Annotated in this window: 51 protein-coding genes (2 of these 51 running past the window's edge); 29 read left to right on the top strand and 22 right to left on the bottom strand. The window is 67.5% G+C overall.

The features are described 5' to 3' along the window. On the top strand, positions 1-515 hold the 3' portion of the coding sequence (locus ACOEQ2_RS13010) for a glycosyl transferase (RefSeq protein WP_419728397.1). Its footprint begins 544 nt before the window's first position; the window shows 515 of its 1,059 coding nt (coding positions 545-1,059); its start codon lies beyond the left edge, outside the window; the stop codon is at positions 513-515. 11 nt (positions 516-526) lie between these two features. Here the strand turns inward: ACOEQ2_RS13010 and ACOEQ2_RS13005 are convergent, their stop codons facing one another. From ACOEQ2_RS13005 to ACOEQ2_RS12995, 3 genes are all read right to left on the bottom strand, one after another. Then, positions 527-976, bottom strand: a complete 450-nt coding sequence (locus ACOEQ2_RS13005) for a hypothetical protein (protein WP_419728396.1) — start codon at positions 974-976, stop codon at positions 527-529. A 111-nt stretch (positions 977-1,087) separates the two neighbouring features. Next, entirely contained in the window at positions 1,088-1,480 is a 393-nt protein-coding gene (locus ACOEQ2_RS13000; protein ID WP_419728395.1) for a MarR family transcriptional regulator, read from the bottom strand. Between the two features lie 193 nt (positions 1,481-1,673). Further along, positions 1,674-3,155 (bottom strand): leucyl aminopeptidase family protein, encoded by a 1,482-nt coding sequence (locus tag ACOEQ2_RS12995; protein WP_419728394.1) that lies wholly within the window; start codon positions 3,153-3,155, stop codon positions 1,674-1,676. Positions 3,156-3,266: 111 nt separating this feature from the next. Here ACOEQ2_RS12995 and ACOEQ2_RS12990 point away from each other — a divergent pair, with 111 nt between their 5' ends. The 4 genes from ACOEQ2_RS12990 to ACOEQ2_RS12975 all read left to right on the top strand — a co-directional run bounded on the left by ACOEQ2_RS12990 (position 3,267) and on the right by ACOEQ2_RS12975 (position 7,601). Continuing rightward, positions 3,267-6,266, top strand: coding sequence for a helicase-related protein (locus ACOEQ2_RS12990; protein WP_419728393.1), 3,000 nt, complete (start codon positions 3,267-3,269; stop codon positions 6,264-6,266). A 9-nt stretch (positions 6,267-6,275) separates the two neighbouring features. Beyond that, the gene (locus ACOEQ2_RS12985; RefSeq protein ID WP_419728392.1) at positions 6,276-6,602 is read left to right on the top strand and encodes a S4 domain-containing protein; all 327 of its coding nucleotides are present in this window, start codon (positions 6,276-6,278) and stop codon (positions 6,600-6,602) included. A gap of 166 nt (positions 6,603-6,768) precedes the next feature. Beyond that, complete coding sequence (gene fdxA, locus ACOEQ2_RS12980; protein ID WP_419728391.1) at positions 6,769-7,098, top strand: ferredoxin FdxA; 330 nt, start codon at positions 6,769-6,771, stop codon at positions 7,096-7,098. A gap of 86 nt (positions 7,099-7,184) precedes the next feature. Beyond that, positions 7,185-7,601, top strand: coding sequence for a hypothetical protein (locus ACOEQ2_RS12975; RefSeq protein ID WP_419728390.1), 417 nt, complete (start codon positions 7,185-7,187; stop codon positions 7,599-7,601). Positions 7,602-8,087: 486 nt separating this feature from the next. Here ACOEQ2_RS12975 and ACOEQ2_RS12970 read toward each other — a convergent pair whose 3' ends face one another. Further along, a complete protein-coding gene (locus tag ACOEQ2_RS12970; RefSeq protein WP_419728389.1) occupies positions 8,088-9,077 on the bottom strand; it encodes a GlxA family transcriptional regulator in 990 nt (329 codons plus the stop codon). A 94-nt stretch (positions 9,078-9,171) separates the two neighbouring features. Here ACOEQ2_RS12970 and ACOEQ2_RS12965 point away from each other — a divergent pair, with 94 nt between their 5' ends. The 11 genes from ACOEQ2_RS12965 (at position 9,172) to ACOEQ2_RS12915 (ending at position 22,386) form a co-directional block, all read left to right on the top strand. Next, on the top strand, positions 9,172-9,813 hold the full coding sequence (locus tag ACOEQ2_RS12965) for an HD domain-containing protein (protein ID WP_419728388.1): 642 nt from the start codon (positions 9,172-9,174) through the stop codon (positions 9,811-9,813). Positions 9,814-10,153: 340 nt separating this feature from the next. Beyond that, positions 10,154-12,322, top strand: a complete 2,169-nt coding sequence (locus ACOEQ2_RS12960) for a TonB-dependent receptor (protein ID WP_419728387.1) — start codon at positions 10,154-10,156, stop codon at positions 12,320-12,322. A gap of 96 nt (positions 12,323-12,418) precedes the next feature. Continuing rightward, positions 12,419-13,924 carry an ABC transporter substrate-binding protein gene (locus ACOEQ2_RS12955; RefSeq protein WP_419728386.1) on the top strand — a complete coding sequence of 502 codons (1,506 nt, stop codon included), beginning with the start codon at positions 12,419-12,421 and terminating at the stop codon, positions 13,922-13,924. Further along, positions 13,921-14,874, top strand: a complete 954-nt coding sequence (locus ACOEQ2_RS12950) for an ABC transporter permease (RefSeq protein ID WP_419728385.1) — start codon at positions 13,921-13,923, stop codon at positions 14,872-14,874. Before ACOEQ2_RS12955 ends, ACOEQ2_RS12950 begins: the two co-directional genes overlap by 4 nt. Next, positions 14,871-15,722: an ABC transporter permease gene (locus ACOEQ2_RS12945; RefSeq protein WP_419728384.1), complete on the top strand. Its 852-nt coding sequence runs from the start codon at positions 14,871-14,873 to the stop codon at positions 15,720-15,722. The genes ACOEQ2_RS12950 and ACOEQ2_RS12945 overlap by 4 nt, the downstream gene beginning before the upstream one ends. After that, positions 15,719-16,708 carry an ABC transporter ATP-binding protein gene (locus ACOEQ2_RS12940; RefSeq protein WP_419728383.1) on the top strand — a complete coding sequence of 330 codons (990 nt, stop codon included), beginning with the start codon at positions 15,719-15,721 and terminating at the stop codon, positions 16,706-16,708. The genes ACOEQ2_RS12945 and ACOEQ2_RS12940 overlap by 4 nt, the downstream gene beginning before the upstream one ends. Then, positions 16,705-17,481 carry an ATP-binding cassette domain-containing protein gene (locus tag ACOEQ2_RS12935; protein ID WP_419728382.1) on the top strand — a complete coding sequence of 259 codons (777 nt, stop codon included), beginning with the start codon at positions 16,705-16,707 and terminating at the stop codon, positions 17,479-17,481. Before ACOEQ2_RS12940 ends, ACOEQ2_RS12935 begins: the two co-directional genes overlap by 4 nt. A gap of 11 nt (positions 17,482-17,492) precedes the next feature. Beyond that, positions 17,493-18,521 carry a P1 family peptidase gene (locus tag ACOEQ2_RS12930; RefSeq protein WP_419728381.1) on the top strand — a complete coding sequence of 343 codons (1,029 nt, stop codon included), beginning with the start codon at positions 17,493-17,495 and terminating at the stop codon, positions 18,519-18,521. Next, positions 18,511-19,347, top strand: coding sequence for an alpha/beta fold hydrolase (locus ACOEQ2_RS12925; protein ID WP_419728380.1), 837 nt, complete (start codon positions 18,511-18,513; stop codon positions 19,345-19,347). The genes ACOEQ2_RS12930 and ACOEQ2_RS12925 overlap by 11 nt, the downstream gene beginning before the upstream one ends. After that, a complete protein-coding gene (locus ACOEQ2_RS12920; protein ID WP_419728379.1) occupies positions 19,344-20,753 on the top strand; it encodes a tetratricopeptide repeat protein in 1,410 nt (469 codons plus the stop codon). Before ACOEQ2_RS12925 ends, ACOEQ2_RS12920 begins: the two co-directional genes overlap by 4 nt. 184 nt (positions 20,754-20,937) lie before the next feature. Next, the gene (locus tag ACOEQ2_RS12915; RefSeq protein WP_419728378.1) at positions 20,938-22,386 is read left to right on the top strand and encodes a tetratricopeptide repeat protein; all 1,449 of its coding nucleotides are present in this window, start codon (positions 20,938-20,940) and stop codon (positions 22,384-22,386) included. Here ACOEQ2_RS12915 and ACOEQ2_RS12910 read toward each other — a convergent pair. Continuing rightward, positions 22,357-23,088: a UTRA domain-containing protein gene (locus ACOEQ2_RS12910; protein ID WP_419728377.1), complete on the bottom strand. Its 732-nt coding sequence runs from the start codon at positions 23,086-23,088 to the stop codon at positions 22,357-22,359. The two genes, ACOEQ2_RS12915 and ACOEQ2_RS12910, sit on opposite strands and share 30 nt — an antisense overlap. After that, positions 23,088-24,449 (bottom strand): formimidoylglutamate deiminase, encoded by a 1,362-nt coding sequence (locus tag ACOEQ2_RS12905; RefSeq protein WP_419728376.1) that lies wholly within the window; start codon positions 24,447-24,449, stop codon positions 23,088-23,090. Before ACOEQ2_RS12905 ends, ACOEQ2_RS12910 begins: the two co-directional genes overlap by 1 nt. Positions 24,450-24,525: 76 nt before the next feature. On the opposite strand from ACOEQ2_RS12905, the gene hutI reads away from it, so the two are divergent. The 4 genes from hutI to ACOEQ2_RS12885 are packed head-to-tail and all read left to right on the top strand — an operon-like array spanning position 24,526 to position 30,244. Next, entirely contained in the window at positions 24,526-25,722 is a 1,197-nt protein-coding gene (gene hutI, locus ACOEQ2_RS12900; protein ID WP_419728375.1) for an imidazolonepropionase, read from the top strand. Beyond that, entirely contained in the window at positions 25,719-27,251 is a 1,533-nt protein-coding gene (gene hutH / locus ACOEQ2_RS12895) for a histidine ammonia-lyase (RefSeq protein ID WP_419728374.1), read from the top strand. Before hutI ends, hutH begins: the two co-directional genes overlap by 4 nt. Positions 27,252-27,263: 12 nt before the next feature. Next, a complete protein-coding gene (gene hutU, locus ACOEQ2_RS12890; protein WP_419728373.1) occupies positions 27,264-28,931 on the top strand; it encodes a urocanate hydratase in 1,668 nt (555 codons plus the stop codon). Beyond that, positions 28,928-30,244 carry a hydantoinase/carbamoylase family amidase gene (locus ACOEQ2_RS12885; RefSeq protein ID WP_419728372.1) on the top strand — a complete coding sequence of 439 codons (1,317 nt, stop codon included), beginning with the start codon at positions 28,928-28,930 and terminating at the stop codon, positions 30,242-30,244. Before hutU ends, ACOEQ2_RS12885 begins: the two co-directional genes overlap by 4 nt. A gap of 17 nt (positions 30,245-30,261) precedes the next feature. Here the strand turns inward: ACOEQ2_RS12885 and ACOEQ2_RS12880 are convergent, their stop codons facing one another. The 3 genes from ACOEQ2_RS12880 to ACOEQ2_RS12870 are packed head-to-tail and all read right to left on the bottom strand — an operon-like array spanning position 30,262 to position 32,529. After that, positions 30,262-31,188, bottom strand: coding sequence for an alpha/beta fold hydrolase (locus ACOEQ2_RS12880; RefSeq protein ID WP_419728371.1), 927 nt, complete (start codon positions 31,186-31,188; stop codon positions 30,262-30,264). 39 nt (positions 31,189-31,227) lie between these two features. After that, on the bottom strand, positions 31,228-31,542 hold the full coding sequence (locus ACOEQ2_RS12875; RefSeq protein WP_419728370.1) for a hypothetical protein: 315 nt from the start codon (positions 31,540-31,542) through the stop codon (positions 31,228-31,230). A 9-nt stretch (positions 31,543-31,551) separates the two neighbouring features. After that, entirely contained in the window at positions 31,552-32,529 is a 978-nt protein-coding gene (locus ACOEQ2_RS12870) for a fatty acid desaturase (protein ID WP_419728369.1), read from the bottom strand. A gap of 188 nt (positions 32,530-32,717) precedes the next feature. Between ACOEQ2_RS12870 and ACOEQ2_RS12865 the strand changes: the two genes are divergently transcribed. The 4 genes from ACOEQ2_RS12865 (at position 32,718) to ACOEQ2_RS12850 (ending at position 37,720) form a co-directional block, all read left to right on the top strand. Then, the gene (locus tag ACOEQ2_RS12865; protein ID WP_419728368.1) at positions 32,718-33,584 is read left to right on the top strand and encodes a helix-turn-helix domain-containing protein; all 867 of its coding nucleotides are present in this window, start codon (positions 32,718-32,720) and stop codon (positions 33,582-33,584) included. 370 nt (positions 33,585-33,954) lie between these two features. After that, on the top strand, positions 33,955-34,434 hold the full coding sequence (locus tag ACOEQ2_RS12860) for a 2Fe-2S iron-sulfur cluster-binding protein (RefSeq protein ID WP_419731221.1): 480 nt from the start codon (positions 33,955-33,957) through the stop codon (positions 34,432-34,434). Beyond that, complete coding sequence (locus ACOEQ2_RS12855; protein WP_419728367.1) at positions 34,431-35,414, top strand: FAD binding domain-containing protein; 984 nt, start codon at positions 34,431-34,433, stop codon at positions 35,412-35,414. Before ACOEQ2_RS12860 ends, ACOEQ2_RS12855 begins: the two co-directional genes overlap by 4 nt. Continuing rightward, on the top strand, positions 35,411-37,720 hold the full coding sequence (locus ACOEQ2_RS12850; protein ID WP_419728366.1) for a xanthine dehydrogenase family protein molybdopterin-binding subunit: 2,310 nt from the start codon (positions 35,411-35,413) through the stop codon (positions 37,718-37,720). The genes ACOEQ2_RS12855 and ACOEQ2_RS12850 overlap by 4 nt, the downstream gene beginning before the upstream one ends. Positions 37,721-37,745: 25 nt before the next feature. Here the strand turns inward: ACOEQ2_RS12850 and ACOEQ2_RS12845 are convergent, their stop codons facing one another. The 11 genes from ACOEQ2_RS12845 to ACOEQ2_RS12795 form a co-directional block, all read right to left on the bottom strand. After that, positions 37,746-39,119: an ABC1 kinase family protein gene (locus tag ACOEQ2_RS12845; RefSeq protein WP_419728365.1), complete on the bottom strand. Its 1,374-nt coding sequence runs from the start codon at positions 39,117-39,119 to the stop codon at positions 37,746-37,748. A 3-nt stretch (positions 39,120-39,122) separates the two neighbouring features. Next, entirely contained in the window at positions 39,123-40,958 is a 1,836-nt protein-coding gene (locus tag ACOEQ2_RS12840; RefSeq protein WP_419731220.1) for a M3 family oligoendopeptidase, read from the bottom strand. A 165-nt stretch (positions 40,959-41,123) separates the two neighbouring features. Beyond that, positions 41,124-41,996 carry a polyamine aminopropyltransferase gene (gene speE, locus ACOEQ2_RS12835; RefSeq protein ID WP_419728364.1) on the bottom strand — a complete coding sequence of 291 codons (873 nt, stop codon included), beginning with the start codon at positions 41,994-41,996 and terminating at the stop codon, positions 41,124-41,126. 127 nt (positions 41,997-42,123) lie between these two features. Then, a complete protein-coding gene (gene speD / locus ACOEQ2_RS12830) occupies positions 42,124-42,588 on the bottom strand; it encodes an adenosylmethionine decarboxylase (RefSeq protein WP_419728363.1) in 465 nt (154 codons plus the stop codon). Between the two features lie 138 nt (positions 42,589-42,726). Beyond that, positions 42,727-45,717, bottom strand: coding sequence for a hypothetical protein (locus tag ACOEQ2_RS12825; protein WP_419728362.1), 2,991 nt, complete (start codon positions 45,715-45,717; stop codon positions 42,727-42,729). Beyond that, complete coding sequence (locus ACOEQ2_RS12820) at positions 45,717-46,340, bottom strand: protein phosphatase CheZ (protein ID WP_419728361.1); 624 nt, start codon at positions 46,338-46,340, stop codon at positions 45,717-45,719. Before ACOEQ2_RS12820 ends, ACOEQ2_RS12825 begins: the two co-directional genes overlap by 1 nt. Next, a complete protein-coding gene (locus ACOEQ2_RS12815) occupies positions 46,333-46,713 on the bottom strand; it encodes a chemotaxis response regulator CheY (protein WP_419731219.1) in 381 nt (126 codons plus the stop codon). Before ACOEQ2_RS12815 ends, ACOEQ2_RS12820 begins: the two co-directional genes overlap by 8 nt. Before the next feature lie 21 nt (positions 46,714-46,734). Continuing rightward, entirely contained in the window at positions 46,735-47,430 is a 696-nt protein-coding gene (locus ACOEQ2_RS12810; RefSeq protein WP_419728360.1) for a MotE family protein, read from the bottom strand. Between the two features lie 4 nt (positions 47,431-47,434). After that, positions 47,435-47,947, bottom strand: coding sequence for a DUF6468 domain-containing protein (locus tag ACOEQ2_RS12805; RefSeq protein ID WP_419728359.1), 513 nt, complete (start codon positions 47,945-47,947; stop codon positions 47,435-47,437). Continuing rightward, entirely contained in the window at positions 47,944-49,041 is a 1,098-nt protein-coding gene (gene fliM, locus ACOEQ2_RS12800; protein ID WP_419728358.1) for a flagellar motor switch protein FliM, read from the bottom strand. The genes ACOEQ2_RS12805 and fliM overlap by 4 nt, the downstream gene beginning before the upstream one ends. Beyond that, positions 49,038-49,517 (bottom strand): flagellar basal body-associated FliL family protein, encoded by a 480-nt coding sequence (locus tag ACOEQ2_RS12795; RefSeq protein WP_419728357.1) that lies wholly within the window; start codon positions 49,515-49,517, stop codon positions 49,038-49,040. Before ACOEQ2_RS12795 ends, fliM begins: the two co-directional genes overlap by 4 nt. A 166-nt stretch (positions 49,518-49,683) precedes the next feature. On the opposite strand from ACOEQ2_RS12795, the gene flgF reads away from it, so the two are divergent. Genes flgF through flgH form a run of 4 tightly spaced genes read left to right on the top strand, consistent with a single transcriptional unit; the run spans position 49,684 to position 53,041 of the window. Then, positions 49,684-50,424, top strand: a complete 741-nt coding sequence (gene flgF / locus ACOEQ2_RS12790) for a flagellar basal-body rod protein FlgF (protein ID WP_419728356.1) — start codon at positions 49,684-49,686, stop codon at positions 50,422-50,424. 42 nt (positions 50,425-50,466) lie between these two features. Beyond that, positions 50,467-51,252: a flagellar basal-body rod protein FlgG gene (gene flgG, locus ACOEQ2_RS12785; protein ID WP_419728355.1), complete on the top strand. Its 786-nt coding sequence runs from the start codon at positions 50,467-50,469 to the stop codon at positions 51,250-51,252. Beyond that, the gene (gene flgA, locus ACOEQ2_RS12780) at positions 51,249-52,295 is read left to right on the top strand and encodes a flagellar basal body P-ring formation chaperone FlgA (RefSeq protein ID WP_419728354.1); all 1,047 of its coding nucleotides are present in this window, start codon (positions 51,249-51,251) and stop codon (positions 52,293-52,295) included. The genes flgG and flgA overlap by 4 nt, the downstream gene beginning before the upstream one ends. Next, a complete protein-coding gene (flgH, locus tag ACOEQ2_RS12775) occupies positions 52,295-53,041 on the top strand; it encodes a flagellar basal body L-ring protein FlgH (protein WP_419728353.1) in 747 nt (248 codons plus the stop codon). The genes flgA and flgH overlap by 1 nt, the downstream gene beginning before the upstream one ends. Here the strand turns inward: flgH and ACOEQ2_RS12770 are convergent. Both ACOEQ2_RS12770 and ACOEQ2_RS12765 read right to left on the bottom strand, forming a co-directional pair. Further along, positions 53,038-55,632 (bottom strand): ABC transporter permease, encoded by a 2,595-nt coding sequence (locus tag ACOEQ2_RS12770; RefSeq protein ID WP_419728352.1) that lies wholly within the window; start codon positions 55,630-55,632, stop codon positions 53,038-53,040. The genes flgH and ACOEQ2_RS12770 overlap by 4 nt on opposite strands. Next, complete coding sequence (locus ACOEQ2_RS12765) at positions 55,629-56,417, bottom strand: ABC transporter ATP-binding protein (protein ID WP_419728351.1); 789 nt, start codon at positions 56,415-56,417, stop codon at positions 55,629-55,631. The genes ACOEQ2_RS12770 and ACOEQ2_RS12765 overlap by 4 nt, the downstream gene beginning before the upstream one ends. Before the next feature lie 10 nt (positions 56,418-56,427). Here ACOEQ2_RS12765 and ACOEQ2_RS12760 point away from each other — a divergent pair, with 10 nt between their 5' ends. Further along, positions 56,428-57,097 carry the 5' portion of an arylesterase gene (locus ACOEQ2_RS12760; protein ID WP_419728350.1) on the top strand. It continues 125 nt past the right edge of the window, so the window shows 670 of its 795 coding nt (coding positions 1-670); the start codon lies at positions 56,428-56,430; its stop codon lies off the right edge, out of view.

The raw sequence follows: 57,097 nt of genomic DNA, 5'->3' as shown, positions 1-57,097 counted from the left end.
GGCGATTGCAGAACCCGCTCCTGTCCGCGGCCGCCATCATGACCGCCGCGGGATTGGCCGGGTTCCTGCCCTTCAACTATCCCCGCGCCCGGATCTTCCTGGGCGATGTCGGCAGCCAGGCGTGTGGCCTTCTGCTGGGAGCGTTCGCACTGCTGCTTGCTGCGTCGGGAGGACGGGACGGCACCTCCCTCGGCCTTGGCCTGCTCGTGCCGCTCGCTCTGGCCGGCATCCTGTGGGACGTCGTGTTCACTCTTGCCCGCAGGGCGATCAATGGCGAGCGGATTACCGAGGCGCATCGCGGACATCTCTATCAGGTCGCCTCGCGCTCCGGTCTCTCCGCACCGGTCGTGACGCTGATACATTGGGGCTTTGCGACATGGGGCAGCGTCATCGCCGTCGTCATGGCGCCATCATCGCCGACGATGGCCATCTGCGTCGTCCTGACGCCGCAACTGGTCTGGACGTGGATCGTCCGGCACCGCGCAAGGCGGGCCGGACTGGCAGGCTGGTCCTGAAGCGGATCGATCTAGCGGAGCGTCAGCTCGATCCCCTGGGCTGCGCCGGCAAGCCGAGCGCCCTTCGTCACGTCGTCGATACGAATCACGACGCCGTTGCCGTTCGTGAGGGCACGGCCTCCGAGCCCGCTGCCCACGGTCGCCTCACCGTTCGCAGCGGCATAGGTTCCGTCGAAGTCATGCAGGTTCCTGAGGTCATAGACGCGTCCATGACCGACCACCTTGGAAAAGCCGACCGCCGCCACGTCAACACCCTTTACCGAGAAATGGTAGGTGTGGCCGTGATACTTGAGCACGCCATCACCCCAGGTGAAGCCGATGCCGACGTCGGCCGCCTTGGCTACGATCGTGACGTAGCCGTCCGGACGATGGTTCGTGCCCGGATCCTGAGCTGCGAGCGCGGGCATGGCAGACACAGCCAGGGCAAGGCCAAGACTGGTCGAAAAGGCGGATAGGCGCATTGGGGCGCTCCTTAAATTCATGATCGAGGGCCGCATCACGCGAACCTCGGTTCATCCGGTAGAGCCGACACGCCCGGCCGCGTTCCGCCAGCCGTGTCAGGCGGTGGATGATCAGCCAGCAGCGCGACGGCCGCTCCGTTCCTCGACAGGGCCGGAACGGCGCGAGGTGGTCGAGGCCTCGGACATGATCGAGCGCAGCTCGCGAAGATAAGCCGCACCCTTGAGGGTACGCTGCACCAGGATCGAGCGGCGGTCCATCGGATCCACCTTGCGACGGGCGAGATCGAGTTCACCGAGCCGATCGAGCGCGCGGGTGATCGCGGGCTTCGAAACGTTGAGGTCTGCAGCGAGGCCACGCACGGTATGGGCGCCGTCCTGCAGGTAGCAGGTGAGGAAAACGCCGAGCTGTCGCGCCGACAGGTCAGGCCCATCGCGGCGGACCATCGAAACGACGGTGTCCCGAAGTGTTGCAACCAGGTGGTCGGTCGTTGAGGCCTGGGCCATCCTGCAGTTCCCTTCATGGTCGAGACGGAGCGGCAGAACGCTGCTCCGCTTGGTCGTCAGGCGCACCGAACGACCGTTGGTGCTTGCACACCAGAACCCTGGTTCGCCGGATGCGAATCTCCAGGAGATACAAGTCCGTCTTATAATCCCCGGAAATGACTTGGTTCATTCCCGATTACGTTACTGGAGTGTTTCAGTCCGGTCGAAGATTAAGAATCGGCAACAGTGCGTGGAACATTGCTCGGAGTCCGAGCGCCTCTCCCCCCTCCGGACGGCCGGCACGGGTTTGATCATTCCAGGCGTAGGTGTCGAGATGTGCCCACCGCGCTGATTTGGCCACGAAACGATGAAGAAACAGTGAAGCGGTGATCGATCCGGCCATCGGCTTGGATGAAACATTGTTCAGGTCTGCAATCGGACTGGAAAGCCAGTCGTCGTAGCCTCCCCAGAGCGGCAGCCGCCAGATCGGGTCGTGCGACTGCAGGCCTGCCCGGCCGAGATGCAGCGCCGTCGACTCGTCGTTGCAGAACAATGCGGGCAGGTCCGGTCCGAGTGCCGTCCGGGCGGCACCCGTCAGGGTCGCGGCGTCGAGCAGCAGGTCCGGCGCGGCATCGGACGCTTCGGCCAGCAGGTCGCAGAGCACCAGCCGGCCCTCGGCGTCGGTGTTGCCGATCTCGACGGACAGGCCACGACGGGTCCGGATCACGTCGGAAGGCCGCATCGCACTGCCGGAGATGCTGTTCTCGACGCAGCCCAGCCTGAGCTCCAGCCGCACCGGCAGGTCGTGCGCCATCACCAGCCTGGCCAGCGCTAGCATGATCGCCGCGCCGCCCATGTCCTTCTTCATGCGCAGCATCCCGGCGGACGGCTTGATGTCGTAGCCACCGGTATCGAAGCAGACGCCCTTGCCGACCAGCGACAGCAACGGTGCGTCGTCGCCCGCCTGCGACCCGCGCCAGCGCGCCACCAACACCTGCGGCGGCCGCACCGATCCGGCCCCCACCGCGGCCACCGCCGGATACTCGCGCGCCAGATCGTCGCCGGCGATGATCTGCGCGTCGGCACCGAACGCCCGCATCACCTGCTGCGCCGCCTCCGCCAACTCGAGCGGGCCGAGCAGGTTGGCCGGCATGTTGATCAGGTCACGGGCAAGCCACGTCGCGCGCGCGATCTCGGCTCCGGAGCGATACGCTTCCTCGTCCGCGGGCAGCAGCAGCAGGGCCTGCTGCACGCGATCGGGCCCGGCCTTGGATCGCAACCGGTCGAAACGGTAGGCGCCGAGACAGAAGCCGAGCACCGCATCGTCCAGTGCAACGCCCGCCGGCAGCAGCAGCCGCCATACCGCTGCAGTGCCTCCGGTTTCGGGATCCTCCTGCTGGTCTGCCAGAGCCGCGGCAAGGCTGCCGAACGGATGCGGCGACTGCCGGATCGACGGCTGCGGCTCCGGACCCAGGCCGAGCACGGCTGCGGCAATCCCGTCCGGCCCCGGCAGCTTCACCAGCTCGCCGGCACGGCCCCGGAACCCGTTCGCGGTAAGCCAGGCGGCGCTTGCGGCTCCGAGCATGCCGGGCAGCGCCGGCAGCCCCTCCGGACGCACGGCGTGGATATCGCGCACGCGCTGGTCGGGCGCGAGTGCCGACGAGGTGATCAGGCAGTCGAGCGGGCGGTCGAACATGCGGCATTCCTTGAGGTGGCACGTGCCGGGACTTCGCCGGCGCATGCGGCAGAATCCTGACGACACCCGCGCGACCTTGCAAACCGCGCCCAGGCGACCGACCATCCGTCCATGACGGGCCCCCCTTTCCGGCCGCGTGGCCCAACTCTGCTCCCCGACCTCCCAAGTCAGGGGCGGCGCGAGGAGCCTCGCAGCGGCGCTTTCGCGCCCCGTGTGAAGGCCGTGCTCGGTCCGACCAACACCGGCAAGACGCACCTGGCGATGGAGCGGCTGCTGGCGCACAGCTCCGGCATCATCGGCTTCCCGCTGCGGCTGCTCGCGCGTGAGAACTACGACCGCATGGTGGCGCAGAAGGGCGTCGCCCGGGTCGGGCTGATCACCGGCGAGGAAAAGATCGTCCCGCCCGACGCGCGCTGGTTCTCCTGCACCGTCGAGGCGATGCCGCTGGACCAGATCGGCGGCCCTGCCCCCGGGGCCAACCGGCCGGGCGGCGAGGGCATGATCCGGCCGGAGTTCGTGGCGGTCGACGAGATCCAGCTCTGCGCCGACCCCGACCGTGGCCATGTGTTTACCGACCGGCTGCTGCATGCGCGCGGGCTGGTCGAGACCATGTTCCTGGGTGCCGAGACGATTCGCCCGCTGCTGTCGCGGCTGATCCCGCAGGTCGAGATCGAGACCAGGCCGAGGCTGTCGCAGCTGCTGAATGTCGGGCCGGGCAAGCTCACCAAGCTGCCGCCGCGCTCCGCCGTGGTCGCGTTCTCGGCGGCCGAAGTCTACGCCATCGCCGAGCTGATCCGCCGGCGCCGCGGCGGCTGTGCGGTGGTGATGGGCCGGCTCAGCCCGCGCACCCGCAACGCCCAGGTGGCGCTGTACCAGGAGAAAGAGGTCGACTATCTGGTCGCCACCGACGCGATCGGCATGGGCCTCAACATGGACGTGAACCATGTGGGCTTTGCCGGCCTGTCGAAGTTCGATGGCGCCCGGCCGCGCCGGCTGACCGCGGCCGAGGTGGCGCAGATCGCCGGACGCGCCGGGCGTGGCATGCGCGACGGCACCTTCGGCACCACCGGAACCTGCCCGCCGATGCCCGACGACATCGTGGAGGCCGTGGAGGCGCACCGGTTCGATCCGCTCGAGCAGCTGTTCTGGCGCAACGACGCGCTCGACCTGTCGGGACCGGATGCGCTGCTGTCCAGCCTGATGGAGCCGCCGCCGTTCCGGGGGCTTGCGTCCGGCAACGACGCGTCGGATCTGCAGACGCTGCAGGCGCTCAGCATGGACCCGGAGGTGCGCCGGCTCGCGGTCAGCCGATCCGCCACCAGGTTGCTGTGGGAGGCGTGCCAGATCCCCGACTTCCGCAAGCTCGGGGACGACAGCCACACCAGGCTGTGCGCGCGGGTGTTCTTCGACGTGATGCAGTCGGGGCGGCTGTCGGCGGTATGGCTCGAGTCGCTGCTGAACGGGCTCAACCGCGCCGATGGCGACATCGACACGCTGATGCAGCGGCTGTCCGGGGTCAGGGTGTGCGCCTACATCGCCGCCCGCCGCGACTGGCTCGAGGACGCACCCGCGTGGCAGGCCAAGGCGCGCGAGATCGAGGACCTGCTTTCGGACGCGCTGCATGAACGGCTGACCGCGCGCTTCGTGGATCGTCGCGCTGCGCTGCTGATCCGCAGCCTCGACGAGGCCGAGCGGTCCGGCGGCTCCGATCTGCTGTCGGCGGTGACGGCGCGCGGCGAGGTGGTGGTCGAGGGCCACTCTGTCGGTCACGTTTCGGGGTTCTCGTTGATCCCGGACCCGCAGGCGGAGGGGCCCGAGAAGCGCCTGGTGCTGCGGGCGGCACGCCGGGCCCTGCGCGAGGAGATCCCCCGCCGCGTGCAGGCGCTGAGTGTGGCCGCGGACACCGACTTCTCGCTGAGCGAGGATGGGCGGCTGGTGTGCTGGAACGCGGCGCCGGTCGGGCGGCTGCGGCCCGGGGTGTCGCTGCTGCGGCCGATGGTCGAGGTCCGCGACAGCGAGTTCCTCGACGGGGCCCAGCGCGAGCGGGTGCGGGCCAGGCTGCAGGCATACGTGGAGGCAACGGTGGCGCAGGTGCTGGCACCGCTGTTCGAAGCGGAACGCCGTGCCGCCGACGACGCCGAGATGCGCGGCGTGCTGCATCTGCTGACCGAGCAGGCCGGGCTGGCTGTCGGCCAGGGTGGCGGCGTGCCTGCCGCGGAGCCACAGCGTCGGGCGGACCCTGGGGCCGAGGCTGCCGGCGGACCCGCGGATGGGCACGCCGGCCAACCCCGCACGCGCGGCAGCCGGCAGCCGGTCTCGCCGCTGCTGCGGGCGCGGTTGAAGCCGCTCGGCGTGCGGGCGGGCCGGTTCGCGGTGTTCATGCCGGCGCTGCTGAAGCCGCGGCCGGCGCGGTTGCGGGCGATGCTGCTGGCGATCCGCGCCGGCATTCCGCTGCCGACGCTGCCACAGGAGGGTCGCATCTCGATGCCGCGCGACACCCTGGACGGAGCACAGGCCGGCTTCCTGACGAAACTGGGCTGGGTCGAGTGCGGTCCGCTGCTGCTGCGGCTCGATATTGCCGAGCGGGTTGCCGGCGAGCTGCTCTGGCTGACCCGGCGGCGTCCGACCGCCCTGCCCGCCGACCTGGCCTCCCGGCTCTCGACGCGCACCGAGCTGCTGCCGCTGGTGCTGCCGGCGCTGGGGGTGCGGATGCTGCCCCCGGTGGCTCTGCCGGACGACGCCTTCGGACCACCACCGCCGGCGATGCTCGGCCCGCGTGGCGATCGCGCCCGCCACCTCGCCCGTACGCGGCACGCGGCAAAGGCGGCCAGGCCACACCGCACGCCGACGACGGCAGCGCCACGGGACGATGCTCGCGCGGAAGACCCGAGCGCCGCGCCGCCGCCGGTGGCTCCCGTGATCGTGGAGTCCGCCACCCCGCGGACGGGTGGTGATGTCGAGCCGGTCAGCCAGCAGCGGCCGATCCGGCTGGATGACCGGCGACCGAAGCCGGCATCACGACCTGTTGCGCAGCCGCCGAGGCCGCCCCGTCGCGAAATCGATCCGGACAACCCGTTCGCCGTGTTGGCGAAGTTGCGGTTCGGTCGCTAAGGCCGCGCCGTGGTCTCCGAGGCGGAGGGTCGTGACTGGCAGCGACTGGATATGTGGCTGTGGTGCGCGCGCTTCCTGAAGGCGCGGTCCGACTGCGTCCGGCTGATCGAGGGCGGGCTGGTGCGCATCAACCGGCAGCCGACCGAGAAGGCGCATGCCCGTCTGCGGCCGGGCGATGTGCTGACGCTGCCGCTTCCGGGCCGCGACGTGCGGGTGGTTCGGGTGGTGTCACTGGCCAGGCGGCGCGGGCCGGCGCCGGAAGCGCGCACCTTGTATGAGGACATCCCGGAAGCCGGGCCGGCGCACCCGGCATCTCCTGGGGGACCCGGGGAATGAGCACCGTCGCGTGCGGGGGGACCCTCGCGGCTTGCGCTCGACCGGAAACACTTTCATATGTCGCGCCCTGCAGCAGGACTGGCTCGATGGTCGGTCCACGCTCGCTTGCGGGCTGTTTTGAGAGGCGATCGTTCGTGAGGGCGACGCCGCATGATCGGAGATGGCGATGACCTACGTGGTCACCGAGAACTGCATCCGCTGCAAATACATGGACTGCGTCGAGGTCTGTCCGGTCGACTGCTTCTATGCGGGCGAGAACATGCTCGTGATCAATCCGGACGAGTGCATCGATTGCGGCGTGTGCGAGCCGGAATGCCCGGCCGAGGCGATCTTCCCCGACAGCGACGACCGCGCCGGCGCCTGGGCGGAGGCCAACACGACCTACGCCAAGACCTGGCCGAACATCACCCGCAAGGGCACCCCTCCGGCAGACGCTGACGAATGGAAAGACAAGCCGGGCAAGGCCGACCAGTTCTCGCCGAACCCCGGGAGCTAACCGGCCCGGCTCAGGACGACCGCCCGCTCCCGGGACCGAGGGTCGGGCGGCTGGCCCTGGCGACGCTGCTGTTCACGGCACTCTATGTGACGACGGTGCCGGCGGCGTTCTTCCTGGTGATGGTGGTGTTCACCTGGGAGCTGTTCCGGTGGCTGCTGCTGTCGGTGATGCTGGTGCCGGCGCTGCTCGGACTGGGACTTCTCGGGCTCGTCAAGGGCCTGCTGCCGAGTGGCCTGCTGATCGGCGTGATCGCAGCTCGCACGCCGAACCGGCATTGGCCCAAGCTGCTGGCGGCGGCGACCATCCCGGTGATCGACCTGCTGCTGTTGCGCGCGTCGCCCCTGCCCCGCCTGCTCGAGCGCGGCAGCCTGCTGCTTATGGATCATCGCGCGTTGTTCGCGCTCGACACGATCGCCCCGCTGACCGCCTCGGTGCTGGTCACGCTGGCGTTCCCGCAGCGCCTCGTCCGGCGGCTCCTGCGATCATCCGCGAGTCCCCGGTGATGAACCCGGGACTGGATGCGGGGCCTCGTGCGGCAGGATGCTCACGAACACCCCGTCCTGCGGTCGATAACCGGCGCTGTCCCGCGCATGGGGACTCAGGTGACAGCTCCGCCCGCCTCTGCTTCAGCTAGGCATCGGCATGCGGCCTGATGGTCAAGGCGATCCTGGCGTCCAGCGCCGCCTGCTGCAGCCCGCCGCCTCCAGTCAGATTCAGGCTGCGGGGTGCCGTCCACGGATACTGCGTCCCTGAGCGCGATGCCGAGGTCGTTGACCTCACGGTGCGAGCAGGGAACGTCGCAGCTGGCCAGCCTGTCCACGCGGGGCGCTTCAATGGAACAGGTTCCGAGCAGCGGGAGGGGGGCGGCCGATGGCGGCACGCATGGCCGTTCGTATCGTGTCGATCCCGCGTCGTGACAGAGCCTGAACTGCGGCGATGGTGAGTACTCGGCCGCTGGGCTTTCATCTTCAGGAATTGCCGGGACCCAGCTACGGACTCGCGTGACCGATGCCCTCGAACCGGCGGCGATACTCGGCTGGCGTGACGCCGAGCTGGCGCTGGAAGGCGCGGCGGAAGGTGTCGATCTCGCCGAACCCGCAGGCGACCGCGACCTGCTTCGGCCGCTCGCCGGCTTCCAGTCGATGCCGGGCGGCCTCCACCCGGATCGATTCGACCCAGGCGCTCGGGGTGGTGCGCAGCTCCTGTCGGAACACCCGCGCGAAATGCCGCGCACTCAGCCCGGCGCGCGCCGCCAGTGCCGCCAGGCTGGCATCCGCCTGCGGGTTGGAGATCACCCAGCGCTGGATCTCCTGCAGCGCCGATCGGCCGGCCGGACTGGCCTCCGCGCGCCGGCTGAACTGCAGCTGGCCGCCCGGTCGCTTGAAGAACATCACGAGCTGCGAGGCGACCTGCTTCGCGATCCCCGGCCCGAGATCCTCCTCGACCAGGGCCAGCGCCAGGTCGAGGCCTGCGGTCACGCCGGCGGCCGTGCGCAACGGCCCGTCACGGACATGAAGCGCATCGGTCTCGAGCCGGACCTCGGGGAAACGCGCGGCGAGCTGCTCCGCGACGGCCCAGTGCGTAGTGATCCGGCGGCCGTCGAGCAGTCCGGTGGCCGCCAGCAGCATCGCCCCGGTGCAGACCGAACCATACCGACGGCTCCGCGGCGCTTGCATCCGCAGCCAGTCGAGCAGAGCCGGATCGGCGGCCCGGTCGGCGAGATGCGGGCCGCCTGCGACCAGCAGGGTGTCGAAGGCGGCGGGCATGTCCTGGCCGAGCACCTGGTTGGGAAGGATGCGCAGGCCGGACGAGCTCGTCACCGGACCAGGCGCCGTCGCGATCACCTCGGTCAGATAGGCCAGGCCGCCGGACTGGATATTGGCCTCGGCGAACACGTCGACGGGACCCGCGACGTCGAGCAGCTGCACACCGGGGAGTGCCAGGATGCCGATCGTCCTCGGGCGTGGTTCGCGTCGCATTGTCTCGTGGAATGTCCGTTTTCGTCGTGATACGACTGTAGTGGCCATGCGGGGGAGCGTCTAGGCTGATGCCATACCGGAAAGGACGCTCATCATGACCACGGAACGCGACATCATCAGGATCCCCGACAGCAGGCTCGCCCGTGAGGTGACCGAACTCGTGCGCGACACCGAGTCCGAGCTGCTGTTCAACCACTCGAGCCGCGTGTACCTGTTCGGGGCACTCGCCGGCGAGCGGCGCGGTCTCGGCTTCGATCCGGAACTGCTCTATGCGGGCGCGATGTTCCACGACATGGGCCTGACCAGGACCCACAGCAGCGCCGACGAACGTTTCGAGGTCGATGGCGCCAATGCTGCGCGCGACTTCCTGCGGCGGCATGGCATCGCGCAGGCCGACATCGACACGGTCTGGACCGCGATCGCGTTGCACACGACGCCAGGCATTCCGAAGCACATGCACCCTGTGGTCGCACTGATGACCGCCGGCGTCGAGATGGATGTGCTGGGCCTGAGCTACGACGAATACCCGGACGCGCAACGCGACGCGGTGGTGCAGGTGTTTCCGCGCACGCCGCACTTCAAGGAGGACATCATTCAGGCCTTCTATGACGCGATCAGGCACAAGCCGGAGACGACCTTCGGCAACGTCAAGGCCGACGTGCTTGCCGACAAGGATCCGCATTTCCACCGCGGCAATTTCTGCAGCGTCATCCGCGGATCGCATTGGCACGGCTGAGCGCCACTCTGTTGCGGACCAGCCTGTTGCACGAATGACACTGGTGGATTATGGCTCAGGCAGGGGTCTTGCACGGTCCCGATCGGTGTAATAGGGAAACGCGCTGACGCAGCTGACCGAGCACATTGTGCCGGGGCGGCAGATCGGATCCGAGCAGGCATCGAGGAAAGACTGGCAGATGGAGCCACCGGGCCGCCAGACCGACAAGGTGTCATTCCGGAGCGATAACCGTAGCGCCTGGCCAATCGCGCGTGCTTCGTTGCTGGCAAGCCTTGCCTGCATCGCGATCGAAGTTTCGGGAACGGCGCGGGCCCAGGTCGTCGGATCCGGTGAGGCGGCCGTGACCAGCACGCCGGCGCCGGCAGACGGCACCGAGGAGATCACCGTCACGTCGGAGCGGCGCACGCAGAACGTGCAGAACGTCGGAAGCTCGATCAGCGTGATTTCGGGCAACACTCTGGTGACCCGCAACGTCAACGACGTGTTCGACCTGCAGTATCTGACACCGTCGTTGCAGGTGACGCCGCAGTTCGGCAGCGGCCAACCGTCGTTCGCGATCCGCGGCCTGGGCTTCGACGACTATGCGAGCAACAACGCGCCCAGCGTCGGCATCTATGTCGACGAGGTGTCGCTGCCGGTACCGTTCGCCACCAACGAAAGCACCTTCGACGTCCAGCGTGTCGAGGTGCTGCGCGGTCCGCAGGGCACGCTGTATGGCCGCAACACCACCGGCGGCGCGATCAATTACATCCTGAACAAGCCGACGCCCGATCTGATCGCCGGGATCGACACGCAGTACGGCAGCTTCGACAGCTCCAAGGTGGATGGCTTCGTGTCCGGGCCGATCAGTGACCGGGTGCAGTTCCGGATTTCCGGCGAAACGCAGCATGGCGGCGCGTTCGAGCATAATCGCGACGGCGACGGATCGGTACTGGGCGACGTCAACCGCAACGCGCTGCGCCTGCTGCTCGACGCCGAGGTGACCGACACGCTGAAGCTGGAGCTCAACCTGCATGGCAGCCACGATCGCTCCGACGCCGACGGGCTGCACCTGTACGCGCCGTTGACCGCGGTGAACGATCTCAATCCGCTGGCACCGATCGAGCCTGCCGACACGGATCGTTTCGCGACCGGCTGGGGCACCTCGAAGGTGTTCGCGAACGAGATCGGCATCCAGCCGAACCAGAAGCCGTTCACCCATGTCGACACCGCCGGCACCAGCCTGCGCGCCGACCAGACGCTGAGTTTCGCCACCCTGACCGACCTGATCAGCGAGGATTACGCGCAGCGCACCGAGTACGACAATTTCGACGCTTCCTCGCAGTCGATCGCGGACGTGTTCCTGAACAGCCGCGCCGACGTGTTCTCCAACGAGCTGCGGCTGACCTCACGCGATGGCGGGCGGCTCAACTGGGTCGGCGGCATCTTCTATTCGAACCAGTTTCTGAGCGACATCTACCGCTCCGGGTTCGACGACATCTATGGCCTGGAAGGGAACGTGCATTACTCCCAGACCGTCAACACGATCAGCGGTTTCGGCCAGGCCAACTACAAGGTCACCAACGCGCTGACCCTGATCGGCGGCCTGCGCATCGAGCACGAAACCCGCCGGCTCAACAATTTCACCTCGCAGTTCCTGGCAAACGACGTGCTCACCAATCCTGCCGACTCCGTCGGACCCCAGAGCACCAGCTATACCCTGCCGTCCGGGAAGATCGAGCTGGACTACAGCCCGATCCATCGTGACATGATCTATGCGTCGGTCAGCCGGGGCATCAAGTCGGGTGGGTTCACGACGTACAACTCGCCCGACCCTGCAGCATCTACCGCGCCGTTCCAGCCGGAAAAACTCTGGGCGTACGAGATCGGCAACAAGCTCGAGGTGCCGGATCAGCACCTGCGTTTCAACATCTCGGCATTCTATTACGATTATCACGACCAGCAGGTGCAATCGGAGGTGGTCAATCCGACGGTCGGGCCGATCGGCGTGATCGTCAACGCGCCCCGTTCGCATCTTTATGGCGGCGAGTTCGAGACCAGCTGGACGCCACTGCCCAGGCTGACCCTGACGCAGTCGGCCGGCTGGGCCACGGGACAATTCGACGACTTCAACGCGATCACCGGCGCCAACCTTGTCGACGGCAAGTATGTCGCCATCGATGCCAGCCGCAAGGGCGACAGCCTGCCGGCGCCGAAGATCACGATGAACGGATCGGTAAGTTACAGGTGGGATCTCGGGCAGTTCGATCTGGTCACCGAAGGCGATTACAGCCTGCGCAGCACGCAGCGCTCGCTGTTCGGGCCGCTCTACAACGTCGCCGGCTATACCCTGTTCAATACATCGGTCAGCCTGTCGCCGAAGAACGGCCGCTGGAGCCTGGCCGCCTTCGGGCAGAACATCCTGGACAAGCAGTACGACGTCACGCGCAACTTCTTCGTCCAGGGCGACGACATCGCACTGGCCGGATTGCCGGCAACCTGGGGCGTGCGGCTCTCGGTGAACTACTGACCGCGACTCCGTGAGGTTGACCGCCGGGCGGGAGGACGCAGTATGACCCCGCATGGCCCGCGTGCTTCCCGGGCCGTAGCCTCGAAAGGTCACAGTGTGCGCCAGATTTCCGGACCGGACCGGTTGCGGCCGATGCTCGCGGTCATGCTGCTCGTCGCCGGCGGGACGGCAGCTGCAGAGGCGGCCGCCCCGAAGACGACGCTGTCGATCGGGCTGGCGCTCGAGCCACCGACGCTGGATCCGAGCGCCAATCCGGCGGAGTCGATCCGGTCGATCACCAACGGGAACGTCTTCGAGGGGCTGACGGCGATCGACCAGGACGGCCACGTGCAGCCTCTGCTGGCGCATGACTGGACGGTCTCGCCGGACGGGCTGCGTTACGATTTTCACCTGCAGCCGGGGGTGAAGTTCCAGGACGGCACGGCGTTCGATTGCCCGGTCGTGCAGTTCTCCTACGGGCGCGCGGCGGCGAAGGACAGCATCAACCCGCAGAAGCAGTTCTTCGAGCCGATCGCCAAGGTTGAGTGCCCGTCGCCGGTGGAGGCGGTGGTAACGCTGACCAGGCCGGTCGGCAGCTTCCTCTACGACATGGCCTGGCCGGACGCGGCGATGATCGCACCGGGCAGTGCCGCCGGGAACGCCACCCATCCGATCGGCACCGGCCCGTACCGGTTCTCGTCCTGGCGTCGCGGCGACAGCCTGACGCTGGAGCGCAACGACGCCTATTGGGGGCCCAAGCCCGCCATCCGGACGGTCGTTTTCCGCTTCATCACCGACCCGCTGGCCGCGACCAATGCGCTCGAGGGCGGCCAGCTCGACGCCTACCCGTCGTTCCCGTCCCAGGAACTGCTGGCCCGGTTCCGCGGCGATCCGCGCTTCGCCGTGGAGAAGGGCACCTTCCCGATCAAGATCCTGATGGCGTTGAACGAGGCCGTGCACCCGTTCGACGATATCCGTGTGCGGCAGGCGCTGGCGTACGCGATCGACCGGCACGCCATGCTGCAGGCGATCGGCGACGGTGACGGCACGGTGATCGGCTCGCATATGAGCCCGTCGGATCCGGATTATGTCGACCTGTCCGGGCGGTATCCGTTCGATCCTGCCAAGGCGAAGCAGCTGCTCGCCGCTGCCGGAGTGAAGCCCGGCACGCCGATCGCCATCACCATCCCGCCGGTCGATTACGCCCGCAAGTCCGGCGAGCTGGTCGCGGCCTTCCTCGGTGAGGTCGGGCTGAACGTGACGCTGGTGCCGGTCGAGTGGCCGCAATGGCTGTCGCAGGTGTTCGCGCACGCCGCCTACCAGACCACGATCGTGGCTCACACCGAACCGCACGATCTCGATATCTATGCCCGGCCCAGCTATTATTTCGGCTACCACGATGCAGCCTACCGAACCCTGTTCCAGCGTTACGAGAGCACCAACGATCCGGCTGCACGGCACGCGCTTTCGGTGCAGCTGCAGCAGAAGCTCGCCGATGACGAACCCAACGTGTTCCTGTTCTCGACGCCCCGCTACGGCGTGTGGGACGCGAAGCTGCACGGCATGTGGCACAATCAGCCGATCGCCGCGATCCCGGTCGCCGGAGTGACCTGGTCGCCATGAACGGCCCGCTCGGGCGGGTGGCCGGCATGGTCGCGACCCTGCTGGCCGGCTCGCTCATCGTGTTCCTGGTGCTGAACCTGCTGCCGGGCGATCCGGCCATGGTCATGCTGGGCGTCGATGCACGGCCGGACACCGTCGCCGCCCTGCACCACCAGCTCGGCCTCGATGCGCCGCTCGCGGTCCGCTACCTGCGCTGGATCGGCGGCCTGCTCAGCCTGCATCTCGGCACCAGCACCACCTACGGCATCCCGGTGTCGCAGCTGATCGGCAGCCGGCTGCTGATCACCCTGCCGCTGGCTGCGATCACGCTGGTGCTTTCGGTAGCAATCGGGATCCCGGTTGGGGTCGCGGCGGCGAGCCGGCAGGGACGCACCAGTGACACCGCGATCATGCTGGCGGCACAGCTGTTCAAGGCGATCCCGGATTTCTGGGGCGGCGTGCTGCTGATCCTGGTGTTCGCGCTGGCACTGCATTGGCTGCCATCTGGCGGCTTCCCTGGTTGGCAGCAGTCGCCGGCACGCGCGCTGCTGGCGCTGGTGCTGCCGTCACTGGCGCTCGCGTTGCCGCAGGCGGCGATCCTGGCCCGGTTCATGCGCTCCTCGACGCTGTCGGCACTCGGTCAGGATTTCGTCCGCACCGCCCGCGCCAAGGGCCTGACCCGGCGCGCCGCACTCTGGCGGCATGCGGTGCCGAACGCGCTGATCCCGGTGGTCACGCTGATCGGCATCCAGTTCCCGCTGCTGCTGACCGGCACGATCATCGTCGAGAACGTCTTCAACCTGCCCGGGCTCGGCCGCCTGCTCTACGAGGCGATCAACCAGCGCGACCTGATCGTCGTGCAGGACCTGGTGGTGATGCTGGTCTCGACGGTGCTGCTGGTGAACTTCGCCGTCGACCTGGTCTCGCTCCGGCTCGATCCGCGCCTGGGATCCGGAACCGCGCGCGCGTGACGGCGTCGCCGATACGGTCGGTGCGGCACCGGCGCCGGCTTCGACATCCAAGCCTGTGGCTCGGGCTGCTGATCCTCGCACTGGTGCTGCTGCCGGCCGCGCTTTCGGTGGTCTGGACACCGTATCCGCCCGGGCGGCTGGACATCCTGCACCGCCTCGCCTCGCCATCATCCGTGCACCTGCTCGGCACCGACCCGTTCGGTCGTGACCTGCTGTCGATCCTGATGGCGGGTGCGGCCAACAGCACGTCGGTGTGCGTCGCCGCGATCGCTGCCGCCTTCCTCGTGGGCGTGCCGCTGGGACTTGCCGCAGCCTCCCCCGGGTGGCGCAGTGCGGTGGTGATGCGCGCGACCGATCTCTGCCTCGCCTTCCCGCCGCTGCTGACCGCGGCGATGATCGTCGCGGCGAAGGGTCCGGGCGCGGGTGGCGAGATCCTGGCGATCGGCGTGTTCAACATCCCCGCCTTCGTGCGGCTGACCCGCAGCGCCAGCCTGTCGGTGCTGAACCAGGATTTCGTCGCCGCCGCACGCATCGCCGGACGCGGCCGTGTCGCCGTGCTCGCACATCACGTGCTGCCGAACATCGTGGCGATGCTGCTGGTGCAGGTGACTCTGGCGCTGGCGGTCGCCGAGCTGTCGGAGGCCGGGTTGTCCTATCTCGGGCTCGGCCTGCCGCCGCCGCTGCCGAGCCTCGGACGGGCGCTCGCCGACTACCAGACCCGCATCTTCGACGATCCGCTGCTGGTGGTGGCGCCGGGAGCCGTGGTGGCGCTGCTGGTGCTGGGCTTCAACCTGCTCGGGGACGGCGTGCGCGACCTGCTCGATCCGACGCTGCCGCACGCGCCATGAGCGCGCTGCTGGAAGTCGAGGCGCTGTCGGTGCATCTGCGCCAGGACGGGCGTGAGGCTGCAATCCTGGACCGGGTCGGGTTCAGCCTGCAGGCCGGCAGCGCGCTCGGCATCGTCGGCGAGTCCGGCTGCGGCAAGTCGGTATTGGCGCTGTCGCTGATCGGACTGCTGCCGCCGGCGATGCGGGCGTCCGGCGCGATCCGGCTGGACGGCATCGACCTGCTGACGCTCACCGAACCCGCGCTGTGCCGGGTGCGTGGCCGGCGGGTGTCGATGGTGTTCCAGGAGCCGACGCGCGCGCTCAATCCGACGCAGCCGATCGGCCGCCAGGTCGCCGAAGGCATGCGCCTGCATCTGCGTCTCGGGCGTGCGGAGGCGGAAGCGCGCGCGGGCCGGCTGCTCGATCGGGTCGGGCTGCCGGGGGCGGTGGTGTCGCCGCACTCGCTGCCGCACCGGCTCTCCGGCGGCCAACGGCAGCGCGTGATGATCGCGGTGGCTCTCGCCTGCGACCCGTCGCTGCTGATCGCCGATGAGCTTTCGACCGCACTCGACATGACCACCCAGGCGCAGATCCTGGAGCTGCTGGCCGAGCTGGTGGCCGAGCGACGCATGGGCCTGCTGCTGATCACGCACGATCTGGGTCTGCTTGCGCAGGTCTGCTCGCACGCGCTGGTACTATACGCTGGTCATACCGTGGAGACCGCGACCATACCGGCGCTGCTTGCCGCACGAGCGCACCCCTACACCGAGGGGCTGTTCGCGAGCGGGCTGCATGTCGGGACCGTGACCCCGGGGAGCGTGCTGCCGACGATCCCCGGCCAGGTGCCGCCACCATTCTCGCGTGGTGACGGCTGCTGCTTTGCCTCCCGCTGCCCGCGCATGCAACCGGACTGCCTGCCCGCCCAACCGCCGCTGGTCGTCATCGGCGACACCGCATCGGCCGAGCCACACCGGGTCGCCTGCCTGCACCCGCTGATCGCCGCATGAGCGCGATCCTGCTCGAGGCGGCCGGCCTGACCCGATCCTACGGAAGCGGTCAGCCGACGGTGCTCTCGGGCATCGACCTGGTCGTGGCGCCGGGCGAGACGCTCGGGATCATCGGCGGTTCCGGGTCCGGCAAGTCGACGCTCGCACGCATCCTGATGGGACTGGAACCGCCCGACAGCGGCACCGTGACCTTCCGCGGCACCGACCTGTTCGGCACCGACCGCAACGCCATCCGCGCTGTCCGCACCCAGATCCAGGCGGTGTTCCAGGACCCGTACGGCTCGCTCGATCCGCGGCTCCGGATCGGCAGCACGGTGGCGGAACCCTTGCTGGCACTGGGGCTGGACCGGGCGGCACGGAGGGAGCGGGTGCGCGAGGCGCTGGAGGCGGTGTCGCTGCCGGCCGATGCCGTGCGGCACTACCCGCACGAGTTCTCCGGCGGCCAGCGCCAGCGCATCGCCATCGCCCGCGCCCTGGTGACCCGGCCGGCGCTGCTGATCGCCGACGAGCCGGTGTCGGCGCTCGACGTCTCGGTGCAGGCGCAGGTGCTGAACCTGCTGCTGGAGCTGCGCCGGCGCCTGGACCTTGCCTATGTGTTCATCAGCCACGACCTGGGTGTGATCCGCCACGTGGCCCAGCGGGTGCTGGTGCTGGATGCCGGGCGGATCGTCGAGCAGGGGGACGCGGAACAGGTCATGCGCGCACCCCGACACGAGGTCACCCGCCGGCTGATCGCGGCACTCCCCGGCACCCGTGCTACTTCGGGGCCATGATGGACCGCCCGATGCTGAACCTGCTGACCGACATTCCCGGGATCCGGGTCGGCCATGCCGACGATCCGGCGCTCCGATCCGGCGTCACCGTGGTGCTGTTCGACCACCCGATGATCGCGGCCGCCAGCCTGCTCGGGGGTGCGCCGGCATCACGGGAAGCGGCGTTGCTGGATCTCGACATGACGGTCGAGCACGTCCAGGCCGTCGTGCTGTCGGGCGGATCGACCTATGGGCTCGACGCCACCTCGGGGGTACAGGCCGCCTTGCGCGAGGATTTCGCAGCCGACCCGGTGCCGGGCGTGATCCGCGTGCCGCTGGTGGTGCAGGCCAGCCTGTTCGACCTGGCCAATGGCGGCGACAAGGAATGGGGCCGCTACTCCCCGTACACCCGGCTCGGCTATGACGCCGCGCGTGCCGCCGAGGCCGGACGCTTCGGGCTCGGCAGCGTCGGGGCCGGGCTTGGCGCTACCACCGCAACCCTGAAGGGCGGAATTGGCTCGGCCAGCATGACGACGCCGGAGGGCCATCGCGTCGCGGCCCTGGTCGCGGTGAATGCCGTCGGCAGTGCCACCGTCGGCGACGGACCGCATTTCTGGTCGGCCCCGTTCGAACGGGATAGCGAGTTCGGCGGCCGCGGCCTGCCCGCCGCATTCACCGACGACGCGCTGCAGCTGCGCGTGAAGCCGGTCGCGGTGTGGGGCACCACGATCGGCATCGTCGCCACCGACGCCAGCCTGACCGCGAAACAGGCCAGGCGCCTGGCGATCCTGGCGCAGGACGGCGTGGCGCGCGCCGTGCTGCCGGCGCATCTGCCACGCGACGGCGATACGGTGTTCGGCGTTTCGACCGGTGCCAGGGCGCTCGGCGGTGGTGATGCCGAACTGTCCGGCCTCTGCCTCGCCGCCACCCTGGTCATGGCCCGGGCCATCGCACGCGGCGTCTTCGAGGCGCGGTCGCAAGGCTGGCCGGGCGAACAACCCTGCTGGCACAGCCGGTTCGGGAACGCTGGCACCGCATCCGGAGCATCGCATGACCCCTGAGCTCGGCGGCAGCCTCGAGGAAATCCGCCCCGGACGTCGCCTGCACGTGGCGGTCCGGGACATCGGCGCCGACACCACGCTGTTCTTCCTGCACGGCGCCGGCGGCAACAAGGAGCAGTGGCGCTTCCAGTGGGACTCCCTGGGCGATGTCGGGTGCAATCTGGTCGCCTGGGACGCGATCGGCCACGGACGCAGCCCGAAGCCCCGGAAGCTCGCAGGCTATGCCGGCACCGAGCTGGTCGCCGATGCGCGCGTGATGCTGGATCGCCACCGCACGAGGCGCACGATCCTGGTCGCCCATTCCTACGGCACGCGTGTGGCACTCGCGCTGCTGCTGCAGGGTGTGCCGATCGACGGACTGGTGCTGGTGGGCCCCCCGCCGCTGGGGCAGCTCTCCGGCCGGCGCCTGCTGGGCGGCGTGCTGGGCCTGCTGCCATTGCCGCTGCTGGAGCTGGCGCGGCCGCTCCTGGCGCATGGTTTCCGGCAGCGTGCCTGGCATCCGGATGCGGATCCTGAAATGGTCCGCACCGAGGAGCGCGCCGCGCGCCGTAACCGCCTGTCGATGATGCAGGCGCTGCTGGCAAATGCGCCGGTGCTCGACGAGGATAGGGTGTCGGAGCCGCGGCTGCCGATCCTGGTGCTGGCCGGCGAACAGGACGGGATCGTGCCGATCGATATCGTCGCCCGGCTGACGGCGCTGCTGCCCGGGGCCGAGTTGCGCCGGATCGACCGGTGCGGCCACCAGGTCATGCTGGAGCGACCCGGGGACACCGACCGGGCGATCCGGGACATGATCCTGGCGGTCCGGAAGGCTCAAGTGCCATGAACCGGGATTGCTTCGGCAACACGCTGTCCGCAAGCCGCCCGGAGACCGCCGCGGCGGTCGACGATTTCGCGCTCGGGCTGCTCGGGTACGACAAGCGGATCGTCAACATCCTGGATGCTGCCGACCGGGATACGGACTGCCTGGCGAACGTCTATGCCGGCCTGCTGTGGATGCTGTCGGAAACCGGGGCGGTCCCGGAGGACGCGCGGCGCTATTTGAACCGTGCCCAGGACGCCACCGGCGCCGCCAACGATCGTGAGCGCAGGGCCGTTTCGGTACTGCAATGCTGGATCGAGGATGACCTGCCGCGCTCGATCGTGCGCATCGAGGACATCCTCGCCGCCTATCCGCGCGACCTGGTGATGCTCAAGTTGCACCAGTACCACGACTTCAACAGCGGCGACTTCCCGGCGATGCTGCGCGTGGCGCTGGCAGGCCTGGCAGCCGCACCGGACATCGGCTTCGTGCATGGCATGGCGGCGTTCGGCTACGAGCAGTGCCACCTGCTGGAGAAGGCCGAGACTGCAGCACGCACGGCCCTGGCACTGGGACCGGATCCGTGGGCGCAGCACGCGCTGGCCCACGTGATGCTGACCCAGGGCCGCACCGATGAAGGCGCGCGGTTTCTGGAATCGATGCGCGACAGCTGGAGCGGCCTGACGTCGTTCATGGTCACGCACCAATGGTGGCACCTGGCGCTGTTCTACCTGAGCCAGGGCCGCAACGACGAGGCGCTGGCGGCATACGACGATCATTGCTGGTCGATGAGCCGCGATTTCTCGCAGGACCAGATCGGTGCGGTGTCGCTGCTGGCCCGGTTCGAGTTCGCCGGCATCGATGCAGGCCCGCGCTGGAACGATCTCGGACGGTATCTTTCCGCCCGCGCCGGCGACGTCACCAATCCGTTCCTGTCGTTGCAGTATCTCTATGGCCTGGCGCGTGCCGGGCGTCCGGAGGCAGGCCACCTGCTGCAGGCGATCCGTGATGCAGCGGCGCTCCGGGATCGGCCGTGCGACGCGGTGTGGCGCGAGGTGGCGCTGCCGATCGCCGAGGGTCTGCTGGCGCATGCGAACGGCGACCCGGAAAGCGCGCTCCGTTTTCTCGACGCACCGTTCGGGCGACTTGCGGAGATCGGCGGCAGCCACGCCCAGCGCGATCTCTTCGAGCAGATCCTGCTCGACTGCCTGCTGAAGACGCGGCGCCTGCCCCGCGCGCAGCAATTGCTGGAGATGCGGCGCGGCTTCGATCCCGACGGCGTCGCGCTGAACCGGATCCTGGCCGGCGTCTATGACGATCTGGGGCTGCCGACGCTCGCTGCAGAAGCGCGTGCCCGTGCCGCATTGACGATGTCCCGGCATCGCCCGTCGGCGTGCCGGCCGCCTGAGGCAGCGACCGCTCCACGATGAGGCTCTGGAAAGACAGCCAGACCCGGCGCCCTGCCTTCTGCATCCTGTCGTGCCTTGCAGTTGTGCAGGAATGCCTGGCCCGGGCGACAATGCCCGCCATCCGTTAACACTCTCCGAAGTCTTTGCTGGCAGGATGGCGTGACTGGGGGTCAAGCCGATGCCGATGGAGCCAGGCGCCTGTAAGTTGGATCGGGCGGACCCGGTCGATCCCGTGCGACTGACGGCCACCGGGGACGCGGCTCTGCAAAACCGGGATTATGCGGCAACGGTGGCCGCCTTCGAGCAGGTCGTGCCGCTCAGGCCCGATGACGTTCGGGTGCTGCTCAATCTCGGTGGCGCACTGAAGGAGCTCGGGCGGTTCGAGGAGGCGCTCGGCTTTCTGCGGCGCGCCGTCTCCCTGGACCCGGCGCGGCATGCTGCGTGGTCCAATATCGGCACCGTGTGTCTCGAGCTGCAGCGCTATGACGACGCGATCGCCGCGTTCTCGAACGCGTTGCGCCTGAAGCCCGATCATGGGCCTGCACTGTCCGGGCTGGGCGTGACCCTGCGGCGTCGGGGCCTGCCGATCGAGGCGCTGGGCCTGCTTGATCTTGCAATCGCCGCGTCCCCGGACGATGCCGACCTCCGGACCGCTCGCTCGTTCGCCTATCTTGCAGCCGGCGACTACCGGAAAGGCTTTGCCGAGTACGAATGGCGGCTGCACACCCGCATTTTCTCCGACGGCCTGCCCAAGGGCCCGTCATGGAAGGGCGAGCCGCTGGCCGGCCGCACTCTGCTGCTGCACGGAGAGGGTGGTCTCGGTGACATCCTGCAGTTCTGCCGCTTCATCCCACTCCTGCACGCACTGGATTGCCGGCTGGTGATGCAGGTGCCTCAGCCGCTGGTCCGCCTGATGTCCCGCATATTCGGCATTCCCGTCCTGGCCGACGCAGCCGCCCTGCCCCCCTACGACCTGTTCTGCTCGCTGATGAGCCTGCCTTACGTCTTGGGCATGACGATCGACACGGTGCCGTGCGCCGGTGGCTACCTGGTGGCGGATCCCGACATCGTCGCACGGTGGCAGACGGTGCTCGATCGCGATGCAGCCGACCGCCATCCCGGGCCGGGGTCGCATCGGCCGCCGCTGAAGGTGGGGCTGGTCTGGTCCGGCGGCAGGCGACCCTGGCATCTCGAGAACCTGCTCATGGACAGCCGGCGCTCGACAAGCCTGTCCGCGCTGGCACCCTTGGCACGCTGCGCCGACGATGCCGTGTTCTACAGCCTGCAACTTGGCGAGGCCGCCGCCGAGATCACCGATCCGGCGGGTGCCCTGCCGATCATCGATCACACCGCACTGATCAGGGATTTCGACGACACCGCAGGCCTCGTGTCGCTACTCGACCTGGTCATCGCGGTGGATACCTCGACGGCGCATCTGGCCGCTGCCCTCGGTCGGCCGGTCTGGCTACTCTCGCGCTACGACCAGTGCTGGCGCTGGCTTCCCGGGCGGACGGACACGCCGTGGTATCGCAGCATGCGGATCCATACCCAGCCAGCCCCGTTCGACTGGGGCAGCCCGATCGCGAAGGTGACCGCCGATCTGCTGGATTGGTCGATCGATCCCCTACCGCGTCGCGGGAGAGAAGCGTCCTGAGAAACGGTAGCGCGCGGCGGGATAGGTCAGCCGGACATCGGTCACGAGGGCCCCCTGCAGCCAGGTGCGCCGGTGCAGTGTCAGGCACGCATCGCCAGGCGCGATCGCCAGGCGGGTCGCGAGCATGGCCGACGCGCCGATCGCGGAGATCACGTGCTCGGCCTCGCTCCAGGGGATGTGGCGCAGCAGCCAGGTTCCGGGCGGGATCGCGACGAAGTCCTGCACTTCGGCATCCGGAACGACGTCAAGCACGATCAGCCGCTGCTCCCAGGCGATCGGCTGGCCACCCAGCTCATGCAGGCAGGTGACGGCGCGCACACCTGTCCCGGCCCCGAGCCCAAGCTCGCGGACTTCTGCACGGGTCGCGGCGCGCAGGCGGCTGGACCCGATCGTGTGGCGGTAGCACTGGCCGGTGCGACGCGCCTGCTCGGCAAAGTCCTCGATCTCGAGCACCGAACGTTCCGCCGGTGGGCTGGCAACAAAGGTGCCCGCCCGCTTGCGCCTGACGATCAGGCCGCGAGTGGCCATGGTGCCCAGCACCTTGCTGACGGTCATCCGCGAACAGCCGTACTGCGCCATGAGCGCATGCTCGGGCGGGATGCGATGTCCCGGGGGCCAATCGCCGGACAGGATACGCGCCTCGAGTTCCGCCTCGATGCGGCCGCCGATGGTCTGCAGCATGGGCGCGACTTTCTGCAGCATCACGCCAGCATCAGACGGCGCACGCAGGCGCGGTAGGCGGTGCGGACCTCGCCTGCCGCACGGTGCTGCCCATCCGCGACCAGGTGGTTGCCGGCGACCCAGACGTCACGCACCGGCGATCGCGCTGCGGCGAACAGCCAGGCATCGAGCCGCGTGGACACGCTGGCGGCGTCGAAACACACGGCCTCGGCGTCGAGCCCGACGATGTCGGCCGGAGAGCCCGGGGCCAGGATCGCCGGCGCCACGCCCAATGCTGCAGCGCCACCGGACCACGCGGCATCGAGCAGCGAGGCGCCGGTCGAGGCCCCCTGCCCCGAGGCGAGCACGTTGCGCCGCCGGGTGGCGAGGCGCTGGGCGTATTCGAGCTGCCGGAGCTCGGCGGCGACGTCGATCTGGATGTTGCTGTCGGTGCCGATGGCGATGCGACCGCCTGCAGACTGCCAGGCGGCCGCCGGAAAGATGCCGTCGCCGAGCGAGGCCTCGGTGAGCGGGCACAGCCCGACCGTCGCATCGGTGGCGGCGAGACGGGCGGTCTCCGCAGCGGTCATGTGGGTTGCATGGATCAGGCACCAGCGCGCATCGAGCGGAGCATGGTCGAGCAGCCATTCGACCGGACGCTGGCCGGTGCTGGCGAGGCAGGCCTCGACCTCCCGGGTCTGTTCGGCCGCATGGATATGGATCGGACGCGAGCCCGCCAGCGCCACGAGCGCCAGAAGCTCGTCCGCAGAGACCGCGCGCAGACTGTGCGGTGCGATGCCGATGGTGGCGCCGTCGAGCGGGCGGATCAGGTCGGCGGCACGGTCGAGGAGTTGCGCGTAGCTGTCGAGGGAGTGGATGAAGCGGCGCTGGCCGGGCTCGGGCGGAGCCGCGCCGAAATCCCCGTGCGCGTAGAAGCATGGCAGCAGGGTGAGCCGGATGCCGGTGCGATCGGCCGCGGCTGCGATGCGGGCGCACAATTCCCCCGGGTCGGCGTAGGGGCTCCCGTCGGGCGACCGGTGCACGTAGTGGAATTCGCCGACCCGCGTGAACCCGCCTGTCAGCATCTCGACATAGGCCTGGGCGGCGATCGCCTCGATATCCTCCGGCGTCATGCGGTCGAGGAAGCGATACATGATCTCGCGCCAGCTCCAGAAGCTATCCTCCGCGCTGAGCCGGCGCTCCGAAAGGCCGGCCATGCCACGCTGGAAGGCGTGGCTGTGCACGTTCTGGATGCCGGCGATGGCATAGCCGCCGCGGTGATCGCCAGCTTGCGGCCGCACGCCGCTCTCAATCGTGTCGATCATGCCGTTCGCCACGGTGATCCGGACCTCCCCGGCCCACCCTGTCGGCAGGAGCGCGCCCGCGAAGAACAGCGACGTCATCGGCACCCCACCCGTTTGACCTGGACATAACCGGACCGGACGGACAATGTATAGACATTAGACGCGGGAGGCGCCAATGCGGGTCGACACGATTTGGCGCGACTCGCGGCTGGCGACGATGACGACCGACACGCTCGGCATCGTCGAGAACGGGATGATCGCAGCACTGGACGGCAGGATCGTCTATTGCGGACCGGCAACGGATGCGCCGGCGATCGACGCGCGCGAAACCATCCATTGCGACGGACGCTGGATCACGCCCGGTCTGATCGACTGCCATACCCACCTGGTGTTCGGTGGGGACCGGGTCGACGAGTTCCGGCTCAGGCTTGCCGGCGCGCGATACGAGGATCTGGCTGCGGTCGGCGGCATCCGCGCCACAGTCGCCGCGACGCGCGCCGCCCCGGCGGACACGCTGCGCACGCAGGCCCTGGCGCGGCTCGACGTGATGATCGCCGCAGGTGTCACCACGCTTGAGGTGAAATCCGGCTACGGACTGGATGTGGAGACCGAAATCCGGCAGCTTGAGGTGGCCCGCTCGCTGGGCGAGCATCGGCGCGTGCACGTCTCGCCGAGCTATCTCGGTGCGCACGCGGTGCCGCCGGAGTACCTCGACAACGTCGACGGCTATCTCGATCTGGTCTGCACCCGGATGATCCCCGAAATTGCCTCCGGCCGTCTCGCAGACAGCGTCGATGCGTTCTGCGAGACGATCGCATTTTCCGCAGCGCAGGTCGCACGCGTATTCGGGGCCGCACATGCGCATGGGTTGCAGGTCCGGCTGCATGCAGACCAGCTCTCGGATCTTGGCGGCGCCGCACTTGCAGCCCGGTTCGGCGCCTTGTCGGCTGACCATCTGGAATATGCATCCGATGCCGGCGCGGCGGCGATGGCACGCAGCGGAACGGTGGCGGTGATCCTGCCGGGCGCCTTCCTGACGCTGCACGAGACACGCAAGCCGCCGATCGGCGCGTTCCGGCGGCATGGCGTGCGGATGGCGGTCGCGACCGATCTCAACCCCGGATCCTCGCCGCTCGTCTCCCCGTTGCTGGCGATGGGCCTGGCTGCGAACCTGTTCGGACTGACCATCGAGGAATGCCTGCTCGGCATGACACGCGAGGCGGCGCGCGCGCTGGGACGGCAGGATCGGGCCGGCACGCTGGAAGCCGGCCGCGACTGCGATCTTGCCATCTGGTCGATCGAACAACCGGCGGAGCTGGTCTATTGGCTCGGCCACAATCCGCTGCACCAAAGGGTTTTTTCCGGATCATGACACGGGTTGTTCTGACACCAGGCGACGTCCCGCTCTCAAGCTGGCGCGCGATCTATCGCGGCGCGGCGCCGGCGCTGGACCCGGCCTGCGGGCCCGTCATCGCCGAAAGTGCTGCAGCCGTCAGGACGATCCTCGAGCGCGGCGAGCCGGTGTACGGGATCAATACCGGGTTCGGGCGCCTGGCCTCGATCCGCATCGGCGACGCGGAACTCGAAACCCTCCAGCGCAACATCGTGCTGTCGCATGCGGCGGGGGTGGGCGAGCCGACGCCGGGGGCGATCTGCCGCCTGATGCTGGCGCTCAAGCTGGCGTCGCTGGCGCAGGGCGCGTCCGGGGTGCAGCCTGCGACGATGGCGCTCCTGGAGGCGATGCTGGCGCACCGGCTGGTACCGCTGGTGCCGGGCCAGGGCTCCGTCGGCGCGTCGGGCGACCTCGCACCGCTGGCGCACATGGCGGCGGCGATGATCGGTGTCGGCACGATCCTGCGCGACGGCGTTCCCGAACCGGCCGAAATCGCGCTGGCCGCATGCGGATTGGCGCCGGTGGTGCTCGGGCCGAAGGAGGGGCTGGCGCTGCTGAACGGCACGCAGTTCTCGACCGCCAACGCCCTGGCGGGATTGTTCGAGGCGGAGCGCCTGCTGGCCACCGCGGTTCTGACCGGTGCCATGTCCACCGATGCGGCACGTGGTTCCGATACCCCGTTCGACCCGCGCATCCATCGCTTGCGTCGCCATCGAGGACAGATCGACATTGCAGCGGCTTTGCGCACCGTGATGCAGGGCAGCGAGATCCGCGCCTCGCATCTGCAAGGCGACGAGCGGGTACAGGATCCGTACTGCCTGCGCTGCCAGCCGCAGGTGATGGGAGCGGTGCTCGATCTGCTGCGCCAGGCGGCGGCCACGCTGGGCACCGAGGCGAATGGCGTGACCGACAACCCGCTGATCATGACCGACACTGTCGAGGCCCTGTCCGGCGGCAACTTCCATGCCGAGCCGGTGGCGTTCGCGGCCGACATGATCGCGCTCGCACTCTGCGAAATCGGATCGATTGCCGAGCGACGCATCGCCATGCTGGTCGATCCGGCACTCTCCGGTCTGCCCGCGTTCCTCACGCCGCGGCCAGGCCTGAACTCGGGTTTCATGATCCCGCAGGTTACCGCCGCGGCCCTGGTATCGGAGAACAAGCAGCGCGCGACGCCGGCGAGCGTCGACAGCATCCCGACCTCGGCGAACCAGGAGGACCATGTCTCGATGGCCGCACACGGGGCGCGGCGGCTCCTGCCGATGGCTGAAAACCTGACCGCGATCCTGGGCATCGAACTGCTTTCGGCAGCACAGGGCTGCGACTTCCACCGACCGCTGCTCTCGAGCGCGCCGCTGGAGGCGGTCCGGTCGCTGCTGCGCCGGGACATCCCGATGCTGGACCAGGACCGGTTCTTCGCACCCGATATTGCGCATGCCTCGACCCTGGTGCGAAGCGGCGCGGTCCTGGATGCGGCGCCCGCGATGCCGGCGCTGGTCCTGACGTAAGGAGAAAGTCCGATGACCCGTCTCGATCGTTCCCGGATCATCCGTGCGGCCCGCGGCACCGCATTATCGGCGCGCTCGTGGCTCACGGAAGCGCCGTTGCGGATGCTGATGAACAATCTCGATCCGGAGGTCGCGGAGCGGCCGGAAGAACTCGTGGTTTATGGCGGGATCGGCCGGGCAGCGCGCGACTGGGAAAGCTTCGACGCGATCGTCGCGACACTCCGACGGTTGGAGAGCGACCAGACATTGCTGATCCAGTCGGGCAAGCCGGTGGGCGTGTTCCGCACCCACGAGAACGCGCCGCGGGTGCTGATCGCGAACTCGAACCTGGTGCCGCGCTGGGCCAACTGGGAGCATTTCAACGAGCTCGATCGGCGCGGGCTGATGATGTATGGCCAGATGACCGCCGGTTCCTGGATCTATATCGGCAGCCAGGGGATCGTCCAGGGCACCTACGAGACCTTCGTGGAGGCCGGTCGGCAGCATTACGGCGGCGACCTCAGCGGGCGCTGGATCCTGACCGGCGGGCTCGGCGGCATGGGTGCGGCACAACCGCTGGCGGCGGTGATGGCGGGGGCATCGTGTCTCGCGGTCGAGTGCCAGGAGAGCCGCATCGAGATGCGGCTACGCACGAAGTACCTCGATCTCCGCGCGGACGATATCGACCAGGCGCTCGAGATGATCGAGCGCGCACGCATCGACGGCAAGCCGGTGTCGGTTGGGCTGCTCGGAAACGCGGCCGACGTGTTCGGCGAGCTTGTGCGTCGTGGCGTGCGGCCGGACATGGTGACCGACCAGACCTCTGCGCATGACCCGCTGAACGGCTACCTGCCGCAGGGCTGGACGGTGCCGGGCTGGGAGCAGCGGCGGCTCGGCGATCCGTCCGGAACGGTGGCGGCGGCAAAGCGGTCGATGGCGGTACAGGTGGAAGCCATGCTCGCCTTCCACCGCATGGGCGTGCCGACCTTCGATTACGGCAACAACATTCGGCAGATGGCGCAGGAGGAGGGCGTCCCGGACGCGTTCGAGTTTCCCGGCTTCGTGCCCGCCTATATCCGTCCGTTGTTCTGCCGCGGCGTCGGGCCGTTCCGCTGGGTGGCGCTCTCCGGCGATCCCGAGGATATCTACCGCACGGATGAAAAGGTCCGCGAGCTCATGCCGAACGATGCGGCATTGCATCGCTGGCTCGACATGGCGCGGGCGCGGATCAGGTTCCAGGGCTTGCCGGCGCGGATCTGCTGGGTCGGGCTCGGCGACCGGCACCGGCTCGGCCTCGCCTTCAACGAGATGGTGGCGCGCGGCGAGCTCAAGGCGCCGGTGGTGATCGGCCGTGACCATCTCGACTCCGGATCGGTCGCCAGCCCGAACCGTGAAACCGAGGCGATGCAGGACGGATCCGATGCAGTGTCGGACTGGCCGCTTCTCAACGCGATGCTGAATACCGCGTCGGGTGCGACCTGGGTGTCGCTGCATCATGGCGGCGGCGTCGGCATGGGGTTCTCGCAGCATGCCGGCATGGTGGTGGTCTGTGATGGCACGCCGGAAGCTGCGGCACGGGTGGGTCGGGTGTTGTGGAACGACCCCGCGACCGGCGTGATGCGGCATGCGGATGCAGGATACGAGGCGGCGCTGGACTGCGCGCGGACGCACCAGCTCGATCTGCCGGGCATTCTTGGATGATCGTACCGCGGCCGGATGTCGCACTCGCGCACCGGCTGTTCCGGCAGCTGCATGACGACAGTGCGGACGGCGACGGTGTCACCCGGGATGCATACGGTCCAGGCGAGCAGCGTGCGCATGATCTGATCGCTGCAGAAGGCGCCAGGCTCGGATTGGAGCAGCATGTCGATCCCGCCGGCAACCTGCTGCTCACTTTGGCCGGGCGTGATCGTGGCGCGAAGCGTGTCCTGATCGGCAGCCATCTCGATTCCGTCGTCCGTGGCGGCGATTACGACGGGCCGGTGGGCGTGCTGGCGGGACTTGCCTGTCTCGCCGGAATGGTCGCGGCGGAGTTCCGTCCGGAGCGTGACATCGGGCTGATCGTCACCCGGGCAGAGGAGGCCGGCGCCTGGTTCGCGGTGAGCTTTCCGGGCAGCCGGGCGGCGCTCGGGACGCTCGAGAGGGAGGCCTTGTCGGTGCCACGGCGCGACACCGGCCGCACGCTCGCGCAGCATATGCGCGACGCCGGTTTCATGCCGGAACGGATCGAGCCCGGCGCCGGCTGGCTTGGCGCGGACAATGTCGCCGCGTTCCTGGAGGTGCATATCGAGCAGGGCCCGGTGCTGGATGGGCTCGATGTGCCGCTCGGGATCGTGACCGGCATTCCCGGCTCGCGGCGTCATCGCGCGATCCGGATCATCGGCGAGAGCAACCATTCAGGCGCCACACCACGCGCGTATCGACGCGACGCGGCAATGGCGGCCGCGGAACTGGCCTTCAGGCTCGACCAGGAATGGGCACGAATGCTGGCGGAAGGTCATGAGCTGGTCTGCACGGTTTGTGTCCTGGCGACAGGCGCGGATGCCGCGTTCACGCTGATCGCCGGGTCGGCCCGGATGGAGCTGGACATGCGCAGCGTCTCGCGCGACAGCCTGGACCTTCTGCACGACGCGCTCGAGCGGTTGGCGGCCGAGATCTCGGTGCGACGCCAGGTGACGATCGAGCTCGGCCCGGAAACCGGCAGCCAGGCCTGTGCCATGGCCGCCGGTATCCAGGCCGGACTGGCCCGGGCGGCAGCATCGCTGGGACACGCGACACACCGGATGGCGTCCGGGGGCGGACATGATGCGGCGGCGTTTGCGCAGGCCGGGGTGCCGGCGGGGATGCTGTTCGTGCGCAATCAGAACGGCAGTCACAGCCCACGCGAGGCGATGCACATGGCGGATTTCGACGTGGCGGCCGAAATGGTCATGCATTGGCTGCTGGCAGATCCTGCCGCCGCGGATGCCGGGCTCTGGGCCGGACGCCCGGATACAGACAACGGCCGGCCTTGACCGCTGCGGTCGATCCCCTATCGGCCGGGCGGCATTGGCGCGAGGAACGCCTCGACCGTCTGCACATAGGCGTCCGGCTCCTCGTACGAGGGAAGATGTCCGCTGCGCTCGAAGACGTGGAAACGGGCGCCCGGGATCGCCTTGAACATTTTCCAGGCGGTGACGAAGGCGACGTTGAGATCGAACCTTCCTGTCAGGATCAACGTAGGCGCCGTAATCCGGTGCAGCTCCGGACCGAGATCGACCTTCTCCACCGCATCCGACATGCGGTCCGAAACCTGGGGCGAAATCGTGAGCCCGTGGAAACCGGCAAGGTAGCGCGACGCCAGATCGGGATCATAGAAACACTCCCGCATATGCGTACGCAGTTGCAGCTCCGCGGCGGCCTGCGGGTTCAGGCTCTTGGCTTGCGCGTCGGTCGCCTCGTCGAGATCGGGGAAGACATCCGGCAACGGATGAGCCATCCCGTTCACCGACGCCAGGCCGTCACTGACCACCAGGCGACGGACATGCTCCGGGTGGGCTAGCGAGTAGGCGAGAACGATCAATCCGCCGAACGAGTCTCCCAGCACATCGACCCGCTCGGCTCCCAACGCACGCCGCACGGCATCGAGATCAGCGACCTGCGCCTCCAGCGTCTGCGGCGCGTCCGCCCGGCGCAACACCGAGCCGCCGACGCCGCGCTGGTCGTAGAACACGACGGTCCGGGTCCGCGACAACCGGGCCCAGACGTCGTTCTGCAGCATGTAGGCGTGGGTTAGGCCGGGGCCGCCATTCACCACCACCAGAGGCACGGCACCGGTGGTGGCCCCGACGCGATCGTAGGCGAGATCGACATCCGGCGTGCGGACGATCTCGCTCGCCTGCACCGGGTGCACGCACATGGAAATCGCCAACCCGACGAGTCCAGCAACGGTCGATCCGCGCATCCACTGCTTCGTCATGTCGGTAGAGACCCCATCTCGGTTCGGACGATCAGGGCATTAGCTGTGGCTGCCGGCAGCGTCCACCCCGGCGAGCGCATCGCGGGGCGGACCGAGCCACGGTTCGAAATTCCGCCACTGGTCGAGGCCGTCCTTGAAGATCGGTCGGCGCACCTGTTCCGAAATGGCGGTGCGGACGCTTTTCTCGGTCCTGTGGAACTCGATGCAGCGCGGGTCGAACGGCAAGTGGCAGAACTCGAGCAGGCGCCTGACGCTGGCCGCGAGATCCTCGACCACGTCCTCGTGCTGAACACGCAGGATCCACCCGGGCAGCCGGGAAGGCCCTGATGGCGCGACTGCCTTGTCGTCAGGCAATGGCCCTGTTCAAAGGCGTGCGGCCGCCCTTGAATGGTGCGTCATGACGACGTCGCCATCGGCTTCAACGGTGGAATCGAACGGCAGCGGATGCGGTCCGGGATGATGCGGTCGGACCGCGTAGCGGGTCGCGACGTCGAAATAGCCGCGATAGATCGGGATCGAGCGTCCGGCGATCAGGCGGCTTCGTGACACCCGCCACGCCGCGGGCAGGGTGTACCAGGGCAATCCGGGCCGCTCGTGGTGCAGCGCATGCAGGTTGTTGTGCAGGAACAACAAACCGAGGAGCCCGGCGCGCTCAACCACCGCGGTCCGGTCCGCTGGATCGTCCGCCGCCTGATGCTCGGCAAGCGAGCGGATCATGATCAGCGCGGTCCCGGGGTAAACGAAGCACAGGAGGTAGGCGAGTACCTCGATCCTGCATACGCCGACCACCCAGACCATCACCCCGGCGACGCCGGCGGCATGGCCGAGCCAGACCCGCCATCGTGCGAGCGGCCGCCCGACCAGCCGGAACTGCGCGATCCAGAACAGCGTGATGGCGAGCAGTGGTCCGAGCAGCAGCCGTCCGACCGTGGTGTTGCAGGCCGTGTGCAGCTGCCGCCGCCATGGCGGAGCCGCCCGCCAGGCTTCCGGCGACAGATAGGTGCTTTCCGGATCCTCGAGCGGATCGGTCAGGTAGGCGTGGCGGTGATGGCGCAGGTGCTGCTCTCGATAGAGGCTGTAGGGCAGCCAGAGATTGAGCGGCGGACTGGCCAGCGCCGTGTTGATGCGCTCGTTGCGCGTCGGATGGCCGTGCATGAGCTCGTGCTGCAGCGACATCTGCCACGCGCAGATCCACGCGGCCAATGGCAGCACGACAAGGAGCGGGAGCCGGTTCCACCAGAACGTCAGGGCCAGCCAGCTGCCATAGATCATTACCGCCAGCACCCAGGTCGGCGCCTCGAGACGCAGCGCCAGCCGATGAAGTGCCGCTCCGACCCGCATCCTGTCCCTCCTGCCGCAAGGCAAACACCGCGCCGGCGGCGGCTCTAGCTACAGGATGCGCGCATATCCTTAAGAACGGGTTGCCGCGTTTGCCCCCGGAGTGCTTCATTTGCGCTTTGAACGCCGCAGCTGTTGTATTGTCACGACATATGCGGATCGATCGCTCCACAGGACGGATGCTGCGCCTCATGACCACCCTCGGGAGCTTCGACCGACGCATCCTGCTGCCGCTGTTCCAGCAGCGCTTGCGCCTGGTGCTGGCCCGCTCGGAGCTCAGCCAGACCGACTTCGCCCGCGCCGCCGGGATCGACCGCAGCACCCTGTCGCAGCTGCTGACGGATGGGGCCGACCGGCTGCCGCGGGTGGAGTCCCTCGCCGCGATCGCCCAGGTGGGCAGCACGTCGCTCGACTGGCTGCTCGGCCTCAGCCAGGACGACCAGATGACCGCGGGCGTGGTCACCGAGAGCCTGCAGATCGAGCGCGATGCACCGAGCCCGCTGGATGAGCGGCTGCTGCAATGGCATCGCGAGGCCGCCGGCTACCGCATCCGCCACATCCCGACGACCTTTCCGGACGTGCTCAAGACCGAGGCGATCATCGAGGCGGAATACGGGCATTTCGTGCCGCTCGGGCCGCGCCGCAGGATCGAGATCACCCAGTCGCGGCTCGAGTATCTGCGCCAGCCCGAGACCGAGATCGAGTGCTGCACCGCCCTGCAGACGTTGGAGGCGCTGGCCCGCGGCGAGGATATCTGGCGCCTGGTGCCACCGAGCGTGCGGCGCGCCCAGATCGAGCAGGTGATCGCCCTCTGCGACGAGCTGTATCCGCGGTTCCGGCTGTTCCTCTACGACCGCCGGCTGCTGTTCTCGGTGCCGCTCACGGTGTTCGGTCCGTTACGCGCCGCGATCTATCTCGGGCAGACCTATTTCGTGTTCCACTCGACCGAGCATATCCGCGCCCTGACGCGACATTTCGACCAGATCGTGCGGGGTGCCAGCATCCAGCCGACCGAGATCATCCGCCACCTGCAGACGCTGCTCTCCCGCAGCGGTTGATCAGGCCCGCGCTTATGGCACCCGGGCGGCGGTCGAGCAGGACAGCCTCTTCGGCGACCCGGCTGCTGTCCGACGACGCACCATCGCGCGCCTTCTTCCGATCGACCTCGCCTCCGACAGCATTCTCGTCGACACGCATGCCCTTGACCCGGATGAGCCATGTCGACGCCATGATGCTTCGCGTGGCCGGCCAGGAGTCGGATCGGATGGCGCAGCCTGCAGCCCGCAGCCGGCGGACTGCCTGCCAGGATCCGTCATGGACTGCGATGAAGGCGGCTTCTAACCTGACCAGAGGCCATGCCCCCCGGGCGACCAGCGGCCGAACGCTCTGCAAGGAGGAAACAACGTGAGCATCCGCATCAACGGATCCATGGCAATCCTGCCGGATGATCCACGCGTCTCGCTGCTTGATTTCCTCCGCGAGCACCTGCTTCTCGCGGGCACCAAGAAGGGTTGCAACCAGGGCGCATGCGGCGCCTGCACCGTTCTTGTGGACGGGACGCGCGTGCTGTCCTGCCTGGCGCTGGCTGTCCAGTACGAGGGCCGCTCGGTCACCACCATCGAGGGGCTGGCGGGCGACGACCTGCATCCGCTGCAGGCCGCCTTCATCGAGCATGACGGGTTCCAGTGCGGCTATTGCACGCCCGGGCAGATCTGCTCGGTCGTCGGCATGATGGAGGAACTGCGTCGCGGCTCGCCCAGCCACGTGACGGCCGATCTTGCCTCCGGGACGATCGCGCTCACGCCGGACGAGGTCCGCGAACGCCTGAGCGGGAACCTGTGCCGCTGCGGTGCCTATAACGGCATCGTCGATGCGGTGTGCTCCACCTATGCGGAGGCCGCGGAATGACCCCCTTCACCTATGCACGCGCCACCGATCCCGGAGAGGCCGTGCGTCTCGGCGGGGCGGCCTCGGCGCGCTATCTCGGCGGCGGCACCAATCTCGTCGACCTGATGCGCGAAACCATCGAGGCGCCCGCAGCACTGGTCGACGTCACCGGCCTGTCCGACGCGATCTCAGAGACCGGGGATGGCGGCCTCGTGGTCGGAGCCGCCGTGCGCAACACGATGCTTGCCGAGCACCACGCGGTCCGCACGCGTTATCCGGTGCTGTCACGCGCGATCACCGCCGGTGCGTCGGCGCAGATCCGCAACATGGCGACGGTCGGCGGCAATATCCTGCAGCGCACGCGGTGCACCTATTTCTATGACGATGCATCCCGCTGCAACAAGCGTCATCCCGGCGAAGGCTGTGACGCAATCGACGGCTTCAACCGCAACCACGCCATCCTGGGGGCCTCACCCGCGTGTGTCGCAACCCATCCGTCCGACATGGCCGTAGCGCTCGCCGCCCTCGACGCCGTTGTGCATCTGCGCGGTGCCGCGGGCGAACGGTCGGTGCCACTCGCAGGGCTGCACACGCTTCCCGCCGGGCACCCGGACATCGAGACAGTGCTGTCGCCGGGCGAGCTCATCACGGAAGTTTCGATCCCTGCCCTGCAGGGCGGTCAACGTTCGACATATCGCAAGGTGCGCGACCGGGCGAGTTACGCCTTTGCACTGGTGTCGGTTGCAGCGGTGCTCGAGCTCGACGGCGACACCGTCGCGGATGTGCGTATCGCCCTCGGCGGTGTCGCACCCAAGCCCTGGCGCGCGCTTAAAGCCGAAGCGGCGTTGCGTGGTCGCAAGGCGGATCACGCGGCATTTCTCGACGCTGCGGATGCGGAACTCGCGGATGCCGTCCCGCTCCTGCACAACGCCTACAAGATCGAGCTCACCCGGCGGGTGATCGCCGCGGTGCTCGGCGAACTCACGGAGATGCAGGCATGAGCATCATCAAGGATGCGGCCCAGGCCGTGATGAAGAAGGCGGTCCAGCTCGCACCCGACGGCTGGATGCCGAACGGACGTCCCGATCCGCTGATGACCCACAAGCACGGACTGATCGGCGCACCGGTCTCCCGCCTCGACGGCGCGTTGAAGGTCTCCGGCGCGGCACGGTTCGCGGCCGAGTTTCCGCTCGAGGACATGGCCTACGCCGCAGTTCTCTACAGCACGATCGCCAAAGGCCGGATCGCCTCGATCGACACCACGGCGGCGGAAGCGGCGCCGGGCGTGGTCCTGGTCATGACCTGGCGCAACGCACCGCGCATGAAGGCCCCGCCGCTGTTCGGAACCGCGTCGAAGGCGGCGGCTGGCGACACTGTTCCTGTCATGCAGGACGAGCGCGTGCACTGGAACGGCCAGCCGATGGCCGTGGTCCTCGCATCCAGTCAGGAGCAGGCGGACCACGCCAAGCGGCTGATCCGGATGAGCTACGAGGCCGAGCCGGCCATGACATCGTTCGCGGCCGCACGCGCGGAAGGGGCGGAACCGGCCGAGTTCATGGGCGAGAAGCTGCAGCTCGCGATCGGTGATGCCGAGGCAGCGCTGGCCGCCGCACCGTTCAAGATCGACCAGGCCTACACGACGCCGCGCCACAATCACAATGCGATCGAGCCGCACGCCGCGACGGTCGCCTGGGACGGTGACAGCCTGCGGATCCACGACGCCAGCCAGTGCGTCGTGCACACCGCCTGGTCGATCGGCCAGGTGTTCGGGATCGACGAGGCCCAGGTGCACGTCACCTCGCCCTATGTCGGCGGCGGTTTCGGCGGCAAGACCGTGTGGCAGCATCAGATCCTGGGTGCGGCGGCGTCGCGGCTCGCCGGCCGGCCGGTGCGCATCGCCTTGTCGCGAGAGGGTGTGTTCCGGATCGTCGGTGGTCGCGGCCTCACCGAGCAGCGCGTTGCACTTGCGGCCGATGCGGACGGGACATTCAAGGCGATCATCCATACCGGGACGGTCGCGATGACGCCGCACAACGCGATGCCGGAACCCTTCATCGTCGGCACACGCAGCGCCTATGCGTCGGAGACGTTCAAGCTCGACGTCGAGGTCGTGCGGCTCGACACGATCGCCACCACCTTCATGCGGGCGCCTGGCGAGGCAGTGGGCACATTCGCACTCGAATCCGCAATCGACGAACTTGCCGATCAGATCGGCATCGATCCGGTCGAGCTCAGGATCCGCAACGAGCCGGAACGCGATCCCACCACCGGTGTCGCGTTCTCGCAGCGCGACATCGTGGCGGCCTGGCGTGCGGGTGCCGCACGGTTCGGCTGGGACAAGCGTGGCAGGCCCGGTGCGCGACGGGAGGGCGAGTGGCTGATCGGGCTCGGCTGTGCAACCGCCACGTACCCATACTACCGCATGCCGGGCGGCGCCGCGCGCATCACGCTCACACGCGACGGACAGGCAAGGATCGAGATTGCGGCACACGAGATGGGAATGGGCACCGCGACAGTGCATACCCAGGTCGCCGCGGAACGGCTCGGGCTGGCGATGGAGCAGGTCAGCGTAACTTACGGCGACTCCTCCCTGCCGGGCGTGGTGCTCGCGGGCGGATCACAACAGACGGCCTCGATCGGGGCGTCGGTCATGGCCGCACAACACGTACTGGTTGCCGAACTGCTCAAGCTCGCCGGCAACGACTCTCCGCTTGCGGGCCTGAAGCCGGACGAGGTCGGCGGCGTCGATGCGGGCCTGGCGTCACTCGACGAGCCGTCGCGTCACGAGAGCTACGCCTCGATCCTGTCACGCGCCGGCCGCGACAGCGTTGTTGCCGAAGGCCAGGCGCCGAAGCCGCTCGAGACCGAGCACTGGTCGATGCATTCGCATGGCGCGGTATTCTGCGAGGCACGGGTCAATGCGGTCACGGGCGAAACCCGCATCAGCCGTTTCCTCGGCTCGTTCGATTGCGGCAGGATCCTGAATGCGAAAACCGCAACGAGCCAGTTCCGCGGCGGCATCATCATGGGGCTCGGCCTGGCACTGATGGAGGAAGCCCAGTTCGACGAGCGCAACGGACGCATCACCAATGCGAGCCTCGCCGAGTATCACGTGCCGGTGCACGGGGACGTGCCGCCGATCGAGGTCATCTGGACCGACATCCCGGACCCGCACGCGCCGATGGGTGCACGCGGCATCGGTGAGATCGGGATCACCGGGACAGGTGCCGCGGTCGCCAACGCGGTGTTCAACGCGACCGGCACGCGGGTCCGCACCCTGCCGATCACTCCGGAAAAACTGCTCTAGGCAGTCTCCGCGCGCCCGCGATCGTTCAGGCGGGCGTGGCGATCGGAGCCGGGACCCGCGCCTCAACCAGTGCGGCCGCCTGACGCTCTGCGAGCTGTTGCTTGTCGAAGCCCTCGACCATCTCATGATAGAGCCGGTGCCAGTTCAGGCGAGCCTTGAGGCGCAGGAACACGCTCCCCAGACCGACGGCCGAACGGTCGATCAGCACGAACTCGCGCGGCGGCTTGACGCCTCCCGTCCGCTGCAGTCCGGCATGCACGCGCTCGGCGACGGTTCGACCGAATGCAGGGTCGTCACTTTCCTGGATCTGCCGCACGCGATCCTGCAGCAGCGGCTCGTAGATGAAACGCGCCCACTCGTTGAGCACCTCCATCGTCTCGCGCGTGAGGTTGGTGAAACCCCAGCTCTGGTAGGCGTGATAGGCCTGGTCGTCGTCGTTGCGCTCGATCGCCTGGTGCAGGTCGATCACGCCCTGCACGAAGGCTGGCCGGAAAATGCGGATCGCACCGAAATCGAACAGGTTGAGACCGTTATCGGGCCGGACCTGGAAATTGCCGAGATGCGGGTCGCCATGGATGACACCGAAACGATAGAACGGCAGATACCAGGCGTTGAAGAGCGCACGCGCAGTGTCGTTCCGCTCCTCCATCGAGGGATTGCTATCGACGTAGGATTGGAGCGAGCGGCCATCGAGCCAGGTCATGGTGAGCAGCCGGGACGTGGACAGGTCCTCAATCGGCTCCGGAATGCTGATCCTTGGCTGCCCGGCGAGCATGTTCCGGTACAACCTGAGATGCGACGCCTCGCGCCCATAATCGAGTTCCTCGCGCAGCCGTTCGGCAAGTTCCTTATAGACCTCGTCAGACTGGATGGCGCTGTCCAGCCGGTGATACAGCGCCATCGCGACGCGCAGCTGCCGCAGATCGGCCTCCACCGTCGAGATCATGTCGGGATATTGCAGCTTGGCGGCGACCTCGCGACCGTCATGCAGCCTTGCCCGATGCACCTGACCAAGGCTTGCCGCCGCCGCCGCCTCCCGGTCGAACGACGCGTAGCGCTTCTCCCACTCGGGTCCGAGCTCGGCCGACATCCGCCGGCGCACGAACGACCATCCCATCGCAGGCGCATTGGCCTGCAGATGGGCGAGTTCCTGGGCGTATTCCTCGGGCAGCGCGTCGGGGATCGTCGAGAGCAGCTGGGCCACCTTCATCAGCGGACCCTTCAGGCCGCCCAGAACCGCCCGCAGATCCTCCGCATGCGCCGTCTTGTCGGTGCGGATGCCGATGCGCGATCCTGCAAGCCGGGCAGCGATGCCGCCGACCGCCCCGGACGTTCGGGCCAGCCTGCGGATCTCGCCGAACACGCTGCTGCCGCGGTCGATGTCGCGCTCTTTTGCCATCGGTCAGGCCTGCTCCAGCTCGTCGATGAAGCCGGAGATCACGTCCAGACCCTTGCGCCAGAAGGCGGGATCGCTGGCGTCCAGCCCGAACGGCGCCAGCAGCTCCTTGTGCCGCTTCGTGCCGCCGGCGCGCAGCATCTCGATATACTTCTCGCGGAAGCCGGGATGACCCTCCGCAAACACGCCATACAACGCGTTCACCAGGCAATCGCCGAATGCGTAGGCATAGACGTAGAACGGCGAGTGCACGAAATGCGGCACATACGACCAGAACACGTCGTATTCGGGGCTGAAATTGAATGCCGGACCGAGGCTTTCGGTCTGCACCTCACGCCAGATCGCACCGATCCGCTCGGGCAGCAATTCGCCGGTCCTGCGCTCGTCATGGATGCGCGTTTCGAACTGGTAGAAGGCGACCTGGCGGACCACCGTGTTCAGCATGTCCTCGACCTTGCCGGCCAGCATGCGACGGCGGCGGGCGGGATCGGTTTCGGCGTCGAGCAATGCACGGAAGGTCAGCATCTCGCCGAACACGCTGGCGGTCTCGGCCAGGGTCAGCGGGGTCGAGCTCATCAGGTAGCCCTGCTCGGCGGCCAGCACCTGGTGGATGCCGTGGCCGAGCTCATGCGCCAGCGTCATGACGTCACGGGTGCGGCCATGGAAGTTCATCAGGATGTAGGGATGCGCGGACGGCACCGTCGGATGCGCGAAGGCGCCGCTGGACTTGCCGGGACGGAGCGTCGCGTCGATCCAGGGCCGGTCGAAGAAGCGCCGGGCGATGCCGCCGAGCTCCGGCGCGAAGCCGGTATAGGCTCCCAGCACATGGGTGCGCGCATCGTCCCAGGACACGCTGCGGTCGTCATCGGAGGGCAGCGGCGCATTGCGGTCCCAGTGCTCGAGCTTCTCGAGCCCGAGCCAGCCCGCCTTCATCGCGTAGTAGCGATGCGACAACCGGCCATAATCGGCGGTGACCGCGGCAACCAGCGCGTCCACCACCTCGTCCTCGACCATGTTGCCGCGGTTGCGGGCGCTGCCGGGGCGCGGGTAGTGGCGCAGGCCGTCGCCGATCTCCTTGTCCTTGGCCAGGGTGTTGGTGATCAGCGAGAACAGCCGGACGTTGCGGCCGAAGGTCTCGCCGATCGCGCGGCCGGCCCGCTCACGGGTTGGCCGATCGCGGTCGGACAGCTTGTTGAGCGCGTCGCCCACGGTCAGCGACTTGCCGTCCAGCTCGACCCGGAGCGAGGCCATCGTCTCGTCGAACAGCCGGCTCCAGGCAGAGGCCCCGGTCACCGACTTCTCGTGCAGGACGCGCTCGACCTCCTCGGACAGCTGGTGCGGCCGGAACACCCGGAGATCGCGCAGGAACGGTGCCCAGCGGGCCAGGTCCGGATCGCCCTGCAGGCGCTCGAGGGCATCGTCGTCCAGCTGGTTGAGCTCCAGGGTGAAGAACACCAAACGGGTGGAGATCTGCGTCACCCGCTCGTTGATGGACTGGTAGAACCGGCCGATCGCCGGGTCGTCGGAATCGCCGGAGAACATCAGGCCGGCATAGGAGGCGGCGCGGCCCAGCCGTTCATCGATGCGCTCGAACTCGGCGATCGCGGCGGCGAGCCCGGCACCATCCAGGGCTGCAAGATGCCCGGCATGACGGGTTGCAAAGGATTCGGCGGCACGCTCCGCTTCGTCCAGGTCATGTCGAAGCTCGATGCTGTCCGGGTCCGGGTAGAGATCCGAGAGATCCCATTTGGGCAGATCCGACGGCTCAGGCAGGCGCGAATCCGTTACCGGCTCCGAGAGAGACCAGGAGGGGCCGGTGGCAGAGCGGACTACGCGGGGCATCAGCAGCTTCATCCTGTTCGGGCAATTCCCTTCACTTAAGGTCACATGACCGGTCAGCAAAGGGGAGCCGCCGCGGTTCTGCTGCATGCGAGGCGGACCCCGAGCCTGCCGGGGTTATCCGAGGTCGCTGCGCCCGGGGGTGCCCCTCGGGATAGACCACGCCGGTCAGGCCGGCGGCAGGTGTTCCGCGATGTAAGGCGGCAGGTCGAACGCGCTGTTATGAATGGCCGGCGTCCAGTAGCGCGTGGTTCCGAGGATGCCGGCCCGCTCCGCCGCTGCCTGCACGTCCTGCACCGGGGCGCGGGCAGCCAGGGCGCTCCCCTTGCCGGCGATACCGAGCGCCATGAAGCCGCCGACATAGGTGGGCACCGCGGCGACATATGCGGAGACACGCGGAAAGAAGCGGGCGCGGCGGAGGCTGCTCTCGCGGAGCTCGGACGCCTGCATGAAGGGCACGCCACCCTGGTTCACGATCAACCCGTCGGTCGTCAGGATGCGCGCGCAGTGTTCATAGAAGGCGTCCGTGAACAGCACCTCGCCGACTCCTTCCGGGTCGGTACTATCGACGATGATGACGTCGAAGCTGGCATCCGCCGCCTTCGCCACATAATCGATGCCGTCGCCGACGATGACCTCGGCACGCGGATCCGACCACGCGTCGCCACCGATGTCGGGCAGGTACTGCTTGGACAGCCGGATCACCTCGCCGTCGATTTCGACCATCACCGCGCGCTGCACCGTCCGGTGCTGAAGCACGCGCCGAAGCACCCCGCCGTCACCGGCGCCGATGATGAGCACGCTCGCGGCGCTGCCATGCGCCAGGAGCGGAACGTGGGCAAGCATCTCCTGATAGACGAATTCATCCCGCTCGGTGATCTGGATGGCTCCATCCAGGACCAGCACACGGCCGTGCGCCTCGCTCTCGAACACGACGATTTCCTGGAATGCGCTGGTGACTCGCGCCAACTCGCGCACCACGCGAAAGCGCTGGCCCCAGGACGGATACAAAGTCTCGTTGAGCCACATCTCGTCTGTCATGATTGTCCGCCGCTCTAGTGCGTGAAGTGCAAGCAGGTTCTTGTCGTGGCTGGTATGATGAAACTGCGGCAGACAAGAAAAAGGCCGGGACGAGCCCGGCCTCTTTCAAGCAATCGGCGGGTAGAATTCAGCCGACCCGGCCACGACGCTGCTCGTCCAGCACAACACGCGCTGCCTGGAACGTGCGCTGCATCACCGGTATCGCCAGGTGCGGATCACAGGCCCCGCACATGAAGATATCGACCGCAGCAAAGTCGCGCTCCGGCCAGGTGTGGATGGAGATGTGGCTCTCCGCCAGCACGACCACGCCCGACACTCCGCCATTCGGCGAAAAGTGGTGGAAATGGCTGTGCAGGATAGTTGCACCCGCAGCAAGCGCTGCTTCGCACAATGTAGTGTCAATCAACTCCGGATCACCGAGGTTGGTGGCATCCCACAGATCGACGAGGAGATGAGTGCCGGCAAACTTCATGCCGTCCCTCTCCACGAAGTAATCCTTGATTTCCTCCAGCAAACCTGTGGAGGAAACGGGCGACATCTGGATATTTCTCGGAGAGTCCGAGACCATCCCCAGTTGAGCAAGTGCGTTCATCACGTACCCCAAAACCAGTAGACGGCCTGTTGGGCGGGATCGCCCCCTTGGGCCAAGGTCGCGTGAAATAGGTCCTGCAGCGCGACAACGCAAGCCTTATCGCTCGAAAGAGGTTAAAAAAGCACTACAAAGCCTTGATCAACTACCGCCTTTGGACGGTTCTGCAACGACTGCGGTCAGCGCCGATTGTGCTGATGCGAGGTCGCTCGCGGAGCGCGAGAGGTCGGCGATCCCGGTGACGCTGGACGACGTCAGGAGCCGCATCATGCCGAGCTTGCCGGGATCCCCGAAGCGCGCCGCGTAGCGCCCTGCAAGCCGGTTCAGCTCGGACTGGTCACCTGAACGAGCCACGGCGGCGGCAAGACGAAGCACAAGATCCTCGCCAGCACCGTCGAGCATGCCCCCTGCCGGCAATCGGATGGTCGCCAGGGCGGCAACAGCCTTCGCCTCGCCGGCCCAATCCTTCTTTCGGGCAAGCTCCTGGGCACGCAGATCCTCAGCCGCTTCATCATGCAGCGGCTCCAGCGATTGCAAAGCAGCCTCAATGTCGCCGGCGGCTGCGGATGCGCGCGCCTGCATGAAGGCGCGGGATGCGACGAGATCAGCTGGCAAGCCTGCAGCCTCGCTGGCACCCAGAGCAGCCAGTGCGCCGGCTCCATCATCCTGGTCGAGGCTCAGCCGGGCGAGTTCGAGCCCAAGCCGGGCTCGGCCAGCACCCGGAGGGGCCCTGGTCGCGGCTGTCCGAAGAAGCACCGACGCGCGATCGGCAAGATCCAGCGCCGCGAGCTGTCCTGCAATCGCGATCGAGATCGCAGCCCCGTCATCACCAGGCGGCAGCAGATCGAGGTTGCTCTCGAGCAGATCAAGCCGGGCAACCGGCCCCGCGGCAGGCTCCGTGCCATCGACCGCTGGAGCTTGGTCGCTGGCAGCCTTGTTTGCGCTGGCACCGAGCGATGCGCTGTGAAGGATGACACCGGCCCGCCGAGCGACGTCGCCAGCGGCATCGGGGAAGTCGTGCGACACGATGCGCAGCTCCTTCAACGCGGCCGGCCAGTCCTGCTGCTGAGCCCGCAGATCCGCGATGCGGAGCCGGACCGGAAGCTCGTCTCCAGCCATCCGGGCATCCAGGATGCGCGTCTCGAGCCTCGCCGCGGCATGTCCGGCGTCAAACAGGTGCATCTTGAGCCGGAGGGTCACGGCCTCCTCAGCTGCGTGTTCCGCGACGATCGGATCCGGATCGGCCACCAGGCCGTCGAATGCAGACAGGCTCGCCTGATCGTGGCCAAGCCGCTTCGCCAGCAACGCCTGCGCCAGGAGAACGGAGCCGTCCCCGGTCAGCCCGGCCACGAGGCCCGCATCGCTCTCGTCGCCCGCGGTGACGAGCGCCAGCGCCGCCTCACCCAGCAGATGACGACGAAGCCGTGCGGGGTAGGCCTTCACCAGGTCCAGCCGAAGGCCGATCGCATGCGCAGCGCTTCCATTTGCGGGATCCCGCCTGGCCAGGTCGAGCGCGCGCCATAGGACCACCTCATCGGAGTTGTCGATCCGCGGATCGGCAAGGCGGACCGTGGCATCAGGATCCTGCGTCAGAAAGGCGGCGGCTGCCTGCAAGAAACGAGAGCGTGCCTGGTCCAGCCCGCTCGGTGCATCCTCATCAGCAATCATGGCGATCTCGCCGGCGTCACGACCGCGGTCGAGCGCCAAGGCGGCCTCGGCGGCGTCGAGCCGGTGGCCACGGCGTGCAGCCAATGGCAGCGCTGCGGCCGCAGCCACCGCGATCTTGTAGCGGCTTTGAAGTTCTTGAGCGTCGGCGGCAGGAAGATCAAGGCTGCGCGAGAAGTTGCCCGCTGCTCGCTGCAGCCCGACTTGCAGCGGCTCGAGACCATCCGGCGCGTCCAGGACGAAGCCGCCCGAGGCCGAACGTAACTCGAGCTGGTCCGACAGCCGCTCGACCGCGACGCCGAGGATGGTCGATACAAGGGCGTAGCCGACGCCGGAACGGGATGGCGCAAGGCTCTGCCCCTCATGCCGCGTCGTGCCGACCAGGATATCCATTCCGGTCGCCGGATCGGGTACCGTAACGACGCGACCAGGCTCCACGACCGGCAGGCGCACGGCGCCGGCGTCACTCCGGGGCGCGATCGTCGCTGCGATCGGCAAGGAACTCGTCATCGAGATCAGCCAGCCGTCGGGAGACCGGTGCAGGAACGGGTGCGCATCGGCGGAAGGCGTCATGGTCAGGACAGCGCCCGAAGGCAGCACCGCAAAGATCGCCTGGCCGAATACCGGATCCCCCGCCACGCTTACCAGATCGACCGGCTTGTCGCTGTCGAAGACGACGAAGAGCGTGGTGCCCCGACGGTAAGCAGCCGCCCCGACATGCTTGTCGAAGGGGAGCATGAGGCCGCCGGGCTTGCCCTGATCCGGCGGCACGATCGATGCCGCGATCGAGACCGGACCACCGTCCGCCTCGGGCTGTCCGTGCGCCGTCCCCGGGCCTGCGGTCACGTCCGATTGGCCGCCTACAGGTGACGTCGCGGCACCGGTGACCAGCGCTACCGGCTTTGCGTTCGATGCGCCTGAAATCCTCCTGGCCGGCGGGGGTCCGTCAGCAACCGCAACCAGGGGAGACGGGAGGCCCGGCAGCAGCGACGCGCTGACTGATCCAGCAGACGCGGCTGCGTCCGGAAGCCGGCCGACCGGTTTCGCATCTGCATTCGAGGCGCCAATCCCGGGCGAAGCCGCCTGCGGTGCCGGCGGGAAGACATCGACCACCAAACGGCGGCCGATCGTCATGATCCGGACGCTGCTCGACGGCTGCAGCCGAAGCGTCAATTCATCGGCGCCAGCGACGACGCCGAGGATACCTGGGCCGCCATCTTTCGGAGAGCCTACCAGGCGGACCGGTCGGCTGAAATGGAGCACCTCCTGTTCTCCGCTTCCCGAAGCAGAACAGGTGACGCCCGCCGGAAGCAAGACTGCCAGGCGCCCGAACGACACATGATCGCCAATTCTGAACGCAGCCATTGGCCCGATCGATGTCATCGGAGCGCTGCCGGCCTGGGCCGACACGGCTCCTGCTGCCCAGATCAGGCTTACCAGCAGAACCAGGCGAGCCAACAGGTGCATCAGTCGAAACTGGCCAGCAATGCGTCGATGTCAGACTGATCCATCGCCGCCGCGGGGAGTTGCGGCCCGTTGAGAAGCACCACCTCGGGGGAATGCTCCGGGGACTCGATCCTGGGGGCCGATTTGCCGCCGAACGTCTGCACGATCCGGGCGATTGTCGTCTCGATATTCTGCAGCGTATGCACCACCTTCGTGATTCGCTGGCCGGTGATGTCCTGAAAACTGCAGGCCTCGTAGATCTTCATCGTCGCATCCTGAAGCTTGCCAGCCCGCACGCCGTCCATCTCGGCTCCAAGCGCATCGAGCGTTTCGCAAACTTCGAGAATCGATTCCGTTGCCGACGCAGTATGGGCCACGATGGCGTCGAGCTCGTCGGTGGCGCATGGGATGTAACTTACGGTGATATCATCCACTCCCAACGCCGCGATCTCCTGCCGCGTCGTCGCGACCGCCTGACCGAGGCTGCCGATCTCGTGCAGCAACGCGGCTTCCCTTGAACTCAGGTCCCCACTCATGCTGGAGAGAATGGCGACCACCACCTCCCCCACGACATCAGACTTGGCATCCGGATAGCGGCTGCTCAGCTCCTTGAGCCTCTGTGGCAGATCTGACACCTCACGCATTTCCAAGCACCTTCTCGATCTTCCCCTTGAGGGTCTCGGCGTTGAAAGGCTTCACGATATAATTCGATACCCCGGCCTGCTTCGCCGCGACGACGTTCTCTGCCTTGCTCTCGGCCGTGATCATGATGAAGGGGAGAGTTTTCAGTTTGGCGTCCTTGCGAACTTCCTGGAGAAGTTCCAGGCCCGTCATCGGCTGCATGTTCCAGTCGCTGATGACCAGCCCGTAGCTGCCGGCGCGCAGCTTTGAGAGCGCCTCTGTCCCGTCCGTTGCCTCATCGACGTTGTCGAACTCGATCTGCTTGAGCAGATTGCGGATGATCCTCAGCATCGTCTTGTAATCGTCGACGATGAGGACATTCATGGAGTGATTGATCGACATGCTGCTTCTACCTCTCTAGCCTGGTTGATCTGGAGCCGTGGCCATCGTGGCGGCCGGCGGTGGGATTGCGCCATCATGCGTGCGCTTCTGCGCGAGCATCTGCGTCACGAGGCGTGCTCTTTCAGGCAGCATCCCTGCCATGATGGATGCTGCCTTGCGCTCGTCCATGCGGTCGAGGACTTCGAGCAAAACCGGGATGTCGAGCACATCGAAGATGGCTGAAGCGTCGCGTGGCTTCATGTCTTCGTAGAGCTTGACCAGTCCTGTCCAATTGGCGCTGTCTCGCTTCCGACGAGAGTCGTCGAGCTGCTCGAGGCGTTGCTGTAGCGCCGTCAACTCGTCCAATTTCGCCTGCAGCTTGACCTGAGCCGTCTGCAGGAGATCATTACGCTGATCAAGCTGCCGTGCGCGGTCATCGAGTGCTGCACGACGCTTGCGCAGGTCCTGGAGTATCTGGAGTTCCGCTGGCGTGGCAGCGGCCGGAGTTGGCGCCACGGATCCGACGACGGAAGCAGACAGTCCTGCTGATCCAGGCGGAGCCGATACGGCCGGTGCCGCCGGAACCGGTGCGGCAGCGGTAGCGGCAGCAGCAACCGGACTGCCGGCGGCCGCGGCGTCCCGCGCCAACCCGACTGCCTTGTTTGCAAAAAGCAGCACGATGACGACCATCGTCAGCGGCAGGACGCGGCTCTGCCAGGAAAAGGATCGCATGGGGCTACCTCGCCAACCGAAGGGCACGAAGGAGATCCTTCTCGGCCTGACTTCGCAGTCGGGTTTCCTGGTCGAGCGCCTGCTCACGACCGACCGGGCTCAGCGATCCGGCCTGGGCGAGGACCTGCGTTTCCGCTTCGACGGTCGTATCCTGGCCTGACCCAGCCAGGTCTGACGGCCTTGCCTGCCGGATCACGACGGCAAGGCGATCGGCGATTTTCTCGCCACGAGAACTCAGGAACTCGAGGTCGCTCTTGAGGCCGCGAGCCTGATCCACATGGCGAGCGATTTGTCGGCCTGCCCCGTCCGCTGCAACACGCAGTCGCTCGATGCCGTCCTCTGCCTGCCTCGCGCTGGCATTGAAGCCCGTCACAAGCTCTTCGAGAGCCGCGCGATCCCGTCGCAACACACCGAGCGCGCGCTCGAGGCGGAAGGCGTGAAACATGGTCAGCACCAACAGGACCATGAGAACAATCTCGAGGAGCCAGTCGGTACCGCTGAGGCTGGAGCTTGTCATGAGCCCCTCCGCGGGCCAGCGTCCGGCCCGCCCGGCAGACGCCCGACCACCTGCTCGATCCGGACCGCTACCCGGTTCTTGCGGCGCCCGATCCGTCCTTCGAACAGGATGACCTGGCCGCACCGGAGCTGGACCGGTGCCTCGCGACCTTGCCGCAGGATGAATTGGCTGCCTGGCTTGAGCGCGATGATGTCCGAGAGGCGCATCGGCTGCTCGTCCAGCACCACGTCGAGGTCGACTTCAGTATTCCACAATTCTTCCGCGAGATGGGTTTCCCAGATGGCGTCGCGGCCGAACTTCTCGCCCATGAACTGCTGCAACAAGAGCTCGCGCACGGGTTCCAAGGTCGCGTATGGGAGCACGAGGTCCATGCGCCCGCCGCGATCCTCCATGTCGACGTGCATCCGAGCGAGCACCGCCGCATTGGAGAGACGCGAAATCGCTGCAAAGCGCGGGTTGACTTCAAGGCGCTCGAACCGGAACGTAATCGCACAGAGCGGATCGAAGCTGGAAGACAGGTCGGCGAGCACGACCCTTATCAGTCGCTCGACAAGAGTTCGCTCGATTGTCGTGTAGGGACGGCCTTCGATCCGCATCGCCGCAGTACCTCTGCGGCCGCCGAGTAGCACGTCGACGATGGAGTAGATCATCGCGGAATCGATGACCATCAACCCGTAATTTTCCCACTCCTCCGCCTTGAACACCGCGAACATCGCCGGCAGCGGCACGGAATCCAGGTAATCGCCAAAGCGCAGTGAGACCACGTTATCGATAGAGACCTCTACGTTGTCATTGGTAAAGTTGCGCAGGCTCGTCGACATGATACGAACCAGACGGTCGAACACGATCTCCAGCATCGGCAGGCGCTCGTATGATACGAGACCCGAGCTGATGATCCGCTGCATGCCGTTGGTATCGACGTCATCACTGCCGCCGGCATCAAATCCCAGCAGGCTATCGATTTCGGCCTGATTGAGAATCCGTGTCGCATCCGGTTGCGCGACAACATCCGCAGCCTCCTCGGTGTCATCGATCGACGCGCCCCAAGCTGCCGCCAGATCCTCGTCGGACGGGTCTTCCGATACGCCGCTCACTGGACGAGCATTTCGGTGAACAGCATGTCCGTGAGCTGGATCGGAGCCAGCACCAGGTCGATCCTGTTCATGAGCGCCTCCCGCAGCCGAAAGGTCCCTTCGCCGCCGCGAACCTCTTCTGGCCGCATGCTCCGCAGGTAGGTCTGGAAAATGTCGAGTATCTGAGGCACGGCCGCCTGAACGGCCGGCACATCGATGGCGTGGGCAATCCCGAGCTTGGCGTGCAGCTTGATGAAGCTCGCCCGGTGACCGCCTGTGTCCAGGTTCGACACGATATCGGGGAGGTCAAAAAAGACCGGCTTCTCGACGACGGCAAAGCTCCCGCCTTTACCGTGATGAGAATGCCCGATCACGCCGCTGAACCAGACTCCGCCAGCGATCACCACCAGCAGGAGCAGTCCTGCACCGATCATGACGACAGGCTTCCGGCCCTTGCGGACCTTCTCGTCAACTGCCGCTGCTACCTCCGTGCTCATACCATTGCCCCCGTCATGAACCGTCCTGGTTCTTCGGCACAATGCGCATCGACTGATTAAGGGGCTCTTAATCGCCGTGATCACGACGACGTTCACGAGGGTGTTGCCGCCTTAAAGCGCTGTTAACCATTTGCGCCGATGATGACGGTGTTCTTGGGGCTTGAAGATGGAAAACACGACCTACGTCGCGCTGTCTCGACTGGACGCACAGCAGCGCGCCATGGACGTGATCGCGAACAACATCGCCAACGCGAACACGGACGGCTACAAGGCACAGCGGGTTCTGTTCAGCGACTATCTGTCGCGGCAGCACGGAGTTGATGCGCCACCCGGCGGAACGACACTCGACTACACTCAGGATCGCGCGACATATCTCGATCAAAAAGACGGCAGCCTCAGCCAGACAGGCAATCCGCTGGATCTGGCCCTGACCGGTCCGGGCTTTTTTACCGTTTCGACCGCCGCCGGACCGAGATTGACCCGGTCCGGACGCTTCGGAATGCTTGCCGACGGGCGCATTGCAGACGCTTCCGGGAACCTCCTGCTCGATACGGCTGGCAACCCTATTCAGCTCTCGCCATCCGACACGAACATCCAGATCAAGGGTGACGGCACCATCAGCACCCAAAATGGTCCCGTTGGTCGGCTTGGCGTCGTGACCGCTGACGACATCAATCAGCTAGTACCGGAAGGCGGTAAACTCTATCGCACGACGGGCGGAACGACTCCTTCGGTGCAGCCCAAGGTTACGCAAGGTGTCGTTGAGTCGAGCAATGTCCAGCCGATCAACGAGCTGACCAGGATGATGCAGACTGAGAAAGAGTTCCAGATCGTCTCGCAATTCATCGAAAGTGAGGGGCAACGTCAGCAATCCGCCATCGACAAACTTGTCCAGCAGCAGAGTTGATGACCCAAGGACGGATTACATTCAGCATGATGGGAGGGCGATATGCGCTCACTTGATATAGCCGGTACCGGGATGCAGGCACAGCAGACCAATGTCGAGGTCATCTCGAACAACATTGCCAACATGACGACCACCGGCTTCAAGCGGCGGCGCGCCGAGTTCCAGGACCTGATCTACCAGGATCTTCGTCGGGTCGGATCGAACAGCTCCGACAGTGGGACCGTTGTACCTTCAGGCGCGCAGGTTGGTCTGGGCGTCAAGACCGCAGCGATCTACAGCATCAACGAGCAGGGCAGCCTGCAGCAGACGAGCAACAGCCTTGACCTGGCAATCCAGGGAAACGGTTTTCTCCAGGTGACACTGCCATCCGGCGATACCGCCTACACGCGGGATGGTACCTTGGGGCTCGCGGCGGATGGGACCATTGTCACGTCCGACGGCTATGCCGTGGCGCCGGGAATCACCGTTCCGACGAATGCCGAAAGTGTCACGATCAACGCCTCCGGCCAGGTCCAGGTGGCACTTGCCGGTCAGACTGCACCCCAAACAGTGGGTCAGCTTCAGCTCGCGGTTTTCCCGAACAGTGCGGGCCTCGAAGCCCAGGGAGACAACCTGCTGCTGCAGACTTCGGCTTCCGGCAACCCGACAACCGGGACGCCCGGCGCCGCAGGCTTCGGTAGCGTGATGCAGGGCTTCGTCGAGAGCTCGAATGTCAACGTCGTCAGCGAGATAACCAACTTGATCACGGCGCAGCGCGCCTACGAGATGAACAGCAAGGTGATCACCGCATCGGACGACATGATGCAGACCCTGTCCAACCTGAAATGAGGAAAAGCCAGCGCGACGCCGGTTCGCTACTTCTCGTCGTGGGGCTGGCGATACACCCATCCATTCTGCACGCAGCGAGCCTTCGCAGCCATGTCGCGATCCATGGGGAGAACGTCAGGCTTTCTGACTTGTTCGCCGGCTTGTCACCCGGGCAGGACTGTGAAATCGGCCCATCACCGGCCCCGGGAAAAAGGGTGGTCGTGCCCCCTATGCAACTGTCGGCGATTGCCTCCGAGTTCGGAGTCGATTGGCAGCCTGGTGCCGGCTACGTGTCGTCGGTGATCGAGCGACAGGCGCGATCTGTCACAAGCGACGAGATACTGGGGGTGCTGAGGCCGGCCCTTCTGGCGAATGGTTTATCGCCTGAAGCGGATATTTCGTTGTCAGCATTCGTATCACCGTTGTTGCCCGTGGAAATGACCGCAGTGCCGGAACTCCAGACCCTCGATCACGACGCACAGACCGGCCGCTTTGCGGCGGTTCTGTTGTTCGAGGCGCCGAATGCAGAGCCAGTCACCTTCCGTGTCGTCGGGCGCACGGAGCAGAAGGTGAGTGTGTTGGCACTCGCACACGCGATGCCTGCCGGATCCACGATGTCGACGCTGGATGTGCGGGTCCTTCGCGTGGCGATCGAGAGCCTTCACGGTACGCCCCTGACGTCACCCGCAGACGTTGTCGGCATGGCGCTGAAGCACCCGCTTGCGAACAATGAGCCGCTGATGCGCGACATGTTGATCCGGCCCATGTTGGTCGAGAGGGGTCGACCAGTCGTACTCCGGCTGGAAATTGGCGGCCTCGCGCTGACCGCTGCCGGAACAGCGCTCGAGGGAGGTGTCGCCGGCGATAGCATCCATGTCGTCAACACCATGTCGCGGGCGATTCTCGTCGGTCAGATCATGGATAGCGTTGATATCCAGATCGAGGTCGGGACCGCTCCGCTGACCCTGCAGGCCAACAGACAGCAGCAGTCGCTGCCCCAAGTTCCGGCGGCTCTCTCCGGAAATGAGCGCTCCTGGAGCGGCACGCAGGAGGCCGGAAACTGATGTTTCACCAAGCTCGCCGGTCGCAGATCTCATTGCTGCCCTTCATGCTCGCGGGGCTGCTCGGAGGCTGCGGCGCGTTGTCGCGGTTGTCAGATCTCGGCCGTCCGCCGACCATGACGCCGATCACCGATCCGACCGCCGCGCGTACCTACCGCCCCCTGACGATGCCGATGCCGCCTCTGGAACAGGCGCCAGCGGATCTTGCCAGCCTGTGGCGTCCTGGTAGTCGGGCGTTCTTCAAGGACCAGCGGGCGGCCCAAACCGGAGATCTGCTGACAGTGCTGGTGGACATCACGGATGCTGCCGACGTCGAGGACAACAGCACGACGTCCCGGACCGGGAGCGAAGCCATGGGTGTCCCGAGCCTGTTCGGCATCAAGCAGAAGCTGGTCCAGTCGGCACTCGGGGCGAATTCGCTCTCGACGAACAGCGCCAACAGCAACGCCTCGACGGGACAGATCAAGCGCAACGAGACGGTCACGCTCCGCCTCGCCGGGACCATCACCCAGGTGCTGCCGAACGGCAACTTCGTGGTGAGCGCGCGTCAGGAGGTGCGCGTGAACAGCGAGCTTCGAATACTCCAGGTAAGCGGCATCGTCCGCCCGCAGGACATCACCGCCGACAACACCGTGACCCACGATCGGATGGCGGAAGCTCGGATCTCTTATGGCGGCAACGGTCAGCTGACCGACCTGCAGACGCCGCGTTATGGACAGCAGTTGCTCGACGTGTTGCTGCCGTTCTAGTCCTGGCGCAGCAGCACCGCCGGGCTGGCGGCGAGGCCGCGCCGGGTTGCCAGGAAACCGGCTGCCAACATCAAGGCGATTGCCGCAAGGATCACCGCCGCCACCGTGCCCGTGAGAAATGCCCACGGAGCCCGCAGGACCAGGCGCATCAGCAGCCAGCTCAGTCCGGCGCCGATCGCCGCTGCAAGGCTGCCGGCAATTCCACCGAGGATAGCGAATTCGACCAGCCATGCGGCGCGAAGCTGTGCGCCGGTGGCACCGAGCACGCGGAGGATCGCGGCCTCTGCGATGCGCTGGCGTTGCGCCGCAGCCAGGGTCGCCGCCAGCACCAGACCGCCGGATAGAAGCGCCACGGCACCGATCGCGGCCAGCGCCACCGCAAGCTTGCGCACCAATCCGCCCAGCTGCGCCAGGATATCGGCGACGCGGATTCCGGTGACGTTGGGCAGGGCATCAGTCACCGCTGCCAGCACCGCGGCGTCGTCACTGGCGCGGCCGCTGGTGGCGACGGTGGCGATTACCGTATGCGGCGCGGCCGACAAGACCCCAGGCGACGCCATGAACGCGAAGTTCAGCTGCAACGATTGCCAGGCGATCTCGCGCAGGCTCGCGACCCTCAGATCGATGTCGCGGCCGAGCACGTTCAGCCGCACGATCGAGCCGACATGCACCCCCCACCCCTTGGCCAGGCCTGCATCGAACGAAAGCAGCGGCGGCCCGGAATAATCCGCAGGCCACCAGTGGCCTGCAATGACGTGAGTGTCCGGCGGTGGCGGTCCGGCGATGGTCAGGCCGTGATCGCCGCGCAGTGCCCAGCGCGTCCCGGCGCTCGCCTGCACCTGCTCCGCCGGCACGCCGTCCACCGCCACCACCCGAGTCCGCAGGCTCGGCAGTTCGCGCACCTCGCCGACAGACGGCAAACCGTGCAGCAGCGCACCGAAGCGCCCGATTTCGTCCGGCTGCAGGTCGATGAAATAGAACGACGGGGCATGTTTCGGCAGCTGGCCGAGCACCGCCGCACGCAGATCGCCCTCGGCCAGTGCCACCGTCGCCAGCACGGTGAGCCCCGCACCCAGTGCCAGCAGCAGTCGCGAGGCCGGTGCTGCTGGACGACCGAGTGCCGCCAGACCCAGCCGGATGGCGACGCGCCCTACCCCCGGTCGCGGCGCCGGCCGGGGCAGCAACTGCGCAAGCCTGGTCAGCATCCACCCGGACAACCGGAAGCCCAACAGCACGAGCGCCGACACGACGCAGAAGCCGAGCGCCAGCCACCGGTTCGGCGAGGTCAGCACCGCGAGCAGCACCAACAGCCCGGAAAGCCCGATCGATCCAAGGACCGTGCCGAGGCGTCGGCCATGAACGGCCTGCCCGGCTGGCCCGCGGAACAGCACCGCCGGCGGCACCAACATCGCACGCGCCATCGGGGCTAGCGTGAACAGCGTCGCCACGACGATCCCGAACACCGACGCCAGCCCGACCGGCGCCCATTGCAGCCCGCCCTTCGGCGCCACCGGCAGCAGATCCGCCAGTATCCGGACGGCGAGCGGCGGCAGCGCCAGCCCGATCACCGCGCCGAGCAGGATCCCGGCAGCGCACAAGCCAGCGACCTGGATCCCGAATACCGACACCGCGAGTGCCGGCGGTGCACCCAGCGAGCGCAGCACGGCAATCGTCGCGGTGCGGCTGCCAAGCCAGCTCGAGACCCCGGCTGCCACCCCCATGCCACCCAGCAGCAAGGCCGCCAGCGCGATCAGCGTCATGAACAACGCAACCTGGTCGACCACGCGGGTCAGTGCCGGCGCGGCGTCATTGATGTCGCGGATGTGCCAGGCCTCTCCCGGAAACCGGGCGGCAACGCGCTGGGCCAGCGCGCGGGCGCGGACCAGACGGGCGGCCGCGGTCTCGTCCGTCCGGATATCCGGCAGCACGACCCGAAGCGACGACGTGTACAGCGCGCCAGGTCGCAGCAGGCCGGCCTCGTCGAGTGCCGCGCGGGCGATCAGCACAGTCGGTGCCAACGTGGCCGAGCCCGCCGCGTCCGGCATGCGCTCGAGGATCGGCCCAAGCCGGAATGCCTCGTCGCCGACCCGAACGGCGGTTCCGGCTGCAGCACCGAGGCGATCATGCACGAGCGCTTCGGCGAGCAGGCCCGGCCGGCCACCCTGCCGCCCGAGTCCTGCAACCAGGCTCGGTTGTGGGTCGGCCGCGTGTGCGAGCGTCACCAGCCCGACCAATGGATAGGCCGCATCGACGGCATACAGCTCGACCAGCATGCGCCGGCCGGCAGGCCCGTACACCATCGACCGCATGCGGATCACGGTCGAGGTTCTCGCACCCTGTGCAGCCAGGAAGGCGGCGAGCGTGTCAGGCAGCGGGTCGCTGCTCTCGATCGCCAGGTCGCCACCCAGGATCGCGCGTCGCTGCTCGGCCACTCCGGACTGGATCGCATCGCGCAGGCCGCCGATGGTACCGATCGCTGCCACACCCAGCGTCAGGCAGAGCAGCACGATCCCCATGCCGCGGAGCATCCCGGGACCGCCACGCCAGTCGCGCAACGCCAGCCGCAGGGCCGTCCGCAACGTGAAGCTCACGAGACGGCCCGATCCTGGACCATGTCGTGAGGGAGGTCAGGCGCCAGCAGCCGGCCGTCCGAAACCGCAAGCCGCCGATCGCACCGCGACGCCAGCAGCGGGTCGTGGGTGATCAGCAGGAGTGCCGTGCCCTGCTGGCGCTGCATCTCGAACAGCAGCTCCTGGACCGTCTCGCCGGTGCGGACATCGAGGTTGCCGGTGGGCTCGTCGGCCAACAGCAGGGCCGGGCGCGGGGCAAACGCGCGTGCGAGCGCCACCCGTTGCTGCTCGCCGCCGGAGAGCTGGCCCGGCAGATGCCCGAGCCGGTGCCCGAGCCCGACCTGGCGCAAAGCCGCCTCGGCCGTGCTGAACGCATCGGCGCTGCCGGCCAGCTCCAGCGGGACGGCGACGTTCTCGAGTGCCGTCATGGTCGGGATCAGATGGAAGGACTGGAACACGATCCCGATCCGGCGGCCGCGAAACCGGGCCCGCTGGTCCTCGTCCAGCGACGCGAGATCGATGCCGTCGACCAGCACCTGGCCGCGGGTCGGGCGTTCGAGCCCGGCCAGCAGCATCAGCAGGCTGGTCTTGCCCGAGCCGGACGGCCCGACGATGCCCACAGACTCACCCGCCGCCACCGCCAGCGACATGCCGCGCACGATATCGAGCGACGCGACGGCCTCCGCATCCAACGCCTGCCGCCGGCGCCACCACCGTTGCCTCGAATTGACCGCGACCGGCCGCGCGGGCACGGTCAGCCAGAGGTCGCGGGCCTCGACCAGCGCCGGCTGATCGCGCAAAGGCATCTGTCCATCCATGAAGGCTCCATATGGCCGCGCGCTGCGGTGCACCAAGGGTCCGGAGCACGTGCGCCGGCTGCTGATCAAGCCGCTGCTGGCCATGACGTTCCTGTGCGGGATGATCCTGCCAGGTGTCGCGCAGCCGGTGTCCGACCATGCCGGGACGGGTGCCGCAATACCATCAACCCAATCCAAGGGCGTCGACATGCTCCAGGATAGCGGCCAGTCGACGCGCACGATCCGCATCCTCGCACTCGGCGATTCCCTGACTGCCGGGTTCGGACTGCCGCACGATCAGGGCTTCGTGAGCCGCCTGCAGGCTGCCCTGGACCAAGCCGACGCGCACGCCGTGGTGCTGGATGCCGGTGTGTCCGGCGACACGACTGCCGGCGGCCTGGCGCGCCTCGACTGGGCCTTGGGCGATCATCCGGACGCGGCGATCGTCGAACTCGGCGCCAATGACGGGCTGCGCGGCCTGGATCCCGGGCAGATGGAGCACAATCTCGCCGCCATCCTGGATCGGCTCGCGGCGCTGCACATCCCGGTGCTGTTCAGCGGGATGTATGCCCCGCCTAATCTCGGCCAGCAGTATGGCCAGGCATTTCGCAGCGTGTTCGACCGGCTGTCGAGGCGGCCGGGACTGATCTACGACCCGTTCTTCCTGCAGGGCGTTGCAGGCGACCGTG

It is taken from the genome of Lichenicola sp. (assembly GCF_965198575.1).
Lineage (GTDB): Bacteria > Pseudomonadota > Alphaproteobacteria > Acetobacterales > Acetobacteraceae > Lichenicola.
The sequence above is the reverse complement of the archived record's forward strand: the minus strand, read 5'-3'. Positions and strand labels throughout refer to the sequence as shown.

What these genes read in the sequence shown, in the direction of transcription:
- ACOEQ2_RS13005 (WP_419728396.1), bottom strand. Translation starts at nt 976, where the DNA reads ATGCGCCTATCCGCCTTTTCGACCAGTCTTGGCCTTGCCCTGGCTGTG.
- ACOEQ2_RS13000 (WP_419728395.1), bottom strand. Translation starts at nt 1,480, where the DNA reads ATGGCCCAGGCCTCAACGACCGACCACCTGGTTGCAACACTTCGGGAC.
- ACOEQ2_RS12995 (WP_419728394.1), bottom strand. Translation starts at nt 3,155, where the DNA reads ATGTTCGACCGCCCGCTCGACTGCCTGATCACCTCGTCGGCACTCGCG.
- ACOEQ2_RS12990 (WP_419728393.1), top strand. Translation starts at nt 3,267, where the DNA reads ATGACGGGCCCCCCTTTCCGGCCGCGTGGCCCAACTCTGCTCCCCGAC.
- fdxA (WP_419728391.1), top strand. Translation starts at nt 6,769, where the DNA reads ATGACCTACGTGGTCACCGAGAACTGCATCCGCTGCAAATACATGGAC.
- ACOEQ2_RS12970 (WP_419728389.1), bottom strand. Translation starts at nt 9,077, where the DNA reads ATGCGACGCGAACCACGCCCGAGGACGATCGGCATCCTGGCACTCCCC.
- ACOEQ2_RS12965 (WP_419728388.1), top strand. Translation starts at nt 9,172, where the DNA reads ATGACCACGGAACGCGACATCATCAGGATCCCCGACAGCAGGCTCGCC.
- ACOEQ2_RS12950 (WP_419728385.1), top strand. Translation starts at nt 13,921, where the DNA reads ATGAACGGCCCGCTCGGGCGGGTGGCCGGCATGGTCGCGACCCTGCTG.
- ACOEQ2_RS12940 (WP_419728383.1), top strand. Translation starts at nt 15,719, where the DNA reads ATGAGCGCGCTGCTGGAAGTCGAGGCGCTGTCGGTGCATCTGCGCCAG.
- ACOEQ2_RS12935 (WP_419728382.1), top strand. Translation starts at nt 16,705, where the DNA reads ATGAGCGCGATCCTGCTCGAGGCGGCCGGCCTGACCCGATCCTACGGA.
- ACOEQ2_RS12930 (WP_419728381.1), top strand. Translation starts at nt 17,493, where the DNA reads ATGCTGAACCTGCTGACCGACATTCCCGGGATCCGGGTCGGCCATGCC.
- ACOEQ2_RS12925 (WP_419728380.1), top strand. Translation starts at nt 18,511, where the DNA reads ATGACCCCTGAGCTCGGCGGCAGCCTCGAGGAAATCCGCCCCGGACGT.
- ACOEQ2_RS12920 (WP_419728379.1), top strand. Translation starts at nt 19,344, where the DNA reads ATGAACCGGGATTGCTTCGGCAACACGCTGTCCGCAAGCCGCCCGGAG.
- ACOEQ2_RS12910 (WP_419728377.1), bottom strand. Translation starts at nt 23,088, where the DNA reads ATGCTGCAGAAAGTCGCGCCCATGCTGCAGACCATCGGCGGCCGCATC.
- ACOEQ2_RS12905 (WP_419728376.1), bottom strand. Translation starts at nt 24,449, where the DNA reads ATGACGTCGCTGTTCTTCGCGGGCGCGCTCCTGCCGACAGGGTGGGCC.
- hutI (WP_419728375.1), top strand. Translation starts at nt 24,526, where the DNA reads ATGCGGGTCGACACGATTTGGCGCGACTCGCGGCTGGCGACGATGACG.
- hutH (WP_419728374.1), top strand. Translation starts at nt 25,719, where the DNA reads ATGACACGGGTTGTTCTGACACCAGGCGACGTCCCGCTCTCAAGCTGG.
- hutU (WP_419728373.1), top strand. Translation starts at nt 27,264, where the DNA reads ATGACCCGTCTCGATCGTTCCCGGATCATCCGTGCGGCCCGCGGCACC.
- ACOEQ2_RS12885 (WP_419728372.1), top strand. Translation starts at nt 28,928, where the DNA reads ATGATCGTACCGCGGCCGGATGTCGCACTCGCGCACCGGCTGTTCCGG.
- ACOEQ2_RS12880 (WP_419728371.1), bottom strand. Translation starts at nt 31,188, where the DNA reads ATGACGAAGCAGTGGATGCGCGGATCGACCGTTGCTGGACTCGTCGGG.
- ACOEQ2_RS12870 (WP_419728369.1), bottom strand. Translation starts at nt 32,529, where the DNA reads ATGCGGGTCGGAGCGGCACTTCATCGGCTGGCGCTGCGTCTCGAGGCG.
- ACOEQ2_RS12865 (WP_419728368.1), top strand. Translation starts at nt 32,718, where the DNA reads ATGACCACCCTCGGGAGCTTCGACCGACGCATCCTGCTGCCGCTGTTC.
- ACOEQ2_RS12860 (WP_419731221.1), top strand. Translation starts at nt 33,955, where the DNA reads ATGGCAATCCTGCCGGATGATCCACGCGTCTCGCTGCTTGATTTCCTC.
- ACOEQ2_RS12855 (WP_419728367.1), top strand. Translation starts at nt 34,431, where the DNA reads ATGACCCCCTTCACCTATGCACGCGCCACCGATCCCGGAGAGGCCGTG.
- ACOEQ2_RS12850 (WP_419728366.1), top strand. Translation starts at nt 35,411, where the DNA reads ATGAGCATCATCAAGGATGCGGCCCAGGCCGTGATGAAGAAGGCGGTC.
- ACOEQ2_RS12845 (WP_419728365.1), bottom strand. Translation starts at nt 39,119, where the DNA reads ATGGCAAAAGAGCGCGACATCGACCGCGGCAGCAGCGTGTTCGGCGAG.
- ACOEQ2_RS12840 (WP_419731220.1), bottom strand. Translation starts at nt 40,958, where the DNA reads ATGCCCCGCGTAGTCCGCTCTGCCACCGGCCCCTCCTGGTCTCTCTCG.
- speE (WP_419728364.1), bottom strand. Translation starts at nt 41,996, where the DNA reads ATGACAGACGAGATGTGGCTCAACGAGACTTTGTATCCGTCCTGGGGC.
- speD (WP_419728363.1), bottom strand. Translation starts at nt 42,588, where the DNA reads ATGAACGCACTTGCTCAACTGGGGATGGTCTCGGACTCTCCGAGAAAT.
- ACOEQ2_RS12825 (WP_419728362.1), bottom strand. Translation starts at nt 45,717, where the DNA reads ATGCACCTGTTGGCTCGCCTGGTTCTGCTGGTAAGCCTGATCTGGGCA.
- ACOEQ2_RS12820 (WP_419728361.1), bottom strand. Translation starts at nt 46,340, where the DNA reads ATGCGTGAGGTGTCAGATCTGCCACAGAGGCTCAAGGAGCTGAGCAGC.
- ACOEQ2_RS12810 (WP_419728360.1), bottom strand. Translation starts at nt 47,430, where the DNA reads ATGCGATCCTTTTCCTGGCAGAGCCGCGTCCTGCCGCTGACGATGGTC.
- ACOEQ2_RS12805 (WP_419728359.1), bottom strand. Translation starts at nt 47,947, where the DNA reads ATGACAAGCTCCAGCCTCAGCGGTACCGACTGGCTCCTCGAGATTGTT.
- ACOEQ2_RS12795 (WP_419728357.1), bottom strand. Translation starts at nt 49,517, where the DNA reads ATGAGCACGGAGGTAGCAGCGGCAGTTGACGAGAAGGTCCGCAAGGGC.
- flgF (WP_419728356.1), top strand. Translation starts at nt 49,684, where the DNA reads ATGGAAAACACGACCTACGTCGCGCTGTCTCGACTGGACGCACAGCAG.
- flgG (WP_419728355.1), top strand. Translation starts at nt 50,467, where the DNA reads ATGCGCTCACTTGATATAGCCGGTACCGGGATGCAGGCACAGCAGACC.
- flgA (WP_419728354.1), top strand. Translation starts at nt 51,249, where the DNA reads ATGAGGAAAAGCCAGCGCGACGCCGGTTCGCTACTTCTCGTCGTGGGG.
- flgH (WP_419728353.1), top strand. Translation starts at nt 52,295, where the DNA reads ATGTTTCACCAAGCTCGCCGGTCGCAGATCTCATTGCTGCCCTTCATG.
- ACOEQ2_RS12765 (WP_419728351.1), bottom strand. Translation starts at nt 56,417, where the DNA reads ATGCCTTTGCGCGATCAGCCGGCGCTGGTCGAGGCCCGCGACCTCTGG.